45 protein-coding genes (2 of these 45 running past the window's edge) are annotated in these 57,671 nt (G+C 44.9%); 14 read left to right on the top strand and 31 right to left on the bottom strand.

What is annotated here, in order from left to right; all coding sequences use genetic code 11:
- The 5 genes from ASD24_RS21765 to ASD24_RS21745 form a co-directional block, all read right to left on the bottom strand.
- On the bottom strand, positions 1 to 1,986 hold the 5' portion of the coding sequence (locus tag ASD24_RS21765; protein WP_056700469.1) for a X2-like carbohydrate binding domain-containing protein. Its footprint begins 1,101 nt before the window's first position; the window shows 1,986 of its 3,087 coding nt (coding positions 1-1,986); it begins with the start codon at positions 1,984 to 1,986; the stop codon falls past the left edge of the window.
- Between the two features lie 463 nt (positions 1,987 to 2,449).
- Positions 2,450 to 3,352 (bottom strand): SMP-30/gluconolactonase/LRE family protein, encoded by a 903-nt coding sequence (locus tag ASD24_RS21760; protein ID WP_056700467.1) that lies wholly within the window; start codon positions 3,350 to 3,352, stop codon positions 2,450 to 2,452.
- Positions 3,353 to 3,449: 97 nt separating this feature from the next.
- On the bottom strand, positions 3,450 to 4,109 hold the full coding sequence (locus ASD24_RS21755) for an SGNH/GDSL hydrolase family protein (RefSeq protein WP_056700466.1): 660 nt from the start codon (positions 4,107 to 4,109) through the stop codon (positions 3,450 to 3,452).
- Positions 4,110 to 4,171: 62 nt separating this feature from the next.
- Positions 4,172 to 4,960: an alpha/beta hydrolase gene (locus ASD24_RS21750; RefSeq protein WP_082560502.1), complete on the bottom strand. Its 789-nt coding sequence runs from the start codon at positions 4,958 to 4,960 to the stop codon at positions 4,172 to 4,174.
- A 221-nt stretch (positions 4,961 to 5,181) separates the two neighbouring features.
- Positions 5,182 to 6,015: an AraC family transcriptional regulator gene (locus ASD24_RS21745; protein WP_056700464.1), complete on the bottom strand. Its 834-nt coding sequence runs from the start codon at positions 6,013 to 6,015 to the stop codon at positions 5,182 to 5,184.
- A gap of 128 nt (positions 6,016 to 6,143) precedes the next feature.
- On the opposite strand from ASD24_RS21745, the gene ASD24_RS21740 reads away from it, so the two are divergent.
- The 3 genes from ASD24_RS21740 to ASD24_RS21730 all read left to right on the top strand — a co-directional run bounded on the left by ASD24_RS21740 (position 6,144) and on the right by ASD24_RS21730 (position 9,915).
- Positions 6,144 to 8,174, top strand: coding sequence for a beta-galactosidase (locus ASD24_RS21740; protein ID WP_056700462.1), 2,031 nt, complete (start codon positions 6,144 to 6,146; stop codon positions 8,172 to 8,174).
- A gap of 286 nt (positions 8,175 to 8,460) precedes the next feature.
- Positions 8,461 to 9,195, top strand: a complete 735-nt coding sequence (locus ASD24_RS21735; protein WP_056700460.1) for a helix-turn-helix transcriptional regulator — start codon at positions 8,461 to 8,463, stop codon at positions 9,193 to 9,195.
- 39 nt (positions 9,196 to 9,234) lie between these two features.
- Positions 9,235 to 9,915 (top strand): AlkZ-related protein, encoded by a 681-nt coding sequence (locus ASD24_RS21730; RefSeq protein ID WP_056700459.1) that lies wholly within the window; start codon positions 9,235 to 9,237, stop codon positions 9,913 to 9,915.
- 115 nt (positions 9,916 to 10,030) lie between these two features.
- Here ASD24_RS21730 and ASD24_RS21725 read toward each other — a convergent pair whose 3' ends face one another.
- Both ASD24_RS21725 and ASD24_RS21720 read right to left on the bottom strand, forming a co-directional pair.
- Positions 10,031 to 11,545 carry a UxaA family hydrolase gene (locus tag ASD24_RS21725; protein WP_056700457.1) on the bottom strand — a complete coding sequence of 505 codons (1,515 nt, stop codon included), beginning with the start codon at positions 11,543 to 11,545 and terminating at the stop codon, positions 10,031 to 10,033.
- Entirely contained in the window at positions 11,542 to 13,059 is a 1,518-nt protein-coding gene (locus ASD24_RS21720) for a tagaturonate reductase (RefSeq protein ID WP_056700454.1), read from the bottom strand. Before ASD24_RS21720 ends, ASD24_RS21725 begins: the two co-directional genes overlap by 4 nt.
- A 191-nt stretch (positions 13,060 to 13,250) precedes the next feature.
- Here ASD24_RS21720 and ASD24_RS21715 point away from each other — a divergent pair, with 191 nt between their 5' ends.
- The gene (locus ASD24_RS21715) at positions 13,251 to 14,120 is read left to right on the top strand and encodes an AraC family transcriptional regulator (RefSeq protein WP_056700452.1); all 870 of its coding nucleotides are present in this window, start codon (positions 13,251 to 13,253) and stop codon (positions 14,118 to 14,120) included.
- 235 nt (positions 14,121 to 14,355) lie between these two features.
- Positions 14,356 to 15,033 carry a tetratricopeptide repeat protein gene (locus tag ASD24_RS21710; protein ID WP_056700450.1) on the top strand — a complete coding sequence of 226 codons (678 nt, stop codon included), beginning with the start codon at positions 14,356 to 14,358 and terminating at the stop codon, positions 15,031 to 15,033.
- A gap of 156 nt (positions 15,034 to 15,189) precedes the next feature.
- Here ASD24_RS21710 and ASD24_RS21705 read toward each other — a convergent pair whose 3' ends face one another.
- From ASD24_RS21705 to rpiA, 12 genes are all read right to left on the bottom strand, one after another.
- Positions 15,190 to 16,254, bottom strand: coding sequence for a phosphotransferase (locus ASD24_RS21705; RefSeq protein WP_162248965.1), 1,065 nt, complete (start codon positions 16,252 to 16,254; stop codon positions 15,190 to 15,192).
- A 159-nt stretch (positions 16,255 to 16,413) separates the two neighbouring features.
- Positions 16,414 to 17,040: a GDSL-type esterase/lipase family protein gene (locus ASD24_RS21700; RefSeq protein ID WP_056700445.1), complete on the bottom strand. Its 627-nt coding sequence runs from the start codon at positions 17,038 to 17,040 to the stop codon at positions 16,414 to 16,416.
- A 245-nt stretch (positions 17,041 to 17,285) separates the two neighbouring features.
- Complete coding sequence (locus tag ASD24_RS21695; protein ID WP_056700442.1) at positions 17,286 to 20,453, bottom strand: MMPL family transporter; 3,168 nt, start codon at positions 20,451 to 20,453, stop codon at positions 17,286 to 17,288.
- Positions 20,450 to 20,908 carry a MarR family winged helix-turn-helix transcriptional regulator gene (locus ASD24_RS21690; RefSeq protein WP_056700440.1) on the bottom strand — a complete coding sequence of 153 codons (459 nt, stop codon included), beginning with the start codon at positions 20,906 to 20,908 and terminating at the stop codon, positions 20,450 to 20,452. The genes ASD24_RS21695 and ASD24_RS21690 overlap by 4 nt, the downstream gene beginning before the upstream one ends.
- 220 nt (positions 20,909 to 21,128) lie before the next feature.
- The gene (locus tag ASD24_RS21685) at positions 21,129 to 21,563 is read right to left on the bottom strand and encodes a GNAT family N-acetyltransferase (RefSeq protein ID WP_056700438.1); all 435 of its coding nucleotides are present in this window, start codon (positions 21,561 to 21,563) and stop codon (positions 21,129 to 21,131) included.
- Between the two features lie 69 nt (positions 21,564 to 21,632).
- Positions 21,633 to 21,980 carry a hypothetical protein gene (locus tag ASD24_RS21680; RefSeq protein WP_056700436.1) on the bottom strand — a complete coding sequence of 116 codons (348 nt, stop codon included), beginning with the start codon at positions 21,978 to 21,980 and terminating at the stop codon, positions 21,633 to 21,635.
- Positions 21,981 to 22,004: 24 nt separating this feature from the next.
- Positions 22,005 to 22,979 (bottom strand): alpha/beta hydrolase, encoded by a 975-nt coding sequence (locus tag ASD24_RS21675; protein ID WP_056700433.1) that lies wholly within the window; start codon positions 22,977 to 22,979, stop codon positions 22,005 to 22,007.
- A 97-nt stretch (positions 22,980 to 23,076) separates the two neighbouring features.
- Positions 23,077 to 24,777 (bottom strand): ATP-binding protein, encoded by a 1,701-nt coding sequence (locus ASD24_RS21670; RefSeq protein WP_056700431.1) that lies wholly within the window; start codon positions 24,775 to 24,777, stop codon positions 23,077 to 23,079.
- A 15-nt stretch (positions 24,778 to 24,792) separates the two neighbouring features.
- Entirely contained in the window at positions 24,793 to 25,881 is a 1,089-nt protein-coding gene (locus ASD24_RS21665) for a cobalamin B12-binding domain-containing protein (RefSeq protein WP_056700429.1), read from the bottom strand.
- Between the two features lie 304 nt (positions 25,882 to 26,185).
- Positions 26,186 to 26,647: a MarR family winged helix-turn-helix transcriptional regulator gene (locus tag ASD24_RS21660; protein ID WP_056700428.1), complete on the bottom strand. Its 462-nt coding sequence runs from the start codon at positions 26,645 to 26,647 to the stop codon at positions 26,186 to 26,188.
- 40 nt (positions 26,648 to 26,687) lie between these two features.
- Positions 26,688 to 27,269 (bottom strand): GNAT family N-acetyltransferase, encoded by a 582-nt coding sequence (locus tag ASD24_RS21655; RefSeq protein ID WP_056700426.1) that lies wholly within the window; start codon positions 27,267 to 27,269, stop codon positions 26,688 to 26,690.
- Positions 27,270 to 27,289: 20 nt separating this feature from the next.
- On the bottom strand, positions 27,290 to 27,964 hold the full coding sequence (rpiA, locus tag ASD24_RS21650) for a ribose-5-phosphate isomerase RpiA (protein ID WP_056700424.1): 675 nt from the start codon (positions 27,962 to 27,964) through the stop codon (positions 27,290 to 27,292).
- A gap of 576 nt (positions 27,965 to 28,540) precedes the next feature.
- Between rpiA and ASD24_RS21645 the strand changes: the two genes are divergently transcribed.
- Together ASD24_RS21645 and ASD24_RS21640 are read left to right on the top strand one after the other, a co-directional pair.
- The gene (locus ASD24_RS21645; RefSeq protein WP_056701142.1) at positions 28,541 to 30,283 is read left to right on the top strand and encodes a methyl-accepting chemotaxis protein; all 1,743 of its coding nucleotides are present in this window, start codon (positions 28,541 to 28,543) and stop codon (positions 30,281 to 30,283) included.
- Between the two features lie 85 nt (positions 30,284 to 30,368).
- Positions 30,369 to 34,046 (top strand): non-ribosomal peptide synthetase family protein, encoded by a 3,678-nt coding sequence (locus ASD24_RS21640; protein ID WP_056701140.1) that lies wholly within the window; start codon positions 30,369 to 30,371, stop codon positions 34,044 to 34,046.
- 79 nt (positions 34,047 to 34,125) lie between these two features.
- Here ASD24_RS21640 and ASD24_RS21635 read toward each other — a convergent pair whose 3' ends face one another.
- Both ASD24_RS21635 and ASD24_RS21630 read right to left on the bottom strand, forming a co-directional pair.
- A complete protein-coding gene (locus ASD24_RS21635) occupies positions 34,126 to 34,746 on the bottom strand; it encodes a TraX family protein (protein ID WP_235540746.1) in 621 nt (206 codons plus the stop codon).
- Positions 34,747 to 34,806: 60 nt separating this feature from the next.
- Positions 34,807 to 35,304 carry a GNAT family N-acetyltransferase gene (locus tag ASD24_RS21630; protein ID WP_056700422.1) on the bottom strand — a complete coding sequence of 166 codons (498 nt, stop codon included), beginning with the start codon at positions 35,302 to 35,304 and terminating at the stop codon, positions 34,807 to 34,809.
- Positions 35,305 to 35,510: 206 nt separating this feature from the next.
- On the opposite strand from ASD24_RS21630, the gene ASD24_RS21625 reads away from it, so the two are divergent.
- The 6 genes from ASD24_RS21625 (at position 35,511) to ASD24_RS21600 (ending at position 41,387) form a co-directional block, all read left to right on the top strand.
- Positions 35,511 to 36,959, top strand: a complete 1,449-nt coding sequence (locus ASD24_RS21625; RefSeq protein WP_056700421.1) for a spore germination protein — start codon at positions 35,511 to 35,513, stop codon at positions 36,957 to 36,959.
- Positions 36,956 to 38,104, top strand: coding sequence for a Ger(x)C family spore germination protein (locus tag ASD24_RS21620; RefSeq protein WP_056700419.1), 1,149 nt, complete (start codon positions 36,956 to 36,958; stop codon positions 38,102 to 38,104). Before ASD24_RS21625 ends, ASD24_RS21620 begins: the two co-directional genes overlap by 4 nt.
- Before the next feature lie 42 nt (positions 38,105 to 38,146).
- On the top strand, positions 38,147 to 38,353 hold the full coding sequence (locus tag ASD24_RS21615; RefSeq protein WP_056700417.1) for a hypothetical protein: 207 nt from the start codon (positions 38,147 to 38,149) through the stop codon (positions 38,351 to 38,353).
- A gap of 22 nt (positions 38,354 to 38,375) precedes the next feature.
- On the top strand, positions 38,376 to 39,488 hold the full coding sequence (locus ASD24_RS21610) for a GerAB/ArcD/ProY family transporter (RefSeq protein ID WP_056700416.1): 1,113 nt from the start codon (positions 38,376 to 38,378) through the stop codon (positions 39,486 to 39,488).
- A gap of 147 nt (positions 39,489 to 39,635) precedes the next feature.
- Positions 39,636 to 40,058: a MarR family winged helix-turn-helix transcriptional regulator gene (locus ASD24_RS21605; protein WP_056700415.1), complete on the top strand. Its 423-nt coding sequence runs from the start codon at positions 39,636 to 39,638 to the stop codon at positions 40,056 to 40,058.
- Positions 40,059 to 40,088: 30 nt separating this feature from the next.
- On the top strand, positions 40,089 to 41,387 hold the full coding sequence (locus tag ASD24_RS21600) for an MFS transporter (protein ID WP_056700414.1): 1,299 nt from the start codon (positions 40,089 to 40,091) through the stop codon (positions 41,385 to 41,387).
- Positions 41,388 to 41,496: 109 nt separating this feature from the next.
- Here the strand turns inward: ASD24_RS21600 and ASD24_RS21595 are convergent, their stop codons facing one another.
- The 3 genes from ASD24_RS21595 to yicI all read right to left on the bottom strand — a co-directional run bounded on the left by ASD24_RS21595 (position 41,497) and on the right by yicI (position 46,392).
- On the bottom strand, positions 41,497 to 42,795 hold the full coding sequence (locus tag ASD24_RS21595; RefSeq protein ID WP_056700413.1) for an MFS transporter: 1,299 nt from the start codon (positions 42,793 to 42,795) through the stop codon (positions 41,497 to 41,499).
- A gap of 132 nt (positions 42,796 to 42,927) precedes the next feature.
- Positions 42,928 to 43,938, bottom strand: a complete 1,011-nt coding sequence (locus tag ASD24_RS21590; protein ID WP_056700411.1) for an aminoglycoside phosphotransferase family protein — start codon at positions 43,936 to 43,938, stop codon at positions 42,928 to 42,930.
- Positions 43,939 to 44,073: 135 nt separating this feature from the next.
- Positions 44,074 to 46,392: an alpha-xylosidase gene (gene yicI, locus ASD24_RS21585; protein WP_056700408.1), complete on the bottom strand. Its 2,319-nt coding sequence runs from the start codon at positions 46,390 to 46,392 to the stop codon at positions 44,074 to 44,076.
- 206 nt (positions 46,393 to 46,598) lie between these two features.
- Between yicI and ASD24_RS21580 the strand changes: the two genes are divergently transcribed.
- Positions 46,599 to 47,513, top strand: coding sequence for an AraC family transcriptional regulator (locus tag ASD24_RS21580; protein WP_056700407.1), 915 nt, complete (start codon positions 46,599 to 46,601; stop codon positions 47,511 to 47,513).
- A gap of 213 nt (positions 47,514 to 47,726) precedes the next feature.
- Here ASD24_RS21580 and ASD24_RS21575 read toward each other — a convergent pair whose 3' ends face one another.
- The 7 genes from ASD24_RS21575 to ASD24_RS21545 all read right to left on the bottom strand — a co-directional run.
- The gene (locus ASD24_RS21575) at positions 47,727 to 48,647 is read right to left on the bottom strand and encodes a hypothetical protein (protein ID WP_056700404.1); all 921 of its coding nucleotides are present in this window, start codon (positions 48,645 to 48,647) and stop codon (positions 47,727 to 47,729) included.
- A gap of 602 nt (positions 48,648 to 49,249) precedes the next feature.
- Positions 49,250 to 51,076 carry an adenine deaminase gene (gene ade / locus ASD24_RS21570; RefSeq protein ID WP_056701135.1) on the bottom strand — a complete coding sequence of 609 codons (1,827 nt, stop codon included), beginning with the start codon at positions 51,074 to 51,076 and terminating at the stop codon, positions 49,250 to 49,252.
- A 275-nt stretch (positions 51,077 to 51,351) separates the two neighbouring features.
- Positions 51,352 to 53,727, bottom strand: coding sequence for an RNA polymerase recycling motor HelD (gene helD, locus ASD24_RS21565; protein ID WP_056700402.1), 2,376 nt, complete (start codon positions 53,725 to 53,727; stop codon positions 51,352 to 51,354).
- 420 nt (positions 53,728 to 54,147) lie between these two features.
- The gene (locus ASD24_RS21560) at positions 54,148 to 54,615 is read right to left on the bottom strand and encodes a pyridoxamine 5'-phosphate oxidase family protein (protein ID WP_200956180.1); all 468 of its coding nucleotides are present in this window, start codon (positions 54,613 to 54,615) and stop codon (positions 54,148 to 54,150) included.
- 217 nt (positions 54,616 to 54,832) lie between these two features.
- On the bottom strand, positions 54,833 to 55,897 hold the full coding sequence (locus ASD24_RS21555) for an FUSC family protein (protein WP_056700400.1): 1,065 nt from the start codon (positions 55,895 to 55,897) through the stop codon (positions 54,833 to 54,835).
- Between the two features lie 300 nt (positions 55,898 to 56,197).
- On the bottom strand, positions 56,198 to 56,860 hold the full coding sequence (locus ASD24_RS21550; protein ID WP_056701131.1) for an HD domain-containing protein: 663 nt from the start codon (positions 56,858 to 56,860) through the stop codon (positions 56,198 to 56,200).
- A gap of 73 nt (positions 56,861 to 56,933) precedes the next feature.
- Positions 56,934 to 57,671, bottom strand: the 3' portion of a protein-coding gene (locus ASD24_RS21545) for an NAD-dependent malic enzyme (RefSeq protein ID WP_056700398.1). The gene runs 702 nt beyond the window's last position; 738 of the gene's 1,440 nt are visible here — the last part of the coding sequence; its start codon lies beyond the right edge, outside the window — the gene reads right to left on this strand; its stop codon occupies positions 56,934 to 56,936.

Raw genomic sequence — 57,671 nt, 5'->3', positions numbered from 1 at the left:
ACTTTCCTCATTACCACCCGCAAACCAGATTTCTCCCTCAATGCCTGGAACGGCATCCAGATCTGAATTACCATCCACAGGAAGACCAGTTGCTGCCGAAGTCGTGAACGATGCTCCACCATTGATACTTACGTAGATTTTGCCTGCGGCAAATGCATAAAACTTATTTGGGTTGACACGATCGGATATGACTTTAGCCTGTGCAGGTATGCCAGAACTTGCGTTCCATGAGTTACCACTCGTCGCAGAGTAATACACACCTTTATCTGACGTGCTCCAGACCAGGCGATTTCCATCTGCTGAGATTGCTACAGTGCCACCCCCTGCTGTGCCGGCAGGCTCAGCATTGGCTTTATACCATGTCGTTCCACCATCGCTGGATAAACCGATTGATTTGGCATTTGGATCTGCACTGTAATCAGCTTTACCTACGCGTACCATCGTTCCTGGACTTAGCTCCGCAAAATCAAGACTTTCTGTTGAAGCATAATTGGGGTTCGTAAAAATCGTTGCAGGGGGTTGATCCAGATCATCATGACGGAAACCTGCAACATCCCCCACGCCGCTGACTAGATGTGCTCCACTAGGTGGACTGATTAAATCCAGTACAGCTATTTCCTCCAAACCTTTGGCTTTCACGGAAATATCAATTTTCGTATCGCTATCCCAGTTCGTTAGATTATCACTTCCATATATCGTTGCACCCGTTCCATACATCATACGATCCGAATCAAAGGGGTCAATCTCCAGATCGCCGATCATCCATCCTAGCTTCGGAGACACTTCCGGTGGAGCGGGATTAACACCGAATGTTAACCACGGAGCTGCTGTTATGTCTTGTGTATAACGCATTTTACGGTTGGGGTAACCGTCGAATTCCCAGATTCGTGTCCAGGTATCCCCCCCATCCTTACTGCGAAACAGATTGGCATCTGGCCACCATGAATTCAGGGTAGCAACCATTAACGTGCCAGGGTTTTGCGCATCTACTGTGAGTCCACCATACCCGAAATAATTATCTGCGCTGCTGCTTGGCACCGGACTGATGTTGGTCCATGCACCTGTAGCGGTGTTAAACTTCCACAAGTCGCCTTTCTCGCCATCATACGGACCTACTCCGTCGCTATATGAGATATAAAGGCTACCATCCGAATCTAGCACACCATGGTGTGGCAAAAAGCCTGTAGGTTGGCCTGGAACCGCCGTCCAGGTCGTGCCTGCATCCGTGCTGCGATAGATACTTTGGTTTTGGTCAGCCACACCCACGTAGATCGTCTGTGTAGCTTGTCCTGATGAACCCGTCGTTTTATCAAAAGTGATCCATGCTAGACCAACAATATCACTGGTGTAATCGTTACTAGGATCTTGCACGTAGGTACCTGGATTCGGAAAGCTCGTCACTTTGCTCCAGGTTACTCCATAATCTGTGCTTTTCCAGAGTCCGTTGCCGCTTCGCGCACCAAAATATAAAATACGATTGTCATTCGGATCAATGACCAGCCGTTCTCCCATCGAACGTCCTGGCATATTGCCGCCAACCTTGAACGGAAGAGTCGTTGTCTGCCAAGTATCACCTCGATCCGTTGATCGAAGGATGGAACCGTTATTTTGATCCCATGAATTGGTGTACGTTCCAACAGCCATATATACTCGATCAGGGTCAATTGGATCTGTTGCAAGAGCATCTACCCCGTTTTTGTTCCAGTCGTCCCAGCCGACAAAATCAGTCAGCGGAATCCAGCTCTCATTGGACGCATTCCACCGATAGGCTCCTCCAATATCTGTACGAGCGTAGATTAGGTCTTTCTCAGATTCATTGAAAATAATACCGGGAACAAAGCCACCACCCGCACCTGTCACTACACTTTTCCACTGATAGGGCTCCGATGGTGCAGCTTCCGTTGTACCTGCCAGTATTCCTAAAGATGCTGTAGCCACAACAAGCGTTAGGCTGACCATCCGCAATTTCCCCAAAAACGTTTTCATTTAACTTCGCCTCCTCTTCAATATGTTCATTACATCCGGTTCAATCCCGTTGTCTCAGGATGACTTAATGCGTAAGCATATCGTATTTCTAGCCCTATGCCCTCATATCGGAACAAGCCCCACCGCCTCTCTTAATTAAGCGCTTACAAAAGTAACTAAAGACCTACGACTTACAATTTCTCTTGAGCGCCATACCCCATTCAAATAATGTAAAATATTATCAATAAATAACATTCGTTGGCAAAAACCAAATTCCTGCTCCAATTCTCGTCATGAACTATTTTTTTAGTGAAGCTTTTATCCTATTGAAAAAAGAACAACAAAAAGGTTAGCCAATAGTCACTGGCTAACCTAAGAAGGCCTTACTTACATGCTATAAAAGTATTTTATGCGATGCTGAGATCGATGGCTGAGTTATCCATCCAAAAACAGGCATAGTCCAATTTACCGTTCAATCAACTCACTACTCGCTAGTTAGATGATTGAAGCTGCCATATGCATTGGTTTTCTGCCCTTTCACTCCTGGCTTAATGACAAATACAGAGCCTGCATCTGGGGTTTCCAAGAGTCGCTCATCGGAGATACCAATTCTTGCAGTCGTAATGTAGAGGTCTTCCAAGTCTGTACCGCCAAAACAACACGAGGTCACCTGATCAGCAGGCACCACGATCTGTTCAAGCAGTTCAGCTGTATCAGGGTTCCAACGTGTAATACGTCCTCCGCCCCAATGCCCAACCCATAACATCCCTTCTGCATCTACTGACATGCCATCAGGATAGCCCATTTCCTCAGGAATGGAGATGATCGAAGTACGATTGGCGATGCTGCCCTCTTCCAAATTATAATCGAACCGATCTATGGATCTTGTAGGTGTGTCGATATAATACATTGAACGATGATCCACACTCCAGCCCAGACCATTAGAGGTGGAGATATGATCAACCATTTTCCTAACTGGCTTACCTTCCTCTAAACAATATAAGGCTCCCGTTTCTCGATCACCATTGCCCATCCCCATCGTCCCTGCCCAGAATCTTCCACGGGCATCACACTTACCATCGTTGAAACGGTTCGTTTCAATGTCTTGTTCCGGATCTTCATCAATACGTTGAAGTTGTCCTGTCCCCAGATGAAAAGCATGGAATCCACTTCGCAAAGCCACGATGACTTCATCTCTACGATAAGGAACAACGGCTCCTACATGTTCACCCACATCATAAGCCTGATCACTACCTGTAGACGGATCAAAGACATGTACCTTGAAGCCTTCGATATCGACCCATAACAAGCGACCTTGTTCAGCGTCCCAGCTTGGACCTTCTCCCAACAACGCATGACTATGTACCGCAATGTTCAAGCTACTCATTTCATCGCATCCTTTCTATAAGTGCATGTTTAAGTCCAGGTTTTCCGTGCCGAGAAGATAGGAATATAGCAAACTTTTGCACAAATAAATCTGTCCGTTACTTGGTTCCACCTGACCATTCGAATCCAACCGCATCTAGAAACGCCTTCGTCAACACCATGTGACCTGTTGCATCCGGATGCACCCGGTCATACGTCAGAACCGAAGTATAATAATGATCCCAGAATGGAGCAAAAGCAGCCTGTGTGTCCACATAGATTGCATCGAATTCCGCAGCAACTCTGCGCACAGCTTCACCATAAATGTCCATCGTAGCACGCATTGGATCTTCTGGATTCGCTTCCAAATAATAAGGCGTCATAAGCACAAGTCCTTTTAGGCTTGGACGAACCGATGCAACCAGCTCTCGCAGTGTGGATTCATATTCCTCAAGGAATACATGTGAGTCTGTAGATAATGGATTGTCAAATTGACGCCATACATCATTAATTCCGATCATGATGGTCAACCAGTCTGGTTTAAGATCAAGGACGTCCCGATCCCAGCGCTGCTTGAGATCACGAATCGTATTCCCACCATTACCCACATTTTGCACACGTAACATCAATTCAGGATATATGGAACGAAGCAGAGCATACACTTGGGCTACGTAACCGTGTCCTAGACCATTGCTTCCTTCCCCGACAGGATGTTCACGTCCGCAATCTGTAATGGAATCCCCGATAAAAAGGACTTTATCATTTCTTTGAAATTTCATGATCAATTTCTCCTCTGCATTCAGGCATGATGAAGCATGTTGATGAGATTCAGCTCTCACGATTACCAGCCTTGATTTTTCAACCAGGTCAGACATAGTCCAGACCAGGCACTTACCGCTGCATCGTCCTCAGCGAGTCCTAATCCATGGGAGCCCTTCTCAAACACGTGCAAGTCATACGGAATACCATGTGCGCCTAGTGCAAGAGCGTAACGCAAACTATTTTGGACAGGAACCGCTCCATCATCGCTTGTATGCCAGATGAATGCTTCAGGTGCATCGGCCTTCACTTGCTTTTCCGCACTATACGCTATAACTAGTTCGTCTGAAGCTTCAGGACCTAATAGATTTTCCCGAGAACCAGCATGTCCATAAGATTCCATCGTGATGACCGGATAACACAGAATAATTCGATCCGGGCGTGAGCTCACACGTTCAATTGGATCAGCATGCTCGGTTTGCCCTTCATCGTATACCGTTCCCAGCATAGCTGTCAGATGACCTCCAGCTGAGAAACCAAGTACAGCAATTTTGGAAGGATGAATACCGAAATCTTCTGCGTGGGCACGCACATATCGGATAGCCCGTTGACCGTCTGTTAGGGGGGCAGGTTGTTGATGTGGTGCCACGCGATATTTGAGCACAAATGCGCTAATACCTGCACGATTCAACAATTCAGCGATCGGTGCGCCTTCATGGTCGGCTAGAAATCCATAACCGCCTCCTGGGCATATAATGACAGCGCTCTCGGAACCCGGGTGAATAAAAGGAATCAGATGAGGCATTTCATCCTCATGCCCAATCGCTGCATAAGGTGCGGCGTGATTCCACAATGGAATAATTGATGTCAATTCAACTCATCCTTTCTCTCCGTACAACGGTTTCATTCCTTTGCACAGGCTCACTACTTTTTGGAATTGATACCATCATAACGGCAACCAGCTTCGGTCATCAATATCTGAACAGCATCATTATTTAGGGCTTGTCTCAAGCTCCCTAGTCATTTGGTTATAGGTTACATGAATTATGTCCACATGCATAGTGAGATTTGGCACAATTGTAGATATAAAGATTAGTATAATGTCCGAAATTGTTCAGGCGTTACATGTTCAATACGGCGAAATGTAGCGACAAAATGGCTCGCGTCACGGAAACCCACCCTGGTAGCCGTTTCCTTAATCGTTAGCATACGATCTCCAGTCATGAACTCTTTCGATTTGCGAATGCGCAAAAGAATAAAATAGCTGTACGCCGTCATACCGAAGGATTGCTTAAATAGAGTATTCAGATGTCTAGGTGTGATTCCCAGGATTGCTGCCATCTCTTCCAGTCCAATATCTGGATCAGCGTAATGCCGCTCCATATAGGCTATTAACGGCGCGAGTCTCTCAACTGCATGTGAGATCGATGAGCGACTGCCTTTCATGCCATGCTTTTTCAGTAGAATCAAAAATCGATACATGTCCGCAGAAGCCTCTAGTCCAGATAAATCCTGATCACTTCCCATTGAACCAAGCACTTGTCTACCATAATGCTCTGGCGGACTGTCAGCTTCCCATTGATAGATAGCCGCCTCTCCCAAACCGAGCCCCTCCGTAATCGCTGAACATTGTGAACCAGCAAATGTAACATACAAGGTCTCCCAATCGCCTTGGGAGCGCAAGTATTCATGAGGTACGTTTGGCGGCATTAATATGCCGGATGACTCCCCCAGGATCAAGGTTGAACCGGCAAATCTGAACTCTCCAGCTCCCTTAACCGTCTGCAACCAGTGGTAACAGGGGTATCCGGATGGTCTCTTCACGCTCTCTTGGTTCCCATTATAACCAATGCTTTCAATGTAAAGGGGAAGGGTCTGATCCCTTGAAGTCATAAAGTAACGTTCATGCTGAGCTGATATGATCACATGCTTCCCTCCTTAACCTTACAAATATATCATTTCCATATTCTTATATGCGTCATTACTTTTCTTATATTTTAAATGTTATATGAATCATATATTATACAATTATTCTTATACAAGAGGTGAACACATTGATTAGTCACAAATTGCCCAAAATGTTCTATGGTGGAGACTACAACCCTGAACAGTGGGATCACGAAACCCAACTTGAAGACCTGAGAATGTTCAAATTAGCGGGCATTGATATGGCAACCATCAACGTTTTCTCTTGGGCATTAATTCAGCCTGATGAGGTTACTTATAATTTTGAAGGACTTGACCAATTAATTAATAGTTTGTATGAAAGCGGTGTCTACGTATGTCTCGCTACAAGTACAGCAGCTCATCCAGCTTGGATGGCCAAAAAATATCCGGATGTGCTTCGTGTAGATGCTGACGGACGTAAACGCAAGTTCGGTGGTCGTCATAACTCTTGTCCTAATAGCCCGACCTATCGCAAATATTCGGAGAAGATAGCTGATAAGCTCTCCGAACGTTACAAGGATCATCCTGCTGTTCTGGTATGGCACATCTCCAACGAATATGGCGGAGACTGTTACTGTGACAACTGTGAGAAAGCATTCCGCGTGTATCTGAAAGAACGTTATCAGACACTTGATCAAGTGAACAAAGCATGGAATACCAACTTCTGGGGACATACATTCTATGATTGGGATGAGATTGTACTTCCAAGCAACCTGAGTGAACACTGGGGGAACAACAATTCTACCTTCCAAGGAATCTCTCTGGACTACTCCCGTTTCAACTCGGACAGCATGCTGGATTGTTATCGCTTAGAGTACGATGCAATCAAAAAACACATCCCGGATTCCGTTGTAACTACGAATCTAATGGGCTTCTTCAAGCAACTGGACTATTTCAAATGGGCGAAGTATATGGATATCGTATCTTGGGACAGTTATCCTGGTCTTGCGACGCCATTTAGTTTCACCGCAATGGCACACGACCTTATGCGAGGACTGAAGGATGGTCAACCGTTTATGCTAATGGAACAAACACCAAGCCAGCAAAACTGGCAACCCTACAATTCACTGAAACGTCCTGGCGTAATGCGTCTGTGGAGTTATCAGTCCGTTGCACACGGTGCAGACACAATCATGTTCTTCCAGCTTCGCCGCTCGATTGGCGCCTGTGAGAAGTATCACGGTGCGGTCATTGAGCATGTAGGACATGAACATACCCGTGTATTCCGTGAAGTTGCTGAGCTCGGCAAGGAATTGCAAATCCTTGGCGACCAGACGCTGGACGCTACCGTTGAATCTAAAGTAGCCATCGTGTTTGACTGGGACAACTGGTGGGCGATTGAAAAATCAAGTGGTCCTACGGTTGCTCTCAACTATGTAGATCAAATTCACAAATACTATGCTGCGTTCTTCCGTCGCAATATTCAGGTAGATATCGTTAGCGTGGATACCGATCTAAGCAAATATGACATCGTTCTTGCTCCAGTCCTATACATGGTGAAGCCTGGCTTCGCTGACAAACTGGAGAAATTCGTTGAAGCAGGCGGCACATTCCTGACAACCTTCTTCAGCGGTATTGTTAATGAGAGCGATCTGGTGACTACAGGTGGCTATCCTGGAGAGCTTCGCAAGTTGCTAGGCATTTGGGTCGAAGAGATCGATGCTTTATTGCCTGAGCAAAAAAATCGTATCGTGCTCAAAGAAACCTACGGTGATCTGCAAGGGGATTATCAGTGCGGGATGTTATGCGACCTCTTGCACAGTGAGGGTGCTGAGGTCATCGCTGAGTATGGAGAAGATTTCTATCAAGGTATGCCTGTCGTTACCCGTAATAAATTCGGTCAAGGAGAAGCATGGTATGTTGCCTCTGATCCGGAAGAGCGTTTCCTAGACGGTCTGCTTGGACAACTTGCTGCTGACAAAAACATTCATGCCTTACTGGAGACACCAGAAGGTGTTGAGGTTAGCGCACGTACCAAAGACGGTAAGCAATACCTGTTTGTTATGAACCACAATGCTTCAACTCAATCCTATGATCTGGGAGCAACCAAGGTTCGTGAGCTGCTGACAGATCGTGAGCTAACTGGACATGTAGAAATTGAGGGTCGTGGTGTACAACTGCTCGAAAGTAATTCATAAGAGCTTATCGAAAGAAAAATCATATCGAATAGAACTCCCGAAAGAACTTATTCGATACAAACTGTCACCTCTTGATCTATAGTCCCACTTTTTTTATCGTAAAAAACGAGGGTATATGTCATATTCTTCTGACCTCTGTGGAGTTCAGAAAATGCTACTTCCCGTATCCGGCTATGCCGGGTACGGTTTTTTCGTATCATTGTATAGAAGGAAATAGTGTATTATAGCTCGAATTGGACGATACACACATTCTATGAAGCTCTACCTTTGAAACGGAGTGACTGACATGAATAAAATAAACCGGCTAGCCGCCATTGTTATGGCTTTGCAGCACGGTCACGAAACGGCACGCTCATTGGCTGACAAATTCGAAGTGTCACGGCGTACCATTTTACGGGACATCCAGTCCCTGTCAGAGATGAATGTTCCGATCATCGCCATATCCGGCCCGGGTGGTGGCTTTCAGCTCATGGAGGGGTATGTATTACCTCCGCTGCAATTAGATCCTGTCGAAGCTGCAACGATTATTTTCGCACTTGAGGGGATAAGTCACCATATGCATACACCACTTCAGGAATCACGTTGGACTGTCATGGACAAGATCAGAGGTATTATTCCAGAGGATGTTATGGCTAGAATCGACCTTATGCTGAACCAGCTAAATCATCGAATTCATGAGCATAATGAACATATCAAGCACTTTGAGCCTTCTAAGTCTTCAGTACCTTATGAAGGCTGGGCTGAGTCTTCTTTAATTCGAGTGAAAGCGCTATTGAACCATTCAGCAATGGTTGAAGCACAGCAAGACGAGCATATTGGAGAAGAGATGACCGAGGTCAGCCCTGGTCTATGGGAACTGTCTTTTCTCTGTCCATCCGAAGATTGGTCATGGGTCGTACGTTTCTTTTATCGATTAGGTAAGGGAGCAGAGGTTTTAGAGCCTGAAGAACTTCGGAGCGAAATACGCCAGCATGCCGCAGACGTATTTCATTTATATGCATCTTCTTTCAACCGCTGTTGAACTATACTAAACCAAACGATACAAGGAGGACTTCACTTCATGATTAACGACCCTATCACAACTTATGAAGAAGCGGTTCAACGCATCCAATCCATAGGTATACTCCCACTAGCACCTTTATTCCCCGAGTATCCTTCACTCTCTTCACTAACCCCTCAAGAGAATTGGCATAAAGATAATGCACTTGACCCGTGGCTCTGGCGCACACGCTTCGCCGAAGAAGGAATCGCCGCGTACGGAAAATGTATTAAAAAGAAAGCTGTATTGATCTCACGTGATTATTTCCCTTTGATCCACCGATTGCTGGCAGACCAGACGAGCATACAGGAACAGTATGATGCAGGTCTACGATCCCGTGAGGCACTTAAACTATATGAGCGAATTAGTGAGCAAGAAGGGATCGATGGACGTGCCTTGCGTGCACAGACAGGTTTTGCAGCCAAAGAATACAAAAAGTCTTTTGATCAAGGGCTCCTGGAACTCCAGTCCAAAACGATGATTGTCATTAGTGGAACCAAGGAAAAAGAAGGACTCGAAGAAGGCAAAGTGGCTTGGAACAGCTCAGCCTATGAAACTACAGGACACTGGATGAACTCTCATGGCGTACGGCCATTCAGTGGTAGCATTGCTGAAGCTCAGGCATTACTCGTTAGCAAGCTTGAACCGTACACTCCCCCAATCGCTCTATCCAAGATTAAAAAAGCGTTAGGTATTCGATAAAATGAAGACAAATAAATCCCAGTTACCGCACAAGATGGGTAACTGGGATTGCGCAAGACATCGAATGTATAAGCCAATGGGTACGATCCTACTTTAATGAATGTCGCTCATTCAACTATAAGATTACACCATCCTTGAATATGGCAATCTCTCGAAAACCATGTTGCTCACTCAGCGTCTGACTCCGTCCAGAAGCGATGTCGATTAATTGACTGAACAGTTGAACCCTCACATCATCCATCGTCTGACCTTCGAGCAGTTGACCTGCGTTAAAGTCAATCCAATGCTTTTTACGGTTCGCTAGATCAGATTGAGTCGCAATTTTGACAGTAGGTACAGGCCCACCAAACGGTGTTCCTCGTCCGGTCGTGAACAGCACGATGTGAGCACCCGCAGCAGAAAGCGCCGTTACCGATACGAGATCATTGCCTGGTGCCTCTACTATATTTAATCCGGTCTTTGTTACACGTTTACCATAACGCAACACATCAACAACCTCAGAGCGCCCGCCCTTCTGTGTGCATCCAAGGGACTTTTCTTCTAATGTCGTAATGCCACCAGCCTTATTACCCGGTGAAGGATTCTCATATATGTTCTGACCATGATTAACAAAGTATTGCTTAAAACCATTAACTAGATCGACCAAGTCATCAAATACTTGCTCATTAGCAGCACGATTCATTAATATCGTCTCTGCACCAAACATTTCTGGCACCTCTGTCAGAATCGCTGTCCCCCCTGCCGCGACAAGCATATCAGCTACTGAGCCGACAAGCGGGTTGGCCGTGATGCCCGATAATCCATCAGATCCCCCACACTTCAAACCAATTTTGAGTTTGCTAAGTGGGAGCGGCTGGCGCTTTTCCTGTTCAGCAACTTCTACCAGTTCCTCCATCAGGCGTAGTCCTTCCTCCAACTCGTCGTCTATTTCTTGAGCTTTGAGAAAACGAACCTTGCCCTGATATTCAGGTGCAATGCATTCACGGAACTGGTCTACCTGATTGTTCTCACAGCCAAGACCAATGACCAGCACTCCGCCTGCATTCGGATGTTCTACCAACGAAGCGAGCAACTGCTGTGTATATTTCAAGTCATCGCCGAGCTGAGAGCATCCAAACGGATGAGGAAAATGGAATACACCATCTACACGTTTGCCGAACTGGGACTGACCCATTCGTGCTAATGCTTCACACACTTTATTGATGCATCCTACAGTATTTACGATCCAAATTTCATTACGTATGCCTGCTTCACCATTCGGACGAAGATAACCATCGAACGAACGCAGATGTTCGGGAGGCATCTCTGTCTTAGAAGCGAGTCCCGGATTATACTCATAATCGAGCAATCCATGCAGACCCGTTTTTAGATTATGGCTGTGAATCCAGCTTCCCTGCGCAATCTGTTCCTTCGCTACACCAATGGAGAACCCATATTTCATCACATTTTCACCAGCTTCGATATGATGCACCGCAATCTTATGACCTTTGGGCACATCATCTAGCAGAGCAAAAGAAACATCATCAGGCAATACAATCGTTTCGCCTTTTGTGTATTCCCGTAGCGTTATAATGACATCATCCTGAGGATGGATTGCAATCCAGTCCTGAACTGTACTTGTTGTATTCATAGACTCTCACCTTTCAGCAGCGAAATTTCGTGTACGAGCGCTTCTCGCAGCCCTTCACGTTCATCCAAGTTTTCGCCCCAGATGGATACATCGGATAATACGGAACCAATAATACGATCTAATTGTTGCTCATTGCTATTCAATGTATCGTAGTCTTCCCAGTACCCAGCTAAGAGGGATAGAACCTGAGGGTCATCTCGTAAGATAAATGACTCTCCGTTCAAGCGTTGTGTCTGATACCCCTCCGGCGTACTCACTGGGCGGTACAAATATAACAGCCCAGCAAATCCACGTAGCAAGCGGGACGGCCAGTTGCCTTCATTTTGTTCGTAAGAGAGCAGCGTAGGCAGAACACGGACCTTGAACTTACCAATGGTGTTTAACGCAATATCCTGCAATTTATGATTAATGTATGGATTAAGAAATCTTTCAAATATTTCTTCTGCATATAACCCTAAATTGAGATCCGGCATGTTCAATGCAGGGATAATCTCTTCATGCACAGCTTCTCTTATAAATGAACCGAATTGTGGGTCTTCCATCGTCTCCCGCACATGCTGCTTGCCCTGAAGAATACCTAAAGAGGACATAAGTGTGTGTGCACCGTTTAGAATACGCACTTTACGAAGCTGAAACGGCTTCAGATCCTTCACCCAATGTACATTTAATCCAGCCTGCTTCAGGGGCAGCTTCTTGTCCAACGCTTCATCACCTTGGATCGCCCAAAAATGATAAGGCTCTGCTGTATTAATCAGCTGATCCTCATATCCCCAGCGATTCGTCAACGCATCTGCTTCGTCCTGTGTTGGAGCTCCTGTAACAATTCGATCTACCAGGTTGTTTAAGAATAAATTATGCTCCGTAATCCAGGTGCGGAAAGCATCTGAATAACCAAAATCTTCACTGTGACGAAGGACGCAGCTACGTAAGACATCGCCATTACCTTCGAGAAGTTCACAAGGAAGATGAATTAATCCTCTAGCTGGGTCTCCTGCAAAACGTTCAAACCGTCTGTGGAGAAACACCGTCAGTTTGCCAGGGAAGGATTGAACCGGCTCCCCCTCTACATATTCCGAAGATATATATTTCAGACCTGACTCGGTCGTGTTGGAAATAACAAACTCAAGCGATGGTAGCTCCGCTAGCTCTAAGAAATCCTGCCATTCTTCATATGGATTCATGCAGCGGGAAAATATGGAGATCAGCTCTGTACGCTCCACAGGTTTACCATCGGACAACCCACGAGTAATCATCGTATACAATCCGTCTTGTTCTCTGATCTGCTCTAGCTTCGCTTTTCCTCCCGGGCGAGGCTGCGTCACCACAATGCTACCATGAAATTTGCCTTGTCTTGCACTCTCGTGAAGCATCCAGTCAGCAAATCCTCTGAGGAAGTTGCCTTCACCAACCTGCAGTACTTTGACAGGACGTTCAATGATTTCCTTGCACTTCCGTTGTCCATCATTACCTAGCAAATTTAACTTTAATCTTGGACGTTTGGTGCTAGCCGACATGAGCACTCACCTCATTATTTATTTATCTTCAGCGGATGGTGATCACGATCTTATAGCATCCGTTGAAAACGCTTTAAATTCATTGTATCATCAATAAAAGGAAATTAAATTGCTTATAATGCGGTAAATATACTCTTTCATGATCATATTCTTCCTCTGGATCGCTGAGTAATGATTGGAAAGGAGACAGCATGAATCGTTCACCTGTTCGTACAACCATTCAGGCAGAATCAGGCATCCCATTTCGATTGGTGTATGCAGATACGAAATCACCCCAGAACGAATTGCCCGATCATCTTCACGATTGGCATGAGCTTATCTATGTATATCGTGGTCAGGGAACTATTTTTATCGACATGGGGCTTGAGGATATGACTGAGGGGGATCTCTTCATTATTCCGGGAAACACGGTGCATCGAGCCTTACCTGATGAAAAGAACCCCGTCACCTCTTCTGCGCTGTTCTTCAGCCCAGTCTTATTAGCGTCTGCGGCTGGTGTCAGTTCATCCGCATTACTAACCCTATTTGAACGTTGTCGTAAACGTCGCGTGTATAAACGTCAGCTATCCTCAGCCGAACGTTCCACAGTCGCTGCATTAATTGAAGATATTCAGCATGAGTTTGAACTGAACAATCATCTTAGCGCACATGCCGCGTTGCTCAGATTACAACTATTGTTGATCACACTAGAAAGGCTTGATGCCACAGATCCCGAGAATCCCCCTCGCCCGGTACCTGGGCCAAGCTGGTTATCTGCGACTCTAAGCAGCATCGACGACAAACTTCGTAACGGCTTATCTCTGCCAGAGCTCGCGCAGCAAGCTGCCGTCTCACCTGCTCATTTCAGCCGTGCCTTCAAGAGATATACGGGCATGACACTAACCGACTATGCGCTGGCACGTCGGGTTATTATGGCTAAGGAGCATCTGCTCAAAAGTGATGCAACAATGGCCTCTATCGCGGATGCCTGTGGATTCGAGAGCCTGCCTCATTTTTATCGTCAGTTTAAGAAGCTTACGGGAACCACTCCAGCAGCCTATCGGAGAACTATGAGCAGTTAGCAGATGGCAGATGTCTCTAAAACCTATGTTTTTTCATCCCTTTAAGGTGACTCATTTTTTTGAAGTGTAACATATTCTTCCATACACCTCGTATGGTATGATAAGGGGCAGACATCATCTTTGGATCAAGCCAAAGATGGTTTGAAGAGGTTATCCAATACGTCCTCCTGACGTTGTGGTACTCCCTTCTTAAGCGTATATACGCGATTACATTACAAACGGAGTTGACCTTATCGTGCTGATCAAATTTTTGATTTTTGGCTTACTCTGGCAGATTGTAGGTAATCCCATCGTAGCTATCCTCATACTTCTTCTTATTCTGTATTTCTTGGATCGTCGTTACGTCGGGGTATTCCCTAGCTTCATGAAGCCACTCAAGCGGTTACGTAGTATTTCACGATTACGCCAGCAGATCGCCATGAATCCCAACGAGGTTTCCTCCAAGCTGGATCTGGCTCGCCTATTAATGGAACGCAAACGTTATGAGGAGGCACATGCCATACTACTGGAGATTGGGCGCCCTTATGAACATTCGGCTGAATACTGGGAAGCACTAGGCACAACCGAGCTGTATCTTGGCAAAATCCAAGAAGGAGAACAACATATCTTGCAGGCATTGGATATTAATCCAAGGGTGAAGTATGGTCGTCCTTATCTTACGCTTGCTAGCAGCTTCAAGGATCAAGATCAGACTAAATCTTTGCATTACGTGAACCAGTTCCAAGAGATCCATTCATCATCAAGCGAAGCTTATTATCTACTCGGCTCGGTATATCGCTCCCTTGGAAGAAACGCGGATGCAAAGCAAGCTTATGAACAATCCTTGAATGTGTACCGTTCGCTTCCTAAGTACAAGAAACGTCAGGAACGCCGCTGGGCTGTGCGAAGCTGGTTCCGCAAACGCGGACTGTAGCCTACTTGATCTAAGCCTGATGCAGTGTACACAGCGAATATATGGCTATGAATTGAAAGTGCACGGAGCTTTGCCAGTGGCATCGTACCGTGCACTTCTTTTTAATCCTAGGCGTAAACAACGAAAAAACCTATACCCCTCACTAGCAAACCACCTTTATATCGCCTGCACTAGTAGTTCACGTAAACGCCCCTCATGGAGAGCCATCCAATCTGCACGTTCCTTCAGCTTCTGGATCTGCTGCACGGCTACGGCAGGTTCATCCGTACCTTCGAACATGCGACTAAGAAAATGCATCACAACGTCTAGACTTCGTAGCAATATAAGCTGCGGTATGGCTTCTCGTTCAGTAGGCTGCAAAGTAACATTCTCACAGAATCCCTGAATCATCGCCTCCAGTGCAAGCCACACCCACTCTTCATCCTGATCTTGTGTCAACAGGTCTGACATTGGAACAGCGAGCTCCATCACCCGCAAATCCCATGTAGCAAATTCAAAATCAAGTATGGCACTGATCTGTCCCTGTTCATTGGTAAGTACATTCGACGCATTCAGATCACCATGAACCAGTTGGTGTGGCAATTGCTCCATACCATTCAACGCTTCAAATAGAGCCGGTAATACCCGACCTAAATCTCGCATATCATCCGCACAAGTATGAAGTTCAGGAGGTGGTGTCTGACATAGCTGCATTAATTTATGCGGAGTGCACAGTGGGTAGGCATCTTGAATCTGATAATATGGCGGATAAGCAGGTTGGAGTAAGATATCCAGTTTCGACATCGCCAAAGATAATGCTCCAGCAGCTCTGCCAAATTCGAATAGTTGCTCAGGGGTATTCCACACCGGGTTGCTTCCGGCACAATATCGAAATAAAGTTACGATCTTATGCTTGCCAGTCGAGTCCTGAATCGGCAAATAGGTTCTTGCATGCTCATCAGCCTTTATTTCGACAGGGGATGGCACCTTGATCGCAAAATTGGAACGTCCCAAGGTTAACAGCACCTCATGCTCAAACCTAATCTTGGCTTGATCATTATGCGTTTCATATTGCCGAAGCACATAACGCTCGCCGTTCATTTTTACGATATACGTAGAATTGTTCATTCCCCCACTTCCACGCTCTGCTTCCCAACTTGGCTCCATTGTATATGTGGACAGCACACGCTGAATTAGCTGTTGTTCTGGATCATCTGAAGGACGTAAATGAATGTTGTGCACCAAAAAAACTCCTTTACCTTTCATTATCAACTGACCTATTCAAGCTTAAGATACTCCTCCTAAGGCAGAGAACACTTACATATTCTCATCTTAACGGAAGCAGGTAAGCGGGTCTAGTGATTGAAAGACTTCGCCATCATCCCCAATGGTGTACCAGCCTTAGGAAAAAGGAATATAGCCTGTTCGGTTTAACTGATCAGCTATGACACGATACCCTCTAGCATTGGGGTGTACCCGATCCCAGAATAATAGTTCACGTTCATGTCCCAGAAACCGGTCATACACCTGCGCGCATGCATAATACCTTGATCCCGCACCATTCAAGAAGGAATTATATTGCTGTACCCAGTATGCCGCCTCTGCCGCTTGGGGAAACGGGTTGTACAATCCAATTGTTCGCACCATGTAGACACTATTGCCCTTCAGCTGGCGGATCTGCTTCATAATCTGCGAAACATGATTGCGTGTATCTCCCAGCACCTGAGTCATCTTGCTTGTACCCGGAACGCCATTACTTGCTTTGAATGTTCGAATGAGATCATTGCCCCCAATGGATATCGTGATGATATCTGCTTCTCGAAGCGATTGACGCACCCTATTATGCGAGGACACCATCTGTAATAGTTCTCCCGAGGTTAGCCCGTTCATACCCATGTTATCCATGGATACAAATGTTCGAACGTTGATCTCTGCCATTCTGCGATACAAAGGAACAAATCCCGTGCCTAGCAGTGCTCCTGTACCTACGGTTAACGAGTCCCCAATCGCCGCATATCGATATACCATCACCATCGCTCCTCTCTACATGCTCATAACTCACTCATTGCTATAGTGTATGAGGAATCGAAACATATAGCGCGGGACAGTGTCCTTGGGCATTCACCTTTATTTGGTTCGATCACGGTTATCCCCGATTATTCAATTAAATAATATAGAAGAAATTATTTCCTAATAAGCAAAAAACACCGTCAGAAACCTCTGACGGCGTTATTGCAATGACTTATTTGTTACTTACTCGGTTTTTTCCTCACTCACATGCCAAGGGTACGATCAGAATCAACGGATTCCTCCTGCTCTTTGTTCGGGAATGGCCACCAATTGGCACGTCCAAACATCTTCACCATGACTGGTACGAAGAACGGTAAGAATAACAAGGAGTACAACACTAATCCACTGAGAACTACCGTAGCAATCTGCATCATAGATAGCACTCCTGATGGATACATCGCAGCAAAGGTTCCGCTTAGAATGACAGCGGCAGACAGAATAACAGTCCCCATGTTTTTCATAGCATAGAGCATTGCATCCTGTACCTTCATGCCCTTATTCTCATTGAAACGATCCATCAAGAATATGCTGTAATCCACGCCGAGAGCAATGAGCATAACAAAGCCAAAGAACGGCGTTACCCAGCTAATGCCTGAGAATCCAAGGATGTTAACAAATACGGTTTCTGTGATCGCCATCGATGTGAAGTACGCCAGAAGCAATGATACGATCAAATATAATGGCATAATGACAGAACGTAGCAACAACACAAGAATAATAAATGTACCTACAAGCATCAGCGTAACGGTGCGTTTATAATCGTTATTGGATATTTCCTGCAAGTCAGCAAAGGTACTCGTTACCCCGCCTACAGCAATATCTGCCTTCTCAAGCGCACTTCCTTGCACGGCACGATGAACCGCAGCTTCAATATCTGGTACACGATCAATCGCTTCTGTTCCGTATGGATTTTCGGCGAAAATGACATCGATCGTCATCGTTTTCCGATCTGTGGACAGATACGTATCAAATACCTGTTTGAATTCCTTACTGTTCATTGCTTCATCAGGTACGTACCAACCGGCAAGATCCGAATCAGGTGAATTTTGCAACTGTGTCAGATAGTCTTGTGCTGATTCCAGACCACCGGATACCTGTTTAATACCATCTACGCTCTGATTGAGACCATCTGTTAATTGCGTCAATTGACCGCTCAGATCGGTAAATCCTTGTTGGATTTTCTCCTGTCCACCCTGGAGCTGTCCTAGCCCGTTTTGAATAGCAGGAATTTCACTAATGACTTTGCCCTGCCCGTTAGCCGCCTGCGTCAAACCTGTCTCCAGTTGACCTATGCCCATTACAATCTGGCTCAGTCCGTCTGCAAGTGCTTTTTGTCCAGTTGCCGCTGCTGCAAAGCCTTCATTCGCTTGGTTAATACCTGCGGCTGCTTCACCCAGGTTCGTCTGAATTTGTCCCAGACCTTGCGCTAATTGTGCAGAACCTGTTCCGGTTTCACCTATGGTTCCCTTCACCCGCTGATAATCTGCATCGGTCTGCAGTTCAGGATAACGCTCTTCCAATGCTGCGAAGGATTCATTTAATTGAGTCAGCGCAGTTGAAACGCCGGTGAGCTGCTGTACAATTTCACCAACACCTTCACCAAGAGCCGAAACCCCTGCTCCTGCTTGGCGGTAAGCCTGTAATAACTGGTTGTTCGCCTCTGCGAGTTGATCAGCGCTTGACTTCGCTTGTTGAAGCCCTGCTTTCAGATCTCCTGCTCCTGCTGAGCCATCCCGAATACCTTTTTCAATTTGACGCAGCCCTTCAGTTAATTGCGTAATTCCCGACTGCAGCTGTGTAGTGCCTTTGGTCAGTTCTCCTGCACCATCAGCTGCTTCTTTTAATTGTGGTTCATTTTGGCTTAACTGGCTGCTGGCTTCACTCAAGCCATCCCGAATTTTGTCCAAGCCTGTCTTGCCCTCACCCAATCCATCGGAGAGAGTACCCACTTGCTCAGTCACTTCAAAATCTTTGATCTCTTCACCTGTTGGCCGTGTCATACTGCGGACGCCAGTGATGCCCGGAACCTTCTCTACCTCACGGCTAATTTTCTCAGCTACAGCCATATATTTGGCATTGTCCATAGTCTCATCGTTCTGAATAACGACCTGACCTGGTAGAGATTCTCCTGGACCAAAGCTGTCGGATATAATATTGAACGCTTTGACTGAATCGTATTTGTCACCAATTTCATCCAAACTATTGAACGATAATTTACCATCATATGTGCTTAATAATGGTACACAAACGGCTGCTACAATTAACAAGGCTGCCCACGGACGTTTCAAAGAGAAACGGCCTGCCACTCCATAGATCCGGCTCTCGGCATGCTCTAATGAACCTTTAGAAGGCCAGAATAGCTTTTTGCCGAGTACAGCCATAAAGAATGGAACAATCGTTACCAAAGCGAGCATCATCACTGCTATACCCACAGCAACTGCTACAGCGGAGCGATACAGCATAAACTGCGCAAAACCGATGGCAATAAAACCAACCAATACGGCTAAGGCGGAGAAAAACACTGTTTTGCCTGCTGTGCGATACGTTGCAATGATTGCATCCCATGTATTCTCATGATGTGCTAGCTCTTCCTTGAAGCGGCTAATCAGCAGGATACAATAATCTGTACCAATACCAAACATTACTGCCACCATAAAGATCTGTGTAAACGTAGAGATTGGGAAGTTCACTGCGTCCACAAGGAATGCCACAATCTGCTGCGATACAATGTAACTAACACCTACGGTAAGCAGTGGTACGAATGGCGCTACAAATGAACGGAATACAAGGAATAAAATTAGCAATATAAATACAACCGTAATGTATTCCGACTTCTTAAGTCCCTCCTGGGAGCTTTCGATCGTATCTTCATCAATCAAACCCTTACCGGTTATGTAGTGCTCTACGCTGACCGAACCTAAGGCTTCATTCAGGTCATCACGCATCTCTTTCGTAGTACGTTCGCCCTGATTAATGGAAAGAGACGTCAAGATTGTCTTGCCATCCGCAGAGATCATCTGTTCTGCTAATTCAGGTTCTGAAAAAGGTTCCAGGATAGACAGAATGCCCAGCTGCTCCTGCTTAGCCTTCAATTGCTGAATAGCCTTCTCTGCTTCTTGTTTTCCCGACTCACCCAGGCCGTCTGGGTTATAAAATACAAGAGCGATCTGGCTACCCTGCTGCTCGCCTTTTTGCGCGGCAGCTGCATTTAGAATGGCGGCTGCATTCGTTGAAGAGTAACCTTCGGGTACGGAAAATTGACCCTTTTCTCGGATTAACTCTCCCATATTGGGAGCAGTTAGCATTAATACTGCGGCAATGACGATCCACAGCCCCATCAGCCACCATCTTGCTTTCAAAATCGTTCTCATTTCTGCTCCGGTCCTCCCTCATGCGTTAGCAAAGCTGCAAGCTTCTCAAACGATTCAATAAAATTGTATACATCCTCTGGCTTGAAGTGGATCAAATAAGGCTCAAGAAGCTGCTGTATCTCTTGCTCTGTCTCTCGGTATGCCTTGCGCCCGTGATCCGTTAACGTCAGGTAGACAACTCTACGATCACGCTCATCCCCAGCACGATGTACCAGATCACGATCTACCAGTTTGTTGACCAGAGCGGTAATACTGCTCTTGCCCACGCAGAGTAACTCTGCTAGATCGGAAGGGGTGCATTGTTCCTTCTCATTAATCAGTCGTAATGCAATAAATTGATCTGTCGTCATCGTCTGACCCACGCGTTCACGAATTCGAGTATCGAAACGTTTGGTCACCAAAAACGATGCATCCAAGTAACGGTTAACCAAACTTCGAGCGTCTGGTGTTTTCATATCTTATTCTCCTCTCTCGAAAAGTAGTTCGCTTATGAAACTATTTATCAATGAAACTATTCTATACTGAAACTATATGACGAAGCAATACTTTTTTCCTATCCTCTACAAACAAAACAAAAAAAAGCAGGACGTCTGACTTAGTTCTCACTAAACTCAAACGTTCTGCTTCATGTTTTATTTATTTGTATTCAGTTTCATATTCCATATTCTTAACCGATTATTCTTCCGTGTCTTCATCCTTCTCCAACACGCAGCGAAACCGCTCAACGCCTGGATATAACTCGCCAAGGCTGTACACGACAAATCCACAATTCCGATAGAACTCGACAGCCTCCTGATCCGTTTCTGCGATCAAACGATCCGGATTATGTTTCTCCAGAAGCTGTGCGATCATTCCACGTCCATAATTTTTGAAGCGATTCTCAGGCAAAACGGCAATATGCTTAATCGTCACTTCATCTGCTCCTGTGTGAATATAACCGAGTAAGCCAATGAGCTGCCCCTCGCCTTCATACCCTTCAAGATGCAATGCATCGCTCTCCGTATATTGTTGAATAGCTTGATTCAAATGTTCAGGTTCAGGAAAGACCGAATAGGCCAACAGTTCTTGCACCTCAGGCTCCTGAATTCGTGATTTCAAATTAATTAACAACGTTCATTCCTCCTGTATCTTGCATGTATCCGTTATCGTATTGTAGTCGTTACCCATGCAAAGTTCAAGTTATAAGCTGATGGTCAGTGTTCCAGTTCCAATAAAAATAAATATAAAAACGATCATTAGAACAAGAGCACTCGTAACAAGCAGTTTGCCTGTATCCTTCTTATACGGATGATCATTAAACAACATAACTCCACCTATGGTCATGGCGATTGGAGGAAAGAAAATCGTTATGACGACGAGTAGTACGATAGCAAATCGATCCAGTATGGGGTTATAATCCTCCGTCATATGTGTTCGCTCAGGCTGCGCTGTTTTGGTGGCAACCAGATTGCCGCAGGATTTACACTTGAATTCATCTGCTCCCATCGGTTTCTCACAATAGGAACAAACTCTACTGATACGCGACATGTCGAACACCTCCTTTCAATGTGTTTACTTCCCTTCAGGAACGGAGCGTTCAATCGTTTGATCTAAGAACGTATGAAGAGCAGCTACATAGCTGGAACGATCCACCTGGAAGGCTGTTCCGTGTCCTGCACCCGGAATCGTCAGTAGCTGCTTCTCCGTTGGACATGCGTCATGAAGTCGGTATACCATCTCAGTGGGCACAAACGTATCTGCTTCTCCGTGTATAAATAACACCGGCACCTTTACTTGGGCAAGCTGTTTTAGCGCAGACGCTTCAGTGAAGGAATAACCGGCCTTCCATTTGGATATGAGACTGGTCACGGGAATAAAAGGGAATGGCGGCAATTTGTAAAGCTGCTTAAGCTGAAAGGTAAGCTCTTCTTGAACCGAAGTATAAGCGCAGTCTGATATAATGGATTTCACTTGTGCTGGGAGCTTCTCTCCCCCCGTCATGAGCACAGTGGCTCCACCCATCGATATGCCATGTAATACGATCTCTGCTTTGGTTCCAATCTTCGTAATAACCCAATCAATCCATTGTATGTAGTCCATACGATCCAACCAGCCAAAACCGATCATATTCCCTTCACTTTCCCCATGAGCTCGATCATCAGGCATAAGTACGTTATACCCTCGCTGCTCGGCATAAAAACGTGCAAAGCCAGCCATCTCTCTCCCTCTTCCTGAATATCCATGAGCCAAAATTACCGTTTGGCATGATCCGGTGGCTGAAGGAAGCCAGGTTCCGTGTAACTGGAGTCCATCATGAGAGTGTATGCGTACCTGTATTCCATGCTGTTGATCCAACCACTTTAGATCAGCCGCACTACTAATCAATTCATTGTCAGGTTCAGGCATTAAATTCGGGTTATCCACCAGAAACGATTTGGGCGTGCGCCGAATTGCTGTTTTGAAGAAGTATAGTCCCCCTACCCAGGTTGCGATGAGCACGAGTAGAATTAAAATTAAAATAGCTATTCCAAAATATAGAGTTAACATGGCCTCTCCTTCTCTCCATCGTAGCAACCTACATCGTACCTATGCTAGGCGCAAAAACAGGTTTGCAGTCCCGACTTCCGCCAAGACTACAAACCCTTCAGATGACTTTTTCTAGTGCAGAGCACGCTTCTTTATATGCTGGCATTAATTGATCGAGTAGCGGTTCTGCCTTAATCGTCTCACCTTGCTTCGCTAATTGCTCAATGCGTGCAAAGAGGGTGGAACAGTACTCAATCCCTAAGCTGAGACTTCCAGATTTCAGATCATGAGCCACCTCTGCAGCAGCCAGATGATCACCCGAAACGATATGTCTACGCAGCACCTCAATTTTGCCTGGTGTCTCCGACCGATACATGTCTAGCAGCATCTCCAGCAATGTCTGGTCACCTTCACTATTTAATTCAGCGATCTCATTAACAATACTCATATTTAGTATTTCACGATGCTCCGATGTGTTCTGCCATTTCTGAATAACTTTGCTTAATGCTTCAAGGGTAAATGGTTTACCGATAAAGTCGTTCATTCCGGCAGCAAGACACTTGTCCTTCTCTCCGTCCAGCACATTACCTGTCATTGCAATGATCGGAATTGCATGCCGCATTTCATCCTGTTCCATAGCTCGGATCTTGCGCGTCGCTTCAAGTCCATCCATGATCGGCATCATATTATCCATCAGAATTAAACTATATTTCTTGCTAAGATAGGCAGCCACAGCTTCTTCACCATTGGTGACAGAATCGACCTCCGTGATTCCCAGTTTTTTGAGTTGCATCAGCACGACTTGACGGTTAATGACGTTATCATCCGCTAAGAGAATAGGCAGCGAGGCCTCAGGCACAGTTTCTAAGGATTGACTATCGGAGGAAGCAGTATCTGGAGAGGCGTCTGCTTGATTGGTAGCTGTCTTCTCTAGCAATAGCTCAAACCAAAAGGTAGACCCTTTCCCTTCTATACTATGCACACCGATATCACCGTCCATTAGCAAAACTAAAGACTTACAGATGGACAGCCCCAGCCCTGTGCCTTCGTATTCTTTTGCACGTCCTCGTTCTGTCTGAGCGTAGGGTCTAAACAGGTTTTGAAGATCTTCTTCGGCGATGCCAATCCCCGTATCCTCCACCTCAAATCGGATCCGCTGAGCACGCTCATTGTCATTTATCAGTTTCGCCCGAATACGCACCGAACCCTGTAGTGTGAACTTGTTAGCATTCTGAATTAGATTAATGAGCACCTGCGTAATTCGCGTCGAATCTCCTTGTAAAATGGAGGAAATCCTTGGATCACAATCAATGATTAACTCATTTCCATTTTTTTGAATCTTTGGTTCGAGTAAACGCACGATATATTTAAGAATGGATTGCAAATCGACTTCTCCAATTTCAAGTTTCAACTGTTTTGCTTCTAACTTGGACATGTCCAGTAGGTCTTGAATTAGCTTAAGCAGAAGTTTGGCAGCTTCCTGAATGACATCTACCGAATTGCGCTGTTCCTCGGACAAAGGAGATAATTGCAATAACTCAGCCATGCCAAGTATTCCATTTAACGGAGTTCGAAAATCGTGACTAATTACGGCAATAAATGAACTCTTAGATTCCCCCGCTGCAACCGCCTCTTCGCGTGCTGCTTCCAAACTGACGTTATTCTTCGCAAGCTTGCGCTGCAAGGTAACCAGTTCATTGTTCATTTGTGAGAATTCGCCAAGTACACGCTCTTCATCTTCCTTACTACGAATAATCTGATCCGATAGCTGTTCAATCGTTCTCCGTAGCTTGTCATTCGTCTCATTCTCATGGGACATCACATCACCCCTCTCCTAATCACTCATCATTTCTATGTGATCCGTAATCGTCCCTTTCTTTAGTAGAGTCTCCGCCACCGCAACGGCTTCATCTGCTCCCTGAGCATATCCGTCGGCTCCAATCGTTTTCCATAGATCTTGATCAATATTAAAAGGATATCCCCCGACCAGAATCTTCACATGTGCAGTAGCAGGGCTACTACGAATCATCTGAATTAACTCTTTGGCAAGATGAAGATGATACGTCATTGTAACTGAAATAGCAACTACATCACCTTTGTGCCGCTGAATCGCTTCTACTAAACTACCATTTGGAACATTTGCTCCGAGATAATACGTATCCCAGCCTTCCATTTCAAAAACATCGGTAAGCATGCGTAAGCCAATCTCGTGTTGCTCACTACCTACACATGCTGCTACTAACTTCTTCCCATGACCTGCTTCAACTAACCAACGTGGGTAGAGTAAGGATATACACGCTTGAGTTGCAGCAGTACAGAAGTGTTCTTGAGCTACACTGATCTGGCTTATTTGCCATAATCGTCCGATCTCATACTGAACAGGTTGAAAAATGTATTGATATATATCACGTATGCTTGCTCCGCCCTCAAGCTCCGTTTCAACGATGTGATAAGCTTCTCTGCGCTTGCTATCAAGCAAAGCACTTAAATAGGCCTGCGCAGCCTTACCGTACGGGAGAGAATCATAAATATACCCCTGCACAGATTCCCGCTGATGAATCTGATGTACACCCATCTCCAAATAGTCAAGGACAAGATCCTTGGACGTGTTGTCGAATTCTTCCTCCAGCGTTTCTCTAATCAATCTCAGATTAACAGCCAAATCTTCGGAGGAAACATTGTATCCAGCTAACAACGTTTTTAACCACGAGATGTAATGGGTAAATAGATTGGGACTCTTAACGAGTACACTCTCCGCCAGATAATTTAAGCTATATTGTGAATCCTGTTTCGTACGCATACGCCCATTTTCACCAAAGCGTTGAATCAGATCCGGCTGCAGCAAATATTGCTTGTCTGTAACTTTATCAGCTAGTTCACCCGCTGACTGTAACAGTTGCTCACCAGCCTCTTGATGTGTCATATTACTTATCCCCCTTCTTGCAGCGATTTCATCTCAATCCAAATGCTAAAATACCGCCTAAGAGATTGTGTTCAACATCGGGTTACCCGTACTAGGAACATATGAAATTCGAACACGACTCTATAATTGGTTTGATATCGATCAGCGCTTGATTGGGAACGTTCTCTATTGTACATGAATTCAATAGATCATAATTAGTGTCCGATCGTCACTTGCTGACAATTTTCCTATAATATGAAGAATACTGCAAGTCATTTAGCTAGTGTGTGCCTGTTATATCGCTCACGAAAAAACCGACTTGCGTTCATGAACGCAAGTCGGTTTTACCTTCTGCAGCAAGTCCCAGCTTCTTCAGCAGTCGAATTGCCGCCGCTTTCTCTGAAGGCTCCAATCCGTCTACTGCATCAATAATAACTTGGTGATGCTGAGGAAAAATTTGTGTGAAGAGTTGTCGCCCCTCTTCTGTAAGTTCTGCATAAATTACACGTCGATCTTCTTTGGAAGCTCTGCGAACCAGAAGATTTTTATTCTGCAATTTATCGACAACGTATGTGATATTACCGCTAGACATTAGAACCTTCTCCCCAATTTTCTGTAGAGCCTGGGGGCCTTTGTGATATAACAGGTCAAGTACGCCAAATTCGGTTGTATTAAGCCCATGACTCTGAATATCACGATTGGATTTGGATGTAACGGAATTGTATGCTCGGACGAGAACTACAAATAGTTGTAAAGAAAGTTCCCGATTGTCCTCTATGTTCGGCATTTCTATAATCCTCCATCAATTGTTTACATTTCATTTCATCCTATACACGGGGAGAAGACAGCTGTTCCCATTCCTCACGCAGCATTCCCATACGAATAGAATCGTAGTGCTTCCCCTCCACAATACGGCATTTACGCATTCTTCCTTCGACCTGCAATCCTGCCTTGGTCGCTGCTCGCATCATTCGTTCATTACCTGACCAAGTCGTTAATCCGACTCTTGCAATCGGCAAATGGTTAAACAAATGGCTTGACCAGAGCTGAAGTGCACGGGTGCCAACCCCCTTACTCCACGTCGTAGAACGATAAAGAACAATTCCCATCTCAAGCCATAACGATTGTTGATGCTCCCAATAATAAGAGATTGTGCCAATAATCTGACCCTTTACTTCAACGATTCGCATGGAGATTGGATTAGAACTGGTCGCTGATGCTTCGATCCACTTCATTATACCTTGACTGTACTGAGTATAGCTCTCATGCTCAAGCGGAAAATAAGGAGCATCCCATTGCTTCCATTCCGGAACTTCTTCACTATATATAAGTTGATAAAGCTCCGGTAGATCTGCCTCTTCTATGCACCGAAGTACAAGGTCACCTTCAATGATCGGAGTTTCCTTCATTTGAATTCCCCCCTCATTCCTTAATTGGAACGATGGAGTTCATCAATACTACCATCTTCCTTCGCTAATATGACAATATTCGCCATGTTAATGAATAAGCCGTTATCCACTACACCTGGAAGCATATTTAACTTAATGTTCAATTCGGGAGCCTGCTCAATCGCTTCCATCCGACAGTCAGCAATCAGATTTCCATTGTCTGTCAGATAACGCTCGTCACCATTCATGCGCCATTCTGGAAAACATCCCATACTTTCTAGCGCCTTGAACGTCCATTCAGAAGCAAAAGGAACAACCTCTACCGGTAATGGGAATCGGCCTAGCTTGTCTACTGCTTTACTGCCATCGGCTACAATTATAAGTTGATCGCTGTTCGCTGCAACAATCTTCTCACGCAAGAGAGCACCGCCGCCCCCTTTAATGAGATTAAAATTTGGATCAACCTCGTCGGCGCCATCAATCGTAATATCCAGCCGTCCGATCTGATCGAAGGGAATGATCGGAATGCCCCATTCTCTAGCAAGCTTGTCCGATGCTTCAGACGTAGCTACAGCTTGAATTTGCAAGCCATCACGTACACGCTCACCTAACTTGCAAATCGCATAGTAAGCTGTAGAGCCTGTACCTAGCCCCACCTTCATTCCATCTTGGATGTATTCTGCCGCCCGCTCTGCTGCAATTTGTTTCAGATTCATCTAGAATAAACCCCCGCCTGTTTATGAATTTGAGAAATGCATACTGTATTTATTATAGATAAAACCGCTTCCGATGTATATCCATCCTTGTAAGCAATACAAAAACGGATAGTTCATAATCCATTCCAATTGATAAATGCAAGGTAGACTTCCCAAATATGATATTTAGTATGTTTTTCATACTTACATGATGTTTTTTATCTCTTATTGTTATAGAATACATAATGAAACTAAAAAATGGGAATTATTCCGAAGTTTTAGTCCTTTGTACCTATGTATTTATTGCCATGTCCATAAATGTGTAGAATATTAAAAAAGTTTTAACAAAACTATTCAATTTAACGACATTTTATACGACATATTATAGGTAGATGTGTTTTAATAATTAGACACCTATGGATCATGGGTACTAAAAATTCGTATTTACGACCAAAAAACCCAAGACCATGGTCGCATACATAACTTTGGAGGGGATCTACCAATGGCCTAGTTGGCTGGAATTATGCAAGAACAAAGGGTTGTTAATCAAACAGAGATCAGGAGTGGAGTTTTGTGAAATCATTTAGTTGGAAAAGCATGTCTTTTTTCTCGAAAAATCTATTACTTTCATTCACCAACATCGTCATTATTGGAGTGGCACTAATTGCCAGCAGCTATTACTTCCAAAAGACAGTGCTTGTGGATCAATTGCATGGACAAGTTGCAGTCATTACACAGAAATGGGCTGAGGGAATTAATCCATCAGAGGTCGAGGCAGCCATTGCGGAAGGCAGCTATGACGGAACCGTACAAGCTAAACTGCGAGCTTACTTTGATGAAATGCAAGAATACTATCCTAATATAGCCCAAGCCTATATTTTCGGCGTTGAACTTGATGGGGAAAATCAGCGTAATACATCCCTAGTCGCGATGCCAACCAATCTCAGAGAAGCTTTTCAAAGCGATAACGTAAACATTGGCGATATGTATGAGCAACCGGTTGTTGTAGCAAATGCATTGAAAGAGATGTTAAATACAGATCGTCCAACCTTTACTACATTTTATAAAGACGACTTTGGTACATGGACAACCATCGCTTATCCAATCAAGGATAGTAACGGCAAAATCTTCTCCTATTTCGCGATTGATGCGGATGCATCTGCCGTACCTGCCGGACTGAGCTCACTGCTCAAAAACGGTATCATCATTTTGGTAGCCTTTTTACTTCTATTCTTAATCATTCAATATCTCGTTGTCAAAAACACACTATCCCCTATTCGTCACTTAATCAAAGGAATTGATGACGTTAGCCGGGGTAATTTGAATGTCAACATTCCGACAGGCAAGGACGATCTTGGACTTGTTAACGAGAAGTTCAATACCATGGTTCGCAAAATTAATGACACGATCGTCAAAGTACAGATGACTTCTCACGAGGTAAACCAGTCTGCCAAAGAACTGTATGAAGTCTCGGAGAAAAACAGTGATCATGCCGATACGATTAACATCAATGTATCTCAGATCGCGTCTAATATTCGTGCACAAGAACAAGCGACGATTGACAGCGCACGTGCAATGGCAGAGATGGCTACAGTGATTCAAACGATTGCTAGTAGTTCAGCGAACGTAGCTGATGAAGCCTATGAGATGGAGCGTCGTTCCCAGCAAGGTAACACAGTCGTTCGTCAGGTCTCTGAACAAATGACTCTGATTACCGAATCGGTTAAAAATACAGCATCGGCTATTAATGTACTTGAAAGTCGTTCGCAAGAAATCGGAGATATCCTCAATATCATCTCTGGTATTTCCAGTCAGACCAACCTGCTCGCACTGAATGCGTCCATTGAGGCAGCACGTGTCGGTGAAGAAGGTCGTGGTTTCGCTGTTGTAGCGGGTGAAGTTCGTAAACTTGCTGAACAGTCCGAAGAATCAACTAGACAGATCTCTGTGTTAATTGAAGAAATTCAAACCGAAATCAAACAAGCTGTTCGTGCAATGGAACAAGGTACAGCCGAAGTTGACACAGGCCTTGATGTAGCTGATCAAACAGGGCAATTGTTCGAAGAAATCCTGGAAGCAGCTAAGAAAGTTTCCAACCAGATTCAAGAGGTGTCCAGTGCTACGCAAGAGATATCTGCGGGTACTGAAGAGATGACTGCAACGGCTGATGATCTATCATCCAGCGTAAGCAAGACTGCTGATAGCAGTGAACGGATCTCTTCTTCGGTTGATGAACAAAAAGGTTCACTGATTACGCTTGTAGATTCTTCCAACCGACTGAGTAGCATGTCTGAGGAGCTGCAAGAATTAATTTCTCACTTTAATGTAAGCAAGGGCTAAGAATACAGGAATATTACATTTTTTTGAATTGGACAAAGGAGGAAAAACTGAAGTGATTGATAATCATTCTTCATCAGCTCATATTATGGAAACTGAATTGCCGGTACTTCAGATTCCGCTGGATTTCGGACGTCGTCAGCAATCATTCGTTTATGAATCAACGCATATTCCTCTACAGCCTGCCTTGAGTCGTGAAATCACACAAAAATTCGGCTCAGCATTGACTCACCCTGCACTCTTATCCACGTACGCCGCCTTGTTATTCCGACTATCAGGCGAACAGGAGCTAGCCATAGGCACACTGGCTCCTGAGCACGCGGCTGCTAACGTGATACTGCAGATCCATGGGAAACTGACCTTCCGGGAATTGATTGAACAAATTTCAGAGCAACTTCTGAACAACAATACCACTCATCCTGGGGCATACCCTGAAACGATTTTCATGCACAACAGTGTGCAATTGCCTCAAGCTCCACAAATATTAAACTGGAACATCCGCGATGATCGCGGCCAGTTTATCCTTGATTCGTTCTATGATGCTTCCCTGCTAAATGAGGCCACCATCATGAGATATGCGGAGTATTTTGAGACACTGCTACTCGCTATGATCCGCAATACGGACAAGTCTATTGGCTCCGTTGATATTTTATCTGCCTCTGATCGACTGTTGTACCGTGAGATGAACGATACTGCTGTTCTAGAGCCTGAACATCAAACGATCCATGGTTGGTTCGAAGCTGTTGCGGCAGAGTATCCTAATTCACCTGCAATCACGTCACTTTCAGGTAAATATACGTATCGAGAATTGAATGAACGTTCTAATCAAGTGGCTCGAGTTCTTCAATCAAACGGTTTACAAAAAGGGGAATTTGTCAGCATCTTCATGGAAAGAAGTCTAGAGACGATCATCTCCATTCTGGGTATTCTCAAAGCCGGGGGTGTGTATGTTCCTGTTGACCCTGAGCACCCACAAGAACGTAATAGCTACATCGTAGAAGATACAGCTTCATCCTTTGTCCTAACGAAAGATTCTTCCTTTAATGAAGCTTCACGCCTGTTCTCGGGCATCACAACCGTGCGTCAAATTTTATCGGTAGATGGTCGCCTGGCGGGATTTGCAGCAAGCAACCCTAATGTCGATGTTCAGCCGGATGACTTAGCCTATATCATCTATACTTCGGGCTCTACAGGTAAACCAAAAGGTGCGCTCGTAGCTCATCGCGGTGTAACGAACCTTGGTAGTGTCGTTCAGCGAGATTGTGATATTATGCCTAGTGATGTGCTGACCCAGTTTGCTACATACAGCTTCGATGCCTCCGTATGGGATACGATTGGTGCCCTGTTCTACGGTGCTGAGCTTTATCTTCTATCTGCGGAAGAACGTGTATCCGTTGAGGATTTTGCTGCTGCGATCGAACGTACAGGCACAACGATTATTACGATTCTGCCTACGATCTTCTTCAACCAGCTTGCCTCCTATCTGTCCGATGAAGGTTTCCACAAGCTGGCTAAGGTCAAAATAATTACCGTTGCGGGCGAAGCACTATATGGCGAACAAGTCCGTTCATTCCAGCGTAAATTTGGCAACCAGATTGACATCGTCAATGTATACGGCCCTACTGAATGTACAGTAGCAACGACGACACATCGAATCAGCGAGCAAGTTCCTGATCATGTCGTTAATATGCCAATTGGTAAACCGATTCATAACTACAAAGTTTACATCGTGAATGAAGAACAACAGCTCTGCCCGGTTGGAGTGCCTGGTGAGGTATACATCTCCACCCCGGCTCTAGCTAAGGGATATCTGAATCAACCAGAACGTACTGCTCAAGCCTTTATTGAGAATCCATTTGCGATGGGTGAAAAAATCTATAGATCTGGTGATATTGCCAAATTGCTAGACAATGGATTAATAGAATATGTGGGACGTAGTGATTCGCAGTTGAAAATTCGTGGTCATCGGATTGAGATTGGCGAAATCGAGGATCATTTTGCACGTTTAGAACAGATACAGGATGTCGCTGTAATCCCTAAAAAAGAATCAGACGGACAAAATATGCTCGTCGGTTACTTTACCTCCGTGGATGGTAGCACACTATCCGTTGAAGGGATCAAAGCGCAGCTTGCTGTGAAGCTCCCTTCGTATTTTGTGCCGAAATGGATCTGCCAATTGGATGAAATGCCAATTGCGCCAACAGGTAAAATCAACCGCAAAGCGATGGTTGCTCTCCCTCATGAAGAACGTCATGAGAATCGTGCGGAACGCGTACTGCCTGCAACTGAAACTGAGACAATTATTTTGAACTCTTGGAAAGAGATCCTTCAACACGATGACTTCGGTGTCGAAGATAGTTTCTTCACCATCGGTGGAGACTCTCTACGGGTCATTCACGTGCTTGTTCTACTGAAGCCTCACTATCCACTATTGAAGATTGCCGACTTTTTTGCGGAGAAAACGATTCGCGCATTGGCTCGTCGAGTGGAGAAATTAGCGCTAGCTACAGAACAGTCAGAGTCGGCTTCTTCCGGGACAAGTGGTCTGATCACCCAACTATCCGAGCATCCTGTTGAGCTTGCTACACAGATCGGGTACCCGGAAATTCTCAAGCCAGAACATGTTCTCCTAACAGGTGCTACAGGTTACTTAGGTTCTCATGTGCTTCAGCAATTAATCCTGCATTCTGACACGAAAATTTACACATTGGTTCGTCGTCCATCGGATGGAACAACAGCTATGCAACGATTAAGTAATGTGATGCAGGGGTATTTCGGAAATGAACTGGCGCTTCAATTGCAATCTCGCGTTGAGATTATTGAAGGAGACCTAGAGCAGCCGAACCTCGGGTTGACTAGTGAACAAAAGACTTATATCCAAGCCACAATTGATCGCGTGATTCACTGTGCGGCAGATGTGCGGCACTTCGGGGATGCAGCTCAATTCGCGAAAACGAATGTAGAAGGAACTGTAGCACTGTTGGATCTGATTCGCAGCAAACCAGGTGCCTCCTTCCATCATGTGTCCACGATGGGAATCCCAGAAGATCTAGCGCTTAGCGGTCAATGGGAATCTTCATTGCAATATGATCATTTCCCAGCCGATTTGCATGTGGAGAACGTGTACTCTGACAGTAAACTTGAAGCTGAAAAAGTGCTTATGATTGCAGCAGAGGAAGGCGTACCGGTAAGTATCTATCGAGCCGGAAACCTAACATGCCATTCGAAAACAGGACGTTTCCAGTCCAATATTGACAGCAATGCCTTCTACCGCATGATTAAAGCGATGTTGTTGCTTGGCAAAGCTCCTGCTGCGGATTGGATGGTGGACTTCACTCCAATTGATTACGCAAGCGAAGCGATTGTACATCTGGCATTACGCGAAGACACTGCTGGCCGTGTGTTCCACATCTGTAATCCAGAGTCCATTCGTTATGATGAATTGATCCATTCCATTAATCGTGCTGGTTATGAAGTCGAGACGGTTCCTTTTGCCGAATATACGCAGTGGTTGTTTGATGCTAGCATCAGTAAAGATGCTGAGGCGCTTCAACTGGCTATCGCTCAGCTTGAAGGGGACGGTGCCAAGGATTCAGCGTACGTATATGCCTCTCCCGTTACAACGGCTTATGTACAACCTGCAGGCATTTCTTGCCCTAAAGCCGATGATCGTTTTATTTTGAACATGCTTGAGCATGCGGTTGCGATTGGATACTTCCCTGCAGCAATCAAGCCAACATTCGGCACTTCTCCAACACTGGAGTAGATCGGTTCAGCATTTTATCTTTCATAAGAGGCCCCTGTTCCACTAACGGAACAGGGGCCTCTTATATTATTCCAACATGTTATATCCAGCGAATAAGGGCAATGATGGCTAGATGAGCCGGATAGAAATAACGCCATATCCATCTCGGCCCCTTTAAGCGAAAGCCTGCACCATAATATTGCGCAATAGCAATACCCACGGTAGCAATAACACTGTACATCTGCACAGAACTGCTATAGAGCGTGATATAGACTGCCGTTAACAAGAAATGTCCAACAACTAGAATAGCACCTTGGAAGTACCGGAATAACAGAACGAGAATCAGCCCGTACATCCCATAGTCCATATGCGTAATCTCCATAATCCATCCTGCACCTATAACAATCGGGATACTCAACAAACGAACGGGTAAACGATCCAGTGCCAGCAATACCAACAATCCAGACAATAACGTCCATACGACATTCAGTGAGAGGTGGTTAAATGCTGCCATAAAAGGAATCTGTGAAATGACCGCAATCCAGAATAATCGCATTATGTATTTCTTCATATTTCGTGTGTGCTTATAGCCAACATACACGGCAAAAGCATAGATTGGAAATGCGATACGTCCGATCACTCGCAGTTCCTCCACTTGTGGATAAAAAACGGCACCTATGTGATCAATTAGCATCGTTATCATGGCGATCCACTGCATCATGGTTATGTAGTCCTCCCTTGTTCCTCGTGGTGCACCGACACAAGCATATGTCTTATTTTTTTATACATTAAGATCATAATACAGGAAATAGGTGTCGAGTACATAACCTTCTGACTCATACAACGCTTGAGCCTGCTTATTACTAACCCCGGTGGATAGAGACAAAGCAACAACGCCTCTTTCCTTTGCAAGCGCTCTGGACGCCTGTAGTAACTTGCGGGCAATCCCTTGCTGACGATATTCTGGGTGAACGTACAGATCATTCAGTATCCAATTGGAGCGCATAGATAGTGAACTGAACGTTGGATACAACTGTACAAATCCCGTCAAGGCTTGGTCAATTCTATGTTCCTTACCGTTCATTGATTCAAGCACTTCCGATCCAGTATTTCTTTCAGCTACTAGGATAATCGATTCATTATGCTGCATCCGATTCCTTATGTATTGCCCCGCCCCTTCTAGATCTGAAGGTTCATTGTAGAACATACGATATTGATTAAATAACTCACTCACATGTTCAACATCAGCAAGCTCAGCGATTCTAATCTGGTCTGTCATCTCGTTTCTCTCCTTATCTCTTCCTCTTAATGAATGTCCTCTTATTATATAGGTTATCTCCAAAATTCCACATTCATCATTTGCACCAAAGTTTGCAATCTTTTTGGCTTTTCACAAATGCAAGAATATTTAAGGTCAGGCGTCACAAACTACAGGAGAATGACAAGTCATTATATAGACTGGCGAATCAAGGAGGGAGATATGGAATGGAAACAGGCAGCACGCTTGAACAGGTGAAAACCCGTCTCTTGGGCGCTACGGATGTTGTCTATCAGCCCTTTCAGATTGGTACGATTCATTGTGAGCTCATCTACATCCAATCCATTGTAGATACCGCCACGATGAGAGAAGCCATCGTTAAACCGTTGCTAGAAGAAGCATCACGCGCCGAAATAGACCCTATGCTTACAGCCCGGATAGTTAGTGGCTCTTTTTTCACACTGGACTCACATCTCACAGAATCATCTGAACAACTGGTGAGTGACATCGTCTCTGGTAATGCCGTTCTTCATTTCGAAGGATTGCCCAATTGGATTGTGTTCTCAATTCAGAATTATCAGAAACGTTCTATACCCGAATCCACGAACGAGGTAGTTGTGGTTGGCCCTCAAGAGGCATTCATTGAAGACATTCATGCGAATATGTCTCTACTTCGGCACAAAATTAAACATCCTGATTTTAAAATGATCCAATTCACAATCGGCAAATACACCAAAACCGTGGTATATGTCGTGTACATTGAAGGGTTATGCAAACCGGATATTCTAGAAAACGTGTTGAACAGCTTAAATGAAATTGATATGGATAGCAGCTTAGGCGTCAGCTATTTATCGGAGTTTCTGGAGGATCATCCGCTGTCACCATTTCCCCAGTACCAATATACCGAGCGGCCAGACTCCGTCGCAGCTGCACTCGTTGAGGGTCGTATTAGCGTCATGCAGGATGGCACGCCATTCTCAATACTTATTCCTGTCACCTTCTTCTCGTTAATGCAATCTTCTGAAGACTACTATCAAAGGTTTCATTCTGCTTCTTTCATTCGGATTATTCGTCTGCTATTTGCCTTTTTTGCGTTTTTGTTACCTTCGGTCTATGTGGCAGTCACTACCTTTCATCCAGAAATCATCCCAACGAATCTGCTAATTACGATTGCCTCCGCCAGGGAGAACATTCCTTTTCCTGCATTGGTTGAAGCCTTCATTATGGAAATCACCTTTGAGGGGCTGCGTGAAGCAGGGATACGTATTCCGAAACCGTTAGGGCAAACCGTGTCCATTATTGGCGGTATTGTCATTGGTCAGGCGGCTGTGCAGGCAGGTATTGTCTCTGCCCCGCTTGTGATTGTCGTTTCCATTACAGGCATTGCCGCCTTTATCATTCCACATTTTGAATTAGGACTTTCATTCCGGCTTCTTCGATTTCCTGTGTTACTCGTCGGTGGAACGCTTGGTCTGTTTGGCGTAGTCATTTCGATCTATCTAATATACTGGTACATGGTAAGTCTGCGCTCCTTCGGAGTTCCATATATGCAACCTTTTGCGCCGCTTGTCCTGCGTGATATCAAGGATACGTTCATTCGGGTGCCATGGTTTCTTATGAAAAAAAGAACCAAAGCATATGCAGCGGATAATGAAACGAGGCAAGATACGCCATGAGTCTTCGCTATACTCTGCCTAAACTAGCTCTACTCGTGATATGCTGCCTCTTCTGTGGTGGCTGCTGGTCTAAAGTCGAAATTAACGAGCGCACATTTATCACTGCCATGTATGTTGACAAGACCGATACGCCTGGAGAAGTTGAAGTTTCATTAACGATGCCGCTTCCTAACCGTCTATCACCAGATCGAGGAGGATCGAGCAAGGAGCCTTATGCCGTAGTTTCTGCGGTAGCCCCTACCATTGCCGATGCGTTAGAACGAATCCAGACAGATCTCACGAGAAGAATCTCCTGGGGACATACACGTGTTGTTGTCTTCGGACAAGCATATGCCCGGGCAGGGATTGACGATACGATGGAATGGATTGCAAGGGAGCCACTATTTCACCTGAGCAGCTACATAATGGTCGCTGAGGGTAAAGCGAAGGATGTTTCTGACTTAACTCCGGTCTTTGAGGAAACACCAAGTGATGTACTGCGCGAATTCTCCACCGAGGAAAACTTGTTAAAGACCCAGACGCTAAACGTTTATGCTTCAGACAAAATGAACCAAGGCTTTGCCGCATCTCTGCTGCAAGCTAAACAATTATCTATGGTAAGCGAAGAAGGGGCAAAGAAAAAGTGGATCAGTCAGATTGGCGGAGCTATTTTCAAGCAAATGCGTATGGTGGGAACACTTTCAGACGATGAGGCTCGCGCTGTAGCTTGGGCTGGTCGCAAACTAGATTCGATGGCGATATCCATCCAGACGGACAGAGTAAAGGCCAGCATGACTCTCTTCGATATGGACTCAGACATTCGTGTCAGACTAGTCGATGGTGAGCCCTACTTCGACATTAATCTAACGGGTAAGGGAGAGCTTAATTCCGTCATCCCAATATTGAAAGCCAAAGACGTCGGAAGTGTGCAGGAAATGCAGGTGGAGGCGAGTAAAAAAATCGACGAACATCTGAGGCAAGCCATTGTTACCGCACAGCAGCAAGAGGCAGATATTCTGAATCTAGGTTACCGCTTGGAGTGGAAGTATCCCAAGGTCTGGTCTAAGCTTCGTCCTCAATGGACTACGTATGTGAAGAATAATTTGCAATTCCGCGTTAATACACAGATTAACATTCAGTTTGTCGGATCAGAGTCCAGCTATTGATCTAAACGAACCCGTAATGACATGCGCTGAAGGAGGATCATCATGATCGCTGTTTTGTTGTTCGCTGGGCTCTATCTATCTGACTACGCATCCGTGAAAACGAGTAAAAAGACGATTAGGCGCAGTTACTTCATCTTACTCGCGCTGTTTATCGTGTGGAATACGCTCGCGGTGAGCTGGTCTGCCTGGCCCAATCCCAATGATATCATTCAACTGGTCTTTGGCTGGATTGATCCTATGATTCATTAAGAACAGGAGGTACCAATTATCTATGAATCATCTAACAGCTGGGCAAGCTTATCGCTTCATGTTTGTTTATCTATACTCTGAACCCATTGCTTTCCTCCTACAACGATTATTCAAGATGAGCGGTTATCAGGGCTGGTTATCCACGATTGGTGGATTTCTAATCAGCCTCATCTTCTTATTCTTTACATATAGACTCGGTGCCCTTAACCCAGATAGACCTTGGCTGAGCTTTGGAGAAGACGTTGTTGGCAAATGGGTACATCTCTTTTTCGTTGGGATGATCGCCTTGTTGTGTTTGTATTTAGTGACGATTGATGTAGAGAATTTCATTATTTTTCTGCAATCGATGTACTTACCTGAGACTCCCATTTGGGTTACCGCAACACTTACTTTGTTATGTGTCAGCTTATCAGCACGCTCAGGCCTAGTGACAATTATTTTCATGGCAGAAGGTATCTTTTTGGTGCAAGTTCTCACATCCACTCTGCTGATCCCGACCGTAGGCAGTGGCGGCAATCCAGATGTACTCCTCGCTCTGACAACACATCACGATCTAGGCGAGATTGTCATGGGTTCTTTTTCTACCCTGCCCTGGTTTTCCGAGTGGATGATGTTTCTGTTTCTCGCTCCAACTGTTGCGTTTAGGCGCCCTTTACTAAGAAGCATGATATTCGCGGGAATCACCGTTATTCTGTTTGTAGTTTTTTTCTGGATCTATACACTCATGAACTTTGGTCCTTATGTAGCAGCGAGCCTCCGTTATCCTTTACTTGAGATGATTAGGTTTGCTCGATACGGCGACTTTCTTGATAATCTAGATCCCGTACTGATTGCGATCTGGTCAACCACAATGTTTACACGAAGTTCTTTTTTGTTATATGTCGCCTCTGTGTGTCTGTCCAAAATTAGTGGTGTTAGACAACAAAAGTCGGTTGTGTACTTAATTGGTGGAACAGCCGCTGCCATTGTGATGCAATACGCCAAAGATGTAACTGCATACGAGCTAGCTACACGCTCTTACGCTGTGCCGATGTATACCTTACTCATTGAATCCATGCCTATATTGTACGTTATTGTTCACTGGCTCCGATATGGTAAACATCGAAAACTTCAACCCTCTTCTACATCATCATGACTTTTATGCCGCTGAAGCTCATTGTGAATACCGGAACAACTGCTGTCCATCTCTTTACAAAAGTACTTGTTTGGCATATAGTTGTTATAACAACTATTTATGTACAGTGTGTTTTCATCCTTGTTGAAAGTGAGGTTTTCATTAAATATGGATTATTCATTGGAGCAATCCGTAGGTTTCATGTTAGGTTTGACGCATCGTAAGGCAGTTGCTCTGCTCGCGACCAAATTCAAACCGTACGACATCACAACAGAGCAGTTCTCTGTTCTGTTCAATATTGGTAAAGGCGAAGGTGTGAATCAGAAGGAAGTCGCCTTGCGTGTGTTTAAGGACCAGCCAACGACTGCCCGTATCATTGATCTTCTGGAGAAGAAGGGATGGGTAGAACGTCAGACAAGTGAACAGGATCGCAGAGCTTACCTACTGTATCTGACAACTGAGGGTCGAACTATGCTGGACAACCTCGTCCCCATCGAAAGAGAAATGAATAAAGAACTTGCTGAAGGTATACCTGAAGACCAGATGGAAGCATTTAAGCATACTCTTTCCCTCATTAATCACAACCTTTAGAGAAAAGAACATCAGGGGGAATTTTGTTATATGAATACACAATCTACACAAGTGAAATTATGGACAACCGATTTTATATTATTAATGCTATGTAATTTTTTGCTGTTTCTGCAGCTGCATATGATCGTCTCTCCACTGCCCGCTTATGTGCAGGATCGTTTTCATGCCAATGCATTCGAGGTCAGTTTGTTCACCTGTCTCTTTGCACTTAGTGCCATTGCTGCAAGACTGTACTCTGCCAAGGCTTTAGAGAAAGGTCTACGGAACACGATGATCTATGTGGGTCTGTCCATCGCTCTATTAGCTACACTGGGCTACTACTTTGCTGCGGGCATTGTAGTTCTGCTATTGCTACGTATGTTATTTGGTGTGGGATTTGGTATGAGCAGTACCGCTTTCCCAACAATGGCATCTGATATTGTTCCGGTTAAACGGATGGGTGAAGGAATGGGCTATTTCGGCTTATCCACAAGTCTTGCCATGTCCATGGGTCCCATTATCGGGGTTACATTGCTGCAAGGCCAAGGATTCGTTACGTTAATGTTATGTACAGCAGGTGTAATTGCTGTCATTTACCCGCTGAGTTATTCGTTAACACGTAAGAAGGCATCTCAGCGCGACCAAGTGACACACTCAGGAGCAGTTCCTACGTCAGCAGCAAAAGGTAAAAAGATTCCTTTCAATCGTAAATTGATTTTGCCGAGTGTGCTGAATGGCTTATTATCCATCACATACGGGGGACTGGTTGGTTTTATTGTGTTATACGGTAAGGAAGCTAACCTCTCTAATCCTGCACTGTTCTTCCTATTCAATGCGATTGCAGTTCTGCTGGTCAGACCCTTTGCTGGGCGTCTTTATGATCAAAAAGGACCCAAAGCGCTGCTGATTCCTGGAGCGATATTCATCGCGATCGGGTTAATTATTCTTTCTTATGCAAATTCTATGCCGGTGTTATTTGTAGCAGCGTTTATTTACGGTATTGGCTATGGCTCCATGCAGTCTTCTCTACAAACCTGGATGATTCAGATTGTAGCGCCTTCTCAGCGCGGAATGGCTAATGGTATGTTTTTGAATAGTCTTGATCTAGGGATCGCAACTGGTGCCCTATTGCTTGGTGGTATTGCATCCCTCACAAGTTACACGGATATGTATCGCTATTCGGTCATGTTCATGATTGTGTTCCTACTCATCTATTTAGTTCAAGGCAAGAGAAGTGGCGGGTTCACGATAACCCCTCATCCTCTGCTGGAGCATACCCATATTAGTGCAGACAAGGAGCAATCCTCTAACCAAGCTAAACCTTCTTCTAACGATAACAATCAACATTGATTTTACACACTAGAAAACAACAAAAAATGCGTTGTCACATGAGTACATCGGACGTATCTCATGTGCAACGCATTTTTGCTTTGTGTCTGTGTGTAAGTACCATTCTCATCTAGAATGGGCTTTTTCTTTTTCCTAATTTCGGAAGCACTCTTCCCGTCTCTTTCACGTTCTCTTCTTCCTCATCTTCTTGCTTAGCGTCTTCTGTACCGGTATTACTTTTCTCAGGTTTCACCGCAAAGAGTGTAAGCAAACCACCAATTGCCCCTGTCGCAGCAAGTACGCCGAAGATTAAGATATGAGCACGTCCAATTAACAAGGATATGACAGGCGGCCCCAAGGACACCCCGATAAAACGCATACTACTGAATAAAGCAGTGATCGTACCTCGTTGTTTCTTATCCACACCCTCGGTTATTAATGCATCAAGACACGGCAATGTTGCACCGATTCCTGCACTGCCTAAGGTAAACAAACCTACGACAGCATATATATTGTCCCACAGCCCCATAACAACCAGTGAGGCAGTCAAAATCACTAAACCCGAGAATCCAATCCATTTCATACGCGTTTTGCTCTTGCCAATCCACTTTCCTGCTAGGAATGAAGCCAGGCATAGCGCTGCTAATGGAATGGCTAACACAAGCCCTTTTAGCACGCCCTTTAGCTTGAATTCCGTTTCCAAGGTCTCTGACAAATAAAAAAGCACACCAAAAATTACAAACATGCAGATTCCACCGATAGCAAACAGCGCATAGAGCCAGCGACCTTTTTGCTTGAGCACTGTCCGAATAGAAGCGATGAATTCCGAGAACGTAGGAGGTTTTTCTTTTTTCTTAGGTGTTTTCACCAAGAAGATAACCAGCAACAGTGAAATGAGACATAATACAGGGATCGCCATAAACGGTAAATACCATAACCAGACAGCCAGAGCTGCACCTAGGATAGGGCTTAACACTTTACCGAAGGTATTGGATGTTTCAATGATGCCTAAGCTTTTGCTGACTTCATTTTCATCGCTAAACATATCACCCACAAGCGGAATGACGATGGGGAATGCGCCTGCAGCACCTATACCTTGCAGTAGTCTGCCTCCGAGTATCACCCAGTAAGCGGCATCTCCGTTCATTAACCATGCGGCACCACCCGCCACCGCACCTCCAGCCGCCGCGATGATCAAGCTGGGAATAATAACAACCTTACGCCCAAACCGATCAGATAAATATCCGGCAATCGGGATCAGGAGAATAGCAACAATGGCGTACACGGTAATCAACATACTGACTTTGAAGGACGACACCTTTAATTCACGCTCTATCTGAGGAAGAATCGGAATTAACATGGAGTTACCCAAGGTCATGATTACCGGAATGGAAGCAAGTGCGACAAGATCCCACTTTTTATCACTCATACCTCAACCACCTTTAAAGGGATCAGGAATATCAATGTTATTGTGGGTCATTGTGCAGATGTTTATTCGGGATATGTAAAAAGTTCGTTGAATTACATAGAGCAACACTTCATGCACCTTAACACGATACGACTAATTCCGTTCTCTCCATTCCTTGAGCAGACTCAACGTCCTGTGTTGGTACTTCTGTGCATCTTCATGCTGATTGACCTGATGCTCATGAACATAGGCATTAAAATAAGCTGACACTAGGCGGTAAATAAACCGTCGTAACTGTCCTACTTCAGACATATCAAGCGTGCGTCCGTAACCCTCATGAAAGTCAATCGATTCGGTCGATAAAATCGCCTCGAACTCACGATCAGCAAACATGGAGCGATCTCCGTCAATAATGGCCGCAATACTTGGCTGTCCCTGTTGCTCATGGATTAACACATTGGCTTCCCATAAGTCATTATGAACTAAAACTGGCTCCGTCACCTGGTCTAAGACTGGTTGATTAGCTTCTAGAATCGCTAAGATCTCTTCGCCCACTCCAGCCATATACTGCGCCTGTGCTGCCTTAGCTGCTGTCTCCGTTGCATAGGCTAATAATACCTCAGACCAACGTGTAGATCCCTTTATCGTTCCATCCGCCTGTAGCCATCCAAATGTATCTGCCTGAACGGTATGCATTGTAGCGGTATATGTGCCTAATTGGCGATAAAGTTCTTTTTTGTCTTTTGCTAACAACGAAGGATCATTTAACTGCTGACTAGGGATAAATTCCATGAACATATACGTTCTTGGTATTTTCATGCCGCTAGAGTCACAGGCAATAACCGATGCACAAGGAATGCCTTGCTCGCGATAATATTCATAGATGATCGGTTCAGATGCCATCATGGTACGTTCAAATGAAAATAAAGGGTCAAAGAGTGAATGTTCACTGCCATCTCCTTGTACTCGCTCAGGTGCTAATCTTAAAATGACATCCGGGTACTTAGGATGATCCAGCTCTATGCGATAAGTGGTGTTAAACAAACCACCTTGTAACAGACCGTATTGCTTTACATGAGTATTTGCACCAAATGTATGTTCTACTAAGGTGTACAGCATTTCTGCCGTAATAGGTTGATGTAATTTGGAATGAATGGAGTCCATATAGCTTAATCCCCTAACTGTAATGATATGTTGAAGCTGTTCAGAGAAAAACGGATAACAAATAACAAGAGAAAAACGGCACCTTTCGGCACCGTCCTTCTTCTCTATTCTATCTTCATTTAGACGATTAGAACATTACAATTGAATGGAGATTTGTTTTGCACCAGATGCTGGCGTAACAACTACACCATGTTCACCAGAAACATAGGAGCCACCTTCAACACTGGATACACTTCCAAGACCACGAAGTACAAGACTCCAAGGTTTGCCCGCACCTTCTGCGGTAACTTCTAGAACCGAACCATTACGTGATACTTGAACAGCAAGCTCCTGCTCAGCGCCTTGATTCACGACAACCGCTTGGGCTTGATGACCATCAGCTAATTCGAACAAGTGCAAGGAAACATCTTGAGCGAAGTCATAGTCTGGTTTGCCATCAACTGCACCTACAGCGATAAGACTGTTCGGCTTGATCATCATAGGCAGCGTTTTGAAGTCATGGTTCTCGCTAACCCAACGTCCACCCTCTACTTTAGCTCCTGTCAGATAGTTCGTCCATGTGCCTTCTGGTAGGTAATATGTTACATCGCCTTCTTTATTGAAGATCGGTGCGACCAGAATAGAATCACCAAACATGTATTGCGTATCAATTGTTGCACATGTTGGATCTTCAGGGAACTCCAGAACCATTGCTCGCATCATTGGCAATCCTCGAACAGTCGATTCCACCGCAGAATTGAACAGATATGGCATCAAGCTAAGTTTAAGCTTCGTAAAGTCACGCACCACATCAACAGCTTCTTCATCAAACAACCAAGGTACACGATAAGATTCATTACCATGGAGACGGCTGTGGGATGACAGTAGACCGAATTGTACCCAGCGTTTGTATACGTCTGGCTCTGCTGTCTTCTCGAATCCACTAATATCGTGGCTCCAGAAGCCGAAGCCTGACAGACCAAGGGATAATCCACCGCGCAGTGATTCTGCCATCGATGAGTAGTTGGAAGAACAATCGCCGCCCCAGTGTACAGGGAACTGTTGGCCACCAACGGTTGCAGAGCGTGCAAACAATGCCGCTTCGTTTTTGCCCAGGTTCTCTTCCAATACTTCAAACACAGCTTTGTTGTATAGGAATGTATAATAGTTGTGCATTTTCACCGGATCGGAGCCATCGTAATAGACTACATCCGTTGGAATTCTTTCGCCGAAGTCCGTTTTGAAGCAATCTACGCCTTGCTCGATCAATGTTTTCAATTTACCTTTATACCAATCGGTTGCTTCTGGATTCGTGAAATCTACGAGACCCATACCCGCTTGCCATTTATCCCATTGCCATACGCTTCCGTCTGCTGTTTTAACCAGGTAACCCTTCTCCATACCTTCATCAAACAAAATGGATTTCTCAGCAATGTAAGGGTTGATCCATGCACAGATTTTGAGGCCTTTGTCTTTCAAACGACTAAGCATACCTACTGGGTCTGGGAACATATCCTCATCCCACTCAAAATCACACCATTGGTACTCTTTCATCCAGAAGCAGTCAAAGTGGAATACGGAAAGTGGCAGATCACGTTCAGCCATGCCATCTACAAAATGATTAACCGTTGCTTCATCATAGTCTGTTGTGAATGAAGTTGTCAGCCACAAACCGAACGTCCATGCCGGTGGCAACGCCGGTTTGCCAGTCAGCTTCGTATAGTTGTCCAGAACTTCCTTCGGATTGCTACCACCGATAATGAAGTATTCCAGGGACTCGCCCTCTACGCTAAACTGTACTTTGGATACATTCTCGGAAGCAATCTCATAAGATACTTTCTCTGGGTGGTTTACGAACACACCGTATCCTTTGTTGGACAGGTAGAATGGAATGTTTTTGTAGGCTTGCTCACTGCTTGTACCGCCGTCTTCATTCCAGATATCTACGACCTGACCATTCTTCACAAACGGCGTAAAGCGTTCACCCAAGCCGTATACATATTCCCCAACCCCCAGCTCTAGCTGCTCACGGAAAAAAGCACCTTCATTGGCAGACTCAATGTATGCTGGACCTCTCCAGCCACTGCCTGTCAAACGTTTTTCATTATAGTGGAAACCGATGTCCCAACCACCTGCTTTGTTAACGGTTACACGTAAGTTGCCACTTTGCAACTCAGCACCGTTCTCATCACGAGTGATCTTTACATCTGTATTTAATGTATTCAGAGCAAATTCAGGACCAGGATTCACTTTGCCTTTGTGATGGTTCAGTTGTACCCGGATCACATCTGGCATCGGTGAGCTGTACGTTGCTTTGAGCAATGTGCCGTTCAACGTATCTCCCTTGCGTTCAATGCGTTTCGTTGCTGCATATACTGTAAAGGAATCACCCTTTTGTACGATATCTCGAATATCCGCAGGATTTTGTACATGATATCCTTCGCGGGTTTGCCAATAGCCGTCCGTAAATTTCATCTTTGATTGCCCCCTTCGGTTATACTATAATAATATTGATATTAAACATGAAATTCTTCTCCTATTTTGACTGAATATATCACAATTTTGATATTCCCTAACGTTTTCTTCATAAATAACACCAATCAATGGAAACGATTACATTAGCATCAATTTCATTTACATTTAATTGCTTCATTAATAATGATCATTGAAGGAGCGACATCATGGAACGCGAACGTTTACGAGAGGATCGGGTACACGGAGATGCCATGTATCCTGTTAGTGTATATCCGGATATTCAACAGCTGGACGGTGATATCATTCTTGATTGCCACTGGCATGACGAGATGGAGTTCACTATGGTTACACAAGGAAGTGCCGTCTTTCAGATTGATATGAACACCGTTGAGGTACAAGCCGGGGAAGCCATCTTTGTTAACCGCGGAGAAATTCACGTTGGTCATTTGAAGGGTACTACTCCTTGCGTCTTTTCTTCCATTGTGTTCAGCCCTGAACTGCTGGGCAGTCGCACTTTTGATACGATTCAAGAAAAGTTTATTCATCCGCTCGTTCACAAGACACTTGTGCCTCCGAACCACATCAAACCTAGTGATGCTTGGGGACAAGAAATCCTGCTGTATTTACAACGCATATTTGCCGAACACGCAACGAACTCAGAGACGTGTGAAATGTCCACCAAAGCATATTTGTATCTTATATTTGCACAGATGTTCGAACACATGCGTCCAGCTACTACCAACGGCATTCTTTCAACAGGCAGCCATGATAAAGTGGAACGCTTGAAGTCGGTGCTATCGTACATTCATCAACATTATCCAGAAGCATTACGGCTGAAGGAATTAGCAGATGAGGCGAACATGAGTGAAGGCCACTTTTGCCGATTCTTCAAACAGATGGTGCAAAAAAGTCCTGTCGATTATATTAATTATTATAGAGTGCAACAGGCCTGCTACCTGCTGGAGAATACCGATCATAAAATCGTAGACATTGCGATGGACGTTGGCTTTGAGCATCTAAGCTACTTTATTACCACGTTCAAGAAACATAAGAGCACCACACCATCACAGTATCGAAAAATGTTCTATGAGAAAGTTGACGTGGAACCTATGCTGATCTGATCGGCATTATTTAACCTGCGGGTACATGGTAACATGTCAGCTCATACACATGGATCCCGGCATGTTCGCTAATATTCATTCAATAGCTCTTGATTCAAGCATCTCACAGCCTTCCCTAAGTCAAAAAAAGATGTCAGCAACAGGAATCGTCGCGACATCTTTGGGAAGGGTGTTTTCTTTTTTTTCTACATTAAAATTAGAAGCTTATAATCACTAGTTCTTTAGAGTTTTCCAAGACGTGTACTCATGAATTGAGAATCCGTTAAAAGATGAATGTGCTTTAGCCATATTCTCCACCAGCTTAAGCTGAGACTCCATGTACTCCGAACCCTCTTCATAGAAGGTAATAAAGTCGCCCTCTTTACTTTGCTTCGTCTCTATAGCGATGGATATCTTCTTGCCTTGTTGTGCTGCATCGATAAGTTCATCCTTCGCCACATTATAAATTGCGGTTGCTGTATCCCGGTAGGCCATGATTGTGATTGAATCATATTTCTGAATCATCCAATTGCTAACCGCCTGCGTCGAACCAGGAACTTTGTAATTATCCAGCCAGAACGGCAGATCTGCCCCAACCGGCATCTTCATCTGTTTAGCACGATCCACAATGTACTGCACATTTCCCATCCATTGCGTAATAACACTCGCTTGATTCGTTTTCCACTGTGGATGCACATGGGGTTCAATGTCCAAATGAATGCCAGCAAATTTCTCATTTGGTTGTACCTGATTTTGATACGCCTCAATCCAGTTCAGAAAATCAGCGATTTGTCCTCTACTTTCGGTCAATCCCCATGCAGATCTGCCATCCATCACATCCACTGCAATATGATTCGCTCTAGCCTCACGAATAAAGCTTGTATAATAAGGAATTTTCACATCCCGGTTCAATTGCAGGTAGATTGTATTCACCTTTTTTTCTTTGGCAAATTTCAGCACTTCTTGTGGACGACTTTGAATCTGAGTGGTATCCCAAACCCATGTAGCTCGGATAGGCTGCTCAATCTCACCGTGAATGCTCTCATAACTTTCAACTGAACCCTCTGCAATTGTTCTCGAAGAAAACGTAACACCAGCGACGAGGATTAGACAACTAACAAGTTTGATAAAATGGTATTTGGACTTCTGTTGCATATTCGTACACTCCCTCAAATGTTATATCTCTCTGATCTTTAGCACCCGGCAAAAAACTGTCGTAATTTAAGCATTTTGGCGTATTTACCAAAGGCTTTATCTAGTGAATTGCTTCTATATGCAATGCCATCTCTAAGACTTACGACGAAAGAATCATATAACATATTTCGGGTATTCACACTTCTGTATTTATAGTTCTAAAGTCTCAATTAACTGAATTTTTTCTTATTTAACGTATTAACACACAAGACTTCAGTCATTATGAACATATGAAACCTACCGACAGAAGACCTAGGAAGCGTTTTCTTGCTAGTTTGTTCAAAATGAATCGCTCACTACATCCCTTCGTTGAGTTCTGCAACAAGCTTGCAGCTAGGCTACTTCCGACGGATCAATTCACTGCTTCCGGCGGTTCACTCTGCTTTTCAGCCAATTTTCACACCTTCGCTCCGTTTCATCCTCTCCTTTAAGTACAAAATTCAATATGTTTTGCTCAGTTAAAAGCACAAAAAAGCCATCTAGATCCGCTCTAGATGGCTTGCTTATTTATCCTCAAATTTATTTCAATTCTAATATAACGTTGTAATGATGTATTAAAGTATTTACGAACCAGCCGGGGCAGCATTCACGTTCTCTGTTGTCTCATCAAACAAGGAAACCAGCTCAATCCCTTCTGCCGAGATCCGTACCAACCCCTTATCAGATAACCGTAGTTCTGGAATGACAACCAATGCCAGCAATGATAAGGTCATAAATGCATTATTCAGTGTACAGCCAACCGATTGCAACGCTTCGCTAACGGCGGCGGATTGAACAGCCACCTCTTCAAAGGACTCCGTTGACATCAATCCGGCAATCCGTAACGGGAACTCCGTCACTCCTGAACCTGTTACTACTGCAACGCCACCTTGCATGCGAATGACCCGGTTACCTGCTTCAGCCATCAAAGCATCATCATTACCGATGATCAATAGATTATGGCTATCATGAGCTACCGTCATTGCGATGGCCGCTGGTGCCGTGAAGCCAATACCTCCAACTAAAGCTACAGCCCGGTTCCCGGTTTGTTTGTGGCGCTCCAGCACTGCAATTTTACATACATCACCTGTTGTAGATACGACAACCCGACCATCCTGTACAGCAACAGGATGGTGTTTTTCCTTCGTATCCACATGATTCTCCGTTACATGAATAATCTTAGCCCCAATCGTGCCTTCTTCAATCGGCGCAGCAAGTTCCATCTGCTCTGACGTAATTGTAGGTTCCAATTTTACCGTATTCAATGCCTCTTCAGGATAGATGAAATTGTCCCATACGGCAGTCATCTGACCATTCTCTGCCACGACCTGCCCAGCCGCAATCGTCATACCAACACGCACATCCGCGAGTCGCCCATCCAGCAAAATAATATCAGCCATATTACCCGGGATGATTGCGCCAATATCCCGAGCCACACCAAACCGCTCAGCCGTATTAATGGTTGCCATCTGAAACGCTGTTACCGGCTTCACGCCCTGTGAAATCGCGAGACGCACGACAAAATCCATATGTCCTTCCTTTAGCAACGACTCTGAACTGCGGTCATCCGTAACCAGCATCATCCGGCGTGTATCCAAGCCGAGCTCCGTGCAAGCCTTGATCGTCTCAGCTACGTCATGCCAAGCTGATCCTTGACGCATTTTGGCATACATGCCTAGTCTCAGACGTTCAACCACATCTTCCTTCGTCACACATTCATGATCTCCAGTGACTCCACTAGCCGCATAGGCTGGCAAACGCCAGTCATCTGCTGCCCACGTAAAGTGTCCATCAGCTACTTTGCCTGCTCGAAGCGTAGCTTGAATCTCTCCAATCATCGTTTCATCTCCATACACAACCCCTGGAAAATTCATCACCTCGCCAAGACCAATCATATCTGGCCCCCAAGAGAGAGCTTCAGCAACTTCCTCTGGACCAATGTGAGCGCCAGTCGTCTCTAGTCCTGGATGCGTGGAAGGAACACATGATGCAACCTGCATATAGGCAGCCATTGGTGTCGTCCGAGCTTCATCAAGCATCATTCTCAGACCTTGAAGTCCAAGGACATTGGAGATTTCATGAGGGTCAAAGAATCCACCCGTTGTACCAGACGGAAGCACGGCTCGTGCAAACTCTGTTACCTTCATCTGCGTACTTTCAATATGGCAGTGACCGTCCAGTAGTCCCGGAGCTATATACTTGCCTTTCGCCTCGATGATTCGAGTGTGTTCTCCGATCGTATGACTTACATCTTTGCCGACATATGCAATCCGTGCGCCCTGTACAGCTACAGACATACCTTCTAAAATTTCACCGGATATCACGTTGACTAGTGTCCCGCCACGAATCACCAATGTTGCTGGCAGGTCCCCACGTGCTGTTGCCACTAGATCAGGTACACAATCCGCCATTAGCGGTCGGTCAAAAGATGATTTGTACAATGTAGTTGCCTCCTCCTGAATTAAACGCTCCAAAAAAGTATATTGTTTCGATTATATGAGCCCGAACACTAAGTGTAAAGAACATTTACACCAATTGTGTTTAAATCCAAATTCCGATGCAAAATTTATCCAAAGCATCCAAACCACCTAAATCTGCTCATCGATAATGTCAGAAAATATATAGAAAAACTTCCGTCCAGTCGGACGGAAGTCTACTTGGTTTCGTTAAGTCTATATCACTTTGCTTAATCCGCCTGAGCAGCAGTTACCTTTCCCGTATCATATAACGTTTCTGATTGCGAAGTGATAAATGGACTCGGTTGACCTAAACAATAGATATGAAGCAAATGCATAGCCCGTGTACACGCCGTGTAGAACAACTTGCGCTCATGCTCTTGGGCATAATACTCCACAGAACCATCGTAGATGAGTACGGCATCAAACTCTACACCTTTAGCTAAGTAGGCAGGTATGACATGAACACCTCGTTCGAACGCTAAAGTCGTTTTTTTGATCAGCTTCGGTGCGGTAGTTAATACCTTACTGAGTGCTTCATGTACTTCTCTACTCTCTTCTGCGGTCTTACAGATCACTGCTACGGACTCATATCCTTCCTGAACTAAGGCGTTAAGGTCAGCAGTGATCAGATCAAGATGCTTCTGCTCAGACGTTGTGACAATAACTTGAGGTTTCTCCCCACTACGGTTAAACGGAATTATCTCTTCTCCACCTGGAACCATTCCCTTCGTGAACTCCACAATCTCTTGGGTTGAGCGATAACTACGGGTTAACTCAATAAGTTCGGTATTTTCAGGGCCGTATAGGTTCATCAATGGTCCTGTCCCACTCAGCACAGAAGAATGGGCATAAATCGCCTGATTGAAATCACCAAGTGCTGTAATCTTGGCTCGCGGAAACAGTCTTTTCATAAATGCCAGTTGGAACGCAGAGTAATCCTGAGCTTCATCAATAATTACATGCCGGATGTTAGAGTTAATATGGAACCCAAGCAATAGTTCACGTAAGTACAAATATGGTGTGATATCTTCATAAGCAAGCTCTTGTTCTTTCATTCTCCGTAGAGTCATATCGCTGATTTCTTCCCAGTGCGTAGGCAATGGTTCTTTATCCAGCAGTCGAACGATCTGTCCTTGATCCTTGAACAATTGTGAATAAAGCTTGCGAATATCAACAAAGCGCAAAGATTTGATCCATTTTCGCAAAGGCTTAAGGCGACTACTTACGACCATTCTGGCAAGAATCTCGCGTTCCTGTCCAAAATCATCAAATGTATCTGCCTTCCCTTTTTGTTTACGCTTCAGACGCTGGAACGCTCGTTGCAGTTCTTCTGGCTCCATCAGATCAAGCTGCTGATCTACCCAAGGTGCCTCTAGTTCACTTTTCCCGAATGCGGAGAGCTCCTTCAACATCCAGTCTCTTAACATTTCGAGCCGATTCACCAGCTTCACCGATGGTTCATAACTGTAGAATTTCTCTTCCATCGCTTCAGCGGTAACAACAGCACGTCCTTGAAAACGAACCGGCTTGAACTTCATGCCATCGACCATTAAGTTGTCTTTATATTTCGTAATTACCTTCAGGAACAATTCAGACGATTTGAATCGAATCCCAGACATGCGCGCAGGGTAAGCTGTGTCTTCTGTAGCCGAGAGCACATATTCAAGCTGAATAAACGGATCTTCAAGCTGGTATTCCCGTCCAAGACGGCGCTCCAGATACTCTTGGAACGTCGTTTGCAACATATTTTCTTCCCCTAGCTCAGGTAATACCGTTGATACATAACTATTGAACATTGGGTTTGGCGAGAAAAGCACCATCTGATCCGCTGACAAATGTTCACGGTATTTATATAGAAGATAGGCCACGCGCTGAAGGGCAGCCGACGTTTTGCCGCTTCCAGCAGCCCCCTGTACAATCAGCATACGTGTTCGATCATTACGGATAATACGGTTCTGCTCTCTCTGGATCGTCGCCACAATACTTTTCATCTGCGCATCTGACGTCCGGCTCAGAACGGCCTGCAACAATTGATCACCGATGGTTACGCCTGTGTCAAACATGAACCGGATACGACCTTCACGGATGACAAATTGCCGCTTCATCTCAATGTCGCCGCTAATCTCACCGCTGGGTGTCTCATATGTGATCGGCCCTGGCGCGCCGTCATAATACAGGTTGGATATTGGGGCACGCCAATCGTACACCAAGAAGGATTCCTCCTTCTCATCCAATAAGGAAGCAATGCCAAGATAAATGCGCTCTGCCTGCGGATATCCGTCCTCTTTGAAATCGATGCGTCCAAAATAAGGCGAGTGATGTAGTCTTTTCATTTTGTCGAGTGCCGCTGCCGTATTCAAATGGCTACGCTCCCGATCCGATAGGACCTGTGACTGCTGCCGCATACTTGTAGAGGTTTCCCCTACATCATCGGCTTCACTGAAGTTCATCGTAACCTCGTCCCAGAAATCCTTTCTCATCTCTACAACTTCGTCTCTAAAGGAACCAACCTCTTGTTCAAGAATTGTAATTTTACGTTCAATCTGATTGGTTACACTGTCGACCCGATGCTGTTCTTCGCTCCATTGCTGATCTGTACTCATATAATCCTATGCCCCTCTTTCCCCGGAATGTTTCCTCAAAAGCTCATTTGACATGCCCGACTAGGCCATGGTATAATTATTAGAAAGTAAACATTTTAATTTTATGTTAATTAGTTCTAATTTTTTGAAAACCATTTTTTATTGTACCAGTGACAACGTCCCGATGCAAGTGGAGGCGTTTTTTGTTGTTTTCTAATGTTATTTTCTAACTCCTACTTCTTCAATGTATTGTCATATGCTCTTGGTTCATTACGTTTAATGACACACTACCCTGCTGTTAGCTCTTCTCCAACACCCCATATATCCTATGCAACATCATCTCTTCTTAGCTTATTATTACCCACCATATGGATCGATATAGATAATTTCACATGGTAATTATGATTGTTTACGTACTAATAAGAGATTTATAAGTAATCTCTATAGTCGCAACTCTGCAATCGTCTCTTCCCAGCGCTTTAATGTGCCAGGCTCATCCTTCAATTGAAAGGTAATCCCAGAGGTGATATCCGCATAAGGCGCATGATCTACACGAATACTCCTTATCTCACCTTCGTAGCGATCCCTTGGATGAACAGACCCAGGTAAGGGAGGAAGCGCACGTAACGCAAGTCGAATAGTTAACAACTGATGATCTACAATGGCGACCAAAGTAGCCTTGCCTGTCCGCTCCATATTTTGGCTTGTCTGCGTTCCAGACCACAATGCAAGTCTCAGCACGGTTGGACTTATCGCAACCAGTTCTCCCACACTAATCATGGCTTGATGAGGCCACGCATCTTCCGAGACGGTTAGTAGCTGCATGGCTTCATGTTTTTTATGTTGTAAATGCTGCCCATTGAACCACTGCATTAATTCAGGGTTAAGCTCTGTTATTATTGAAGTCATAAGATCTCCCTCGGTTCATTATAGAGGTAGTTCAAAAAGTCCGCTTTGATTACAAGGTGCCTAGTGGCATCTCAGTATCGAATAAGGGGGTTGAATTTTGAACGCATTTATCATATTAATGGTTTGGTATCCCTGCAACAAAATAACCCGGACAAGGCTGCCCGGGCTAAGTTGTGGTTCTATTGTATATGAGTATGCCGCCAACTGCAATTCACTGTTATGGCCACTTAATCCAATTCAGGATATGATCCTGTGAGTCCTTATCATCGCTGCCACTGTGTACATGATCAGCAAGGCGGTTGAGGCGCTCCAGCTGATAGCCATAATCATAGATCGCTGCAGCAACAATGGACAGTCGAAGCATGCCGTTCTGGTCAACATCAAACTCCGTGATCGCTTGCTCCATAAAGTGATCATTGTCCAAAATAAACTGCTCCGCCTCTTCACCATTGGGCTTCAACTTATCTTCGAATTTGAGAAGTGCGTGCTCGTGAAATTTAATCAATCTCTCCAGGTGGGTATCGAAGAAACGATCCAACTCAGGGCTTCGCTGTGCTTGGAAATAGTGACGTTCGACAGAGTCTAATACTTCATAACCCTTTTGCAGACTCAGTAACATCTGCTTATACACAACCATTTGGCGGGTCTGACTGAACTTCGAACGTTTCATCTTTTTCTGTTCTTCTTCAAACAAATTGTACTTATCTGACAGGGATTTAATGGAGCCTCCCAAATTGCTCTTCTCGTCTCGGAATACAGCTTCCTTAATCTCATCTGAGATGGACGTTCGTAGCAAGAGCGACATGCTGTTAAATACACTCTGAATCTGCTTCACAAACTGTACCTTCGGTTTGGGAGGAAAGACTGTAATGTTGATGAGGAAGGCTGACACGATACCAATAAGCGTTAAGAGAAACCGATTCAGTGCAAAATGCCAATCTCCCGAAGCTTCCATAATGGAAACAACAGTAACCAATGTCAGACCTACGGTTTCGCCCATATTCAGCTTAAGACAGATCATGATAACGAGCACAATAATCAATCCAACCGCTATGGGCTCATTGGACAGTACCATACCGCCAAGTAGCGCAACAATGGCACCAAGTGTTGTTGTCTGCAACTGATCCAAGAAGTATTTCCATGATCGATAAATGGATGGCTGCATGGCAAAAATCGCCGCGATCGCAGCCGGCACAGGCGACTGCGGGTTAAGAAACATACTGAGGTACAGAGCAAGCGTTACCGCAATCCCTGTCTTAAGCACTCGTGCTCCGAACGACACGGCAACCCCTCCTTACCTAACCTATCTTTTCTGTAAACTGCATTATTAATCATTATTACCCCGTATTTCATTGTAGTGATCTTTATTTTCATGTCATATTCTCACAAGAACGATTCATTGTACCACGGAATATGTAGTCTGTGCTATTCGAAAGTGCATTCATACACACTAATCCGAAGCATAGAAGCGATTTTGACTCCACTTCAATCCATTGCTACAAGAATAGACCGCACTCTGCGGGAGAGATAACGGTCTATTCATGCTATTTCATGTTATCCCCCAATTTAATGCAGGATACGCTTATACGTTGTCTTTATCGGTTCCTTCCCATTCACGTTTGAACTGTTCTACGAATTGTACCATATAAGCATGTCGTTCCTCCGCCAGCTCTTTACCATATGATGTATTCATAAGCTCCTTCAGCTTAAACAGTTTCTCGTAAAAATGGTTAATCGTTGTGCTGCGCCCATTGCGATATTCCTCCCGGGTCATCTGTTCCCGTGGGGGAAGGGTAGGATCATACATCTGCCGCCCTCTGGAACCGCCAAATGAAAAAGCACGGGCTATCCCGATTGCTCCTAGCGCATCGAGACGATCTGCATCTTGTACAACCTGAGCCTCTAAGCTGGAGACTTCAGGACGTTGTCCACCTGCGTAAGAGATCGTACTGATAATGTTCACGACCGTATCGCGTGTACTTGCCTCAAGCGGCTGTGTATCCAGCCATGCGTGCAGCTTCGCCATGCCCGCCTCCAAGCTTGCATTCAGCTTCTCATCAGGCACATCATGCAGTAACGCTGCTAGTTCCACGATAAATGGATCTGCTCCCATCCGATGAGCAATCTCTACCCCCAGAGCAGTGACCCGCTCAATATGAGACCAGTCATGGCCATCCGCATGTTCTGCTAAATCTGCCTGAACAAAGGTACGCGCGGCTTGAAGAATTTCTTCACCAACCCGCATGCCATCGGTCTGATGGTTCAAACCTGAATCCTGCAGATTTGCTGTAGATCGCTCAGAAGCATGCTCACCCATCCTACAATTCCTCGCTTTCACGCGTTTGTTCCCGTGGTACACGACGAGCCACACCTGTTTTTACCGCCGCCTCGACAATACGATTACGCATCGACTTGACAACTTTGTCGTTAAACACACTTGGGATAATATAATAGCGAGAACGCTCTTCATCGGAGATCGCAGCAGCAATGGCCTTCGCAGCAGCTAACTTCATCTCCTCATTGATCTCTGTCGCACGGCAATCCAGCACAGCTCTGAACATACCCGGGAAGCAAAGCACGTTATTAATCTGGTTCGGGTAATCCGAACGTCCTGTCGCCATCACGGCTACAATATCCTCAACCTCAGCAGGCATAATCTCGGGTACAGGATTCGCCATGGCAAAAACGATTGGATCTGCTGCCATCGATTGTACATCTTCCCTGGATAGCAGATTGCCTCGTGAGAGACCAATAAATACATCTGCATCACGGATAACGTCACGCAGGGAGCCTGTCTCAAGCTCCGGATTCGTACGAGTCGCGTAATCGCTCCAGACCTCACTCTCATATGTCTGGGTGCGTACAAGAGCACCTTCACGATCTACGCCAATTAGCCGATTCGCTCCTGCGGACAACAAAATATTGCTACAAGCCACACCTGCCGCACCAATACCGCATACGACGATCTTCACATCCGCAATCGATTTTCCGACCAATTTCAGTGCATTGATCAATCCAGCATATAACACAACTGCTGTGCCATGCTGGTCATCATG

The organism is Paenibacillus sp. Root52, assembly GCF_001426865.1.
In the GTDB taxonomy this organism is placed as follows: Bacteria; Bacillota; Bacilli; order Paenibacillales; family Paenibacillaceae; genus Paenibacillus.
This window is presented reverse-complemented; position numbering and strand designations above follow the sequence as displayed.

Excerpts from the sequence above, each read along its gene's own strand:
- ASD24_RS21760 (WP_056700467.1), bottom strand. The coding sequence starts at position 3,352 with ATGAGTAGCTTGAACATTGCGGTACATAGTCATGCGTTGTTGGGAGAA.
- ASD24_RS21755 (WP_056700466.1), bottom strand. The coding sequence starts at position 4,109 with ATGAAATTTCAAAGAAATGATAAAGTCCTTTTTATCGGGGATTCCATT.
- ASD24_RS21735 (WP_056700460.1), top strand. The coding sequence starts at position 8,461 with ATGAATAAAATAAACCGGCTAGCCGCCATTGTTATGGCTTTGCAGCAC.
- ASD24_RS21730 (WP_056700459.1), top strand. The coding sequence starts at position 9,235 with ATGATTAACGACCCTATCACAACTTATGAAGAAGCGGTTCAACGCATC.
- ASD24_RS21725 (WP_056700457.1), bottom strand. The coding sequence starts at position 11,545 with ATGAATACAACAAGTACAGTTCAGGACTGGATTGCAATCCATCCTCAG.
- ASD24_RS21720 (WP_056700454.1), bottom strand. The coding sequence starts at position 13,059 with ATGTCGGCTAGCACCAAACGTCCAAGATTAAAGTTAAATTTGCTAGGT.
- ASD24_RS21715 (WP_056700452.1), top strand. The coding sequence starts at position 13,251 with ATGAATCGTTCACCTGTTCGTACAACCATTCAGGCAGAATCAGGCATC.
- ASD24_RS21700 (WP_056700445.1), bottom strand. The coding sequence starts at position 17,040 with ATGGTATATCGATATGCGGCGATTGGGGACTCGTTAACCGTAGGTACA.
- ASD24_RS21695 (WP_056700442.1), bottom strand. The coding sequence starts at position 20,453 with ATGAGAACGATTTTGAAAGCAAGATGGTGGCTGATGGGGCTGTGGATC.
- ASD24_RS21690 (WP_056700440.1), bottom strand. The coding sequence starts at position 20,908 with ATGAAAACACCAGACGCTCGAAGTTTGGTTAACCGTTACTTGGATGCA.
- ASD24_RS21680 (WP_056700436.1), bottom strand. The coding sequence starts at position 21,980 with ATGTCGCGTATCAGTAGAGTTTGTTCCTATTGTGAGAAACCGATGGGA.
- ASD24_RS21675 (WP_056700433.1), bottom strand. The coding sequence starts at position 22,979 with ATGTTAACTCTATATTTTGGAATAGCTATTTTAATTTTAATTCTACTC.
- ASD24_RS21670 (WP_056700431.1), bottom strand. The coding sequence starts at position 24,777 with ATGTCCCATGAGAATGAGACGAATGACAAGCTACGGAGAACGATTGAA.
- ASD24_RS21665 (WP_056700429.1), bottom strand. The coding sequence starts at position 25,881 with ATGACACATCAAGAGGCTGGTGAGCAACTGTTACAGTCAGCGGGTGAA.
- ASD24_RS21660 (WP_056700428.1), bottom strand. The coding sequence starts at position 26,647 with ATGCCGAACATAGAGGACAATCGGGAACTTTCTTTACAACTATTTGTA.
- ASD24_RS21655 (WP_056700426.1), bottom strand. The coding sequence starts at position 27,269 with ATGAAGGAAACTCCGATCATTGAAGGTGACCTTGTACTTCGGTGCATA.
- rpiA (WP_056700424.1), bottom strand. The coding sequence starts at position 27,964 with ATGAATCTGAAACAAATTGCAGCAGAGCGGGCGGCAGAATACATCCAA.
- ASD24_RS21645 (WP_056701142.1), top strand. The coding sequence starts at position 28,541 with ATGTCTTTTTTCTCGAAAAATCTATTACTTTCATTCACCAACATCGTC.
- ASD24_RS21640 (WP_056701140.1), top strand. The coding sequence starts at position 30,369 with ATGGAAACTGAATTGCCGGTACTTCAGATTCCGCTGGATTTCGGACGT.
- ASD24_RS21635 (WP_235540746.1), bottom strand. The coding sequence starts at position 34,746 with ATGATGCAGTGGATCGCCATGATAACGATGCTAATTGATCACATAGGT.
- ASD24_RS21630 (WP_056700422.1), bottom strand. The coding sequence starts at position 35,304 with ATGACAGACCAGATTAGAATCGCTGAGCTTGCTGATGTTGAACATGTG.
- ASD24_RS21625 (WP_056700421.1), top strand. The coding sequence starts at position 35,511 with ATGGAAACAGGCAGCACGCTTGAACAGGTGAAAACCCGTCTCTTGGGC.
- ASD24_RS21620 (WP_056700419.1), top strand. The coding sequence starts at position 36,956 with ATGAGTCTTCGCTATACTCTGCCTAAACTAGCTCTACTCGTGATATGC.
- ASD24_RS21615 (WP_056700417.1), top strand. The coding sequence starts at position 38,147 with ATGATCGCTGTTTTGTTGTTCGCTGGGCTCTATCTATCTGACTACGCA.
- ASD24_RS21610 (WP_056700416.1), top strand. The coding sequence starts at position 38,376 with ATGAATCATCTAACAGCTGGGCAAGCTTATCGCTTCATGTTTGTTTAT.
- ASD24_RS21605 (WP_056700415.1), top strand. The coding sequence starts at position 39,636 with ATGGATTATTCATTGGAGCAATCCGTAGGTTTCATGTTAGGTTTGACG.
- ASD24_RS21600 (WP_056700414.1), top strand. The coding sequence starts at position 40,089 with ATGAATACACAATCTACACAAGTGAAATTATGGACAACCGATTTTATA.
- ASD24_RS21595 (WP_056700413.1), bottom strand. The coding sequence starts at position 42,795 with ATGAGTGATAAAAAGTGGGATCTTGTCGCACTTGCTTCCATTCCGGTA.
- ASD24_RS21590 (WP_056700411.1), bottom strand. The coding sequence starts at position 43,938 with ATGGACTCCATTCATTCCAAATTACATCAACCTATTACGGCAGAAATG.
- yicI (WP_056700408.1), bottom strand. The coding sequence starts at position 46,392 with ATGAAATTTACGGACGGCTATTGGCAAACCCGCGAAGGATATCATGTA.
- ASD24_RS21580 (WP_056700407.1), top strand. The coding sequence starts at position 46,599 with ATGGAACGCGAACGTTTACGAGAGGATCGGGTACACGGAGATGCCATG.
- ASD24_RS21575 (WP_056700404.1), bottom strand. The coding sequence starts at position 48,647 with ATGCAACAGAAGTCCAAATACCATTTTATCAAACTTGTTAGTTGTCTA.
- ade (WP_056701135.1), bottom strand. The coding sequence starts at position 51,076 with ATGGCGGATTGTGTACCTGATCTAGTGGCAACAGCACGTGGGGACCTG.
- helD (WP_056700402.1), bottom strand. The coding sequence starts at position 53,727 with ATGAGTACAGATCAGCAATGGAGCGAAGAACAGCATCGGGTCGACAGT.
- ASD24_RS21560 (WP_200956180.1), bottom strand. The coding sequence starts at position 54,615 with ATGACTTCAATAATAACAGAGCTTAACCCTGAATTAATGCAGTGGTTC.
- ASD24_RS21550 (WP_056701131.1), bottom strand. The coding sequence starts at position 56,860 with ATGCGGGTTGGTGAAGAAATTCTTCAAGCCGCGCGTACCTTTGTTCAG.